Annotated in this window: 45 protein-coding genes (1 of these 45 only partly in view); 12 read left to right on the top strand and 33 right to left on the bottom strand. The window is 54.4% G+C overall.

Going from position 1 to position 49900, the window contains the following annotated elements:
• Positions 1–227: 227 nt before the first annotated feature.
• From HW115_RS14990 to HW115_RS14970, 5 genes are all read right to left on the bottom strand, one after another.
• Positions 228–1280 carry an alkene reductase gene (locus HW115_RS14990; RefSeq protein ID WP_178933757.1) on the bottom strand — a complete coding sequence of 351 codons (1053 nt, stop codon included), beginning with the start codon at positions 1278–1280 and terminating at the stop codon, positions 228–230.
• Between the two features lie 193 nt (positions 1281–1473).
• Positions 1474–2664 (bottom strand): amino acid aminotransferase, encoded by a 1191-nt coding sequence (locus HW115_RS14985; RefSeq protein ID WP_178933756.1) that lies wholly within the window; start codon positions 2662–2664, stop codon positions 1474–1476.
• Positions 2665–2794: 130 nt separating this feature from the next.
• The gene (locus HW115_RS14980) at positions 2795–3943 is read right to left on the bottom strand and encodes a peroxiredoxin family protein (RefSeq protein ID WP_178933755.1); all 1149 of its coding nucleotides are present in this window, start codon (positions 3941–3943) and stop codon (positions 2795–2797) included.
• A gap of 181 nt (positions 3944–4124) precedes the next feature.
• Positions 4125–4634 (bottom strand): hypothetical protein, encoded by a 510-nt coding sequence (locus HW115_RS14975; RefSeq protein ID WP_178933754.1) that lies wholly within the window; start codon positions 4632–4634, stop codon positions 4125–4127.
• A gap of 30 nt (positions 4635–4664) precedes the next feature.
• Positions 4665–7616, bottom strand: a complete 2952-nt coding sequence (locus HW115_RS14970) for an HzsA-related protein (RefSeq protein WP_178933753.1) — start codon at positions 7614–7616, stop codon at positions 4665–4667.
• A 163-nt stretch (positions 7617–7779) separates the two neighbouring features.
• On the opposite strand from HW115_RS14970, the gene alr reads away from it, so the two are divergent.
• Positions 7780–8934: an alanine racemase gene (gene alr / locus HW115_RS14965; RefSeq protein WP_319609349.1), complete on the top strand. Its 1155-nt coding sequence runs from the start codon at positions 7780–7782 to the stop codon at positions 8932–8934.
• A gap of 204 nt (positions 8935–9138) precedes the next feature.
• Here the strand turns inward: alr and HW115_RS14960 are convergent, their stop codons facing one another.
• From HW115_RS14960 to HW115_RS14945, 4 genes are all read right to left on the bottom strand, one after another.
• Complete coding sequence (locus tag HW115_RS14960; protein ID WP_178933752.1) at positions 9139–10803, bottom strand: sulfatase-like hydrolase/transferase; 1665 nt, start codon at positions 10801–10803, stop codon at positions 9139–9141.
• 403 nt (positions 10804–11206) lie between these two features.
• On the bottom strand, positions 11207–12271 hold the full coding sequence (locus HW115_RS14955; protein ID WP_178933751.1) for a hypothetical protein: 1065 nt from the start codon (positions 12269–12271) through the stop codon (positions 11207–11209).
• Positions 12272–12299: 28 nt separating this feature from the next.
• Complete coding sequence (locus tag HW115_RS14950) at positions 12300–13307, bottom strand: hypothetical protein (RefSeq protein ID WP_178933750.1); 1008 nt, start codon at positions 13305–13307, stop codon at positions 12300–12302.
• 36 nt (positions 13308–13343) lie between these two features.
• Positions 13344–13676, bottom strand: coding sequence for a hypothetical protein (locus HW115_RS14945; protein WP_178933749.1), 333 nt, complete (start codon positions 13674–13676; stop codon positions 13344–13346).
• Positions 13677–13983: 307 nt separating this feature from the next.
• Here HW115_RS14945 and HW115_RS14940 point away from each other — a divergent pair, with 307 nt between their 5' ends.
• A complete protein-coding gene (locus tag HW115_RS14940; RefSeq protein ID WP_178933748.1) occupies positions 13984–15075 on the top strand; it encodes a pyridoxal-phosphate-dependent aminotransferase family protein in 1092 nt (363 codons plus the stop codon).
• 161 nt (positions 15076–15236) lie between these two features.
• On the opposite strand, the gene HW115_RS14935 is transcribed toward HW115_RS14940, so the two are convergent.
• From HW115_RS14935 to rpsN, 6 genes are all read right to left on the bottom strand, one after another.
• Entirely contained in the window at positions 15237–16571 is a 1335-nt protein-coding gene (locus HW115_RS14935; RefSeq protein ID WP_178933747.1) for a Gfo/Idh/MocA family protein, read from the bottom strand.
• Positions 16572–16633: 62 nt separating this feature from the next.
• The gene (locus HW115_RS14930; protein ID WP_178933746.1) at positions 16634–17521 is read right to left on the bottom strand and encodes a LysR family transcriptional regulator; all 888 of its coding nucleotides are present in this window, start codon (positions 17519–17521) and stop codon (positions 16634–16636) included.
• Between the two features lie 90 nt (positions 17522–17611).
• A complete protein-coding gene (locus HW115_RS14925) occupies positions 17612–18499 on the bottom strand; it encodes a tyrosine recombinase XerC (RefSeq protein WP_178933745.1) in 888 nt (295 codons plus the stop codon).
• Positions 18500–18672: 173 nt separating this feature from the next.
• The gene (locus tag HW115_RS14920) at positions 18673–20139 is read right to left on the bottom strand and encodes a hemolysin family protein (RefSeq protein WP_227021553.1); all 1467 of its coding nucleotides are present in this window, start codon (positions 20137–20139) and stop codon (positions 18673–18675) included.
• Between the two features lie 136 nt (positions 20140–20275).
• Positions 20276–20536, bottom strand: a complete 261-nt coding sequence (locus HW115_RS14915; protein ID WP_178933743.1) for an FmdB family zinc ribbon protein — start codon at positions 20534–20536, stop codon at positions 20276–20278.
• Between the two features lie 179 nt (positions 20537–20715).
• Positions 20716–20985, bottom strand: coding sequence for a 30S ribosomal protein S14 (gene rpsN, locus HW115_RS14910; RefSeq protein WP_178933742.1), 270 nt, complete (start codon positions 20983–20985; stop codon positions 20716–20718).
• 227 nt (positions 20986–21212) lie between these two features.
• Between rpsN and HW115_RS14905 the strand changes: the two genes are divergently transcribed.
• Together HW115_RS14905 and HW115_RS14900 are read left to right on the top strand one after the other, a co-directional pair.
• A complete protein-coding gene (locus HW115_RS14905) occupies positions 21213–22844 on the top strand; it encodes a fumarate hydratase (RefSeq protein WP_178933741.1) in 1632 nt (543 codons plus the stop codon).
• Positions 22845–23056: 212 nt separating this feature from the next.
• On the top strand, positions 23057–24181 hold the full coding sequence (locus HW115_RS14900; protein WP_178933740.1) for a serine/threonine-protein kinase: 1125 nt from the start codon (positions 23057–23059) through the stop codon (positions 24179–24181).
• 22 nt (positions 24182–24203) lie between these two features.
• Here HW115_RS14900 and HW115_RS14895 read toward each other — a convergent pair whose 3' ends face one another.
• The 8 genes from HW115_RS14895 to HW115_RS20115 form a co-directional block, all read right to left on the bottom strand.
• The gene (locus HW115_RS14895; protein WP_178933739.1) at positions 24204–24905 is read right to left on the bottom strand and encodes an NAD-dependent deacylase; all 702 of its coding nucleotides are present in this window, start codon (positions 24903–24905) and stop codon (positions 24204–24206) included.
• 274 nt (positions 24906–25179) lie between these two features.
• Complete coding sequence (locus HW115_RS14890) at positions 25180–25608, bottom strand: hypothetical protein (RefSeq protein ID WP_178933738.1); 429 nt, start codon at positions 25606–25608, stop codon at positions 25180–25182.
• 152 nt (positions 25609–25760) lie between these two features.
• Positions 25761–27572: a hypothetical protein gene (locus tag HW115_RS14885; RefSeq protein WP_178933737.1), complete on the bottom strand. Its 1812-nt coding sequence runs from the start codon at positions 27570–27572 to the stop codon at positions 25761–25763.
• 116 nt (positions 27573–27688) lie between these two features.
• A complete protein-coding gene (locus HW115_RS14880; protein ID WP_178933736.1) occupies positions 27689–28957 on the bottom strand; it encodes a 3-deoxy-D-manno-octulosonic acid transferase in 1269 nt (422 codons plus the stop codon).
• 11 nt (positions 28958–28968) lie between these two features.
• A complete protein-coding gene (gene rsmD / locus HW115_RS14875; protein WP_178933735.1) occupies positions 28969–29535 on the bottom strand; it encodes a 16S rRNA (guanine(966)-N(2))-methyltransferase RsmD in 567 nt (188 codons plus the stop codon).
• Positions 29536–29551: 16 nt separating this feature from the next.
• Positions 29552–31195: an AsmA family protein gene (locus tag HW115_RS14870; RefSeq protein WP_178933734.1), complete on the bottom strand. Its 1644-nt coding sequence runs from the start codon at positions 31193–31195 to the stop codon at positions 29552–29554.
• Positions 31196–31387: 192 nt separating this feature from the next.
• Positions 31388–32149 carry a hypothetical protein gene (locus HW115_RS14865; protein ID WP_227021552.1) on the bottom strand — a complete coding sequence of 254 codons (762 nt, stop codon included), beginning with the start codon at positions 32147–32149 and terminating at the stop codon, positions 31388–31390.
• Between the two features lie 144 nt (positions 32150–32293).
• Positions 32294–32665 (bottom strand): FtsB family cell division protein, encoded by a 372-nt coding sequence (locus tag HW115_RS20115; protein WP_319609344.1) that lies wholly within the window; start codon positions 32663–32665, stop codon positions 32294–32296.
• A gap of 176 nt (positions 32666–32841) precedes the next feature.
• Here HW115_RS20115 and HW115_RS14855 point away from each other — a divergent pair, with 176 nt between their 5' ends.
• From HW115_RS14855 to HW115_RS14840, 4 genes are all read left to right on the top strand, one after another.
• Positions 32842–33576, top strand: a complete 735-nt coding sequence (locus HW115_RS14855) for a TIGR04282 family arsenosugar biosynthesis glycosyltransferase (protein ID WP_178933731.1) — start codon at positions 32842–32844, stop codon at positions 33574–33576.
• A gap of 177 nt (positions 33577–33753) precedes the next feature.
• A complete protein-coding gene (locus HW115_RS14850; RefSeq protein WP_178933730.1) occupies positions 33754–34983 on the top strand; it encodes an aspartate kinase in 1230 nt (409 codons plus the stop codon).
• A gap of 33 nt (positions 34984–35016) precedes the next feature.
• A complete protein-coding gene (locus tag HW115_RS14845; protein WP_178933729.1) occupies positions 35017–35691 on the top strand; it encodes a DUF4328 domain-containing protein in 675 nt (224 codons plus the stop codon).
• Between the two features lie 117 nt (positions 35692–35808).
• Positions 35809–36312, top strand: a complete 504-nt coding sequence (locus tag HW115_RS14840; protein WP_227021551.1) for a hypothetical protein — start codon at positions 35809–35811, stop codon at positions 36310–36312.
• 166 nt (positions 36313–36478) lie between these two features.
• Here HW115_RS14840 and HW115_RS14835 read toward each other — a convergent pair whose 3' ends face one another.
• The 5 genes from HW115_RS14835 to HW115_RS14815 form a co-directional block, all read right to left on the bottom strand.
• Positions 36479–36859, bottom strand: a complete 381-nt coding sequence (locus tag HW115_RS14835) for an acyl-CoA thioesterase (protein ID WP_178933727.1) — start codon at positions 36857–36859, stop codon at positions 36479–36481.
• A 25-nt stretch (positions 36860–36884) separates the two neighbouring features.
• On the bottom strand, positions 36885–38135 hold the full coding sequence (gene fabF / locus HW115_RS14830) for a beta-ketoacyl-ACP synthase II (RefSeq protein WP_178933726.1): 1251 nt from the start codon (positions 38133–38135) through the stop codon (positions 36885–36887).
• Positions 38136–38494: 359 nt separating this feature from the next.
• Positions 38495–39313: a hypothetical protein gene (locus tag HW115_RS14825; RefSeq protein ID WP_178933725.1), complete on the bottom strand. Its 819-nt coding sequence runs from the start codon at positions 39311–39313 to the stop codon at positions 38495–38497.
• A 27-nt stretch (positions 39314–39340) separates the two neighbouring features.
• On the bottom strand, positions 39341–39760 hold the full coding sequence (locus HW115_RS14820) for an ExbD/TolR family protein (RefSeq protein ID WP_178933724.1): 420 nt from the start codon (positions 39758–39760) through the stop codon (positions 39341–39343).
• A gap of 18 nt (positions 39761–39778) precedes the next feature.
• Positions 39779–40456 (bottom strand): MotA/TolQ/ExbB proton channel family protein, encoded by a 678-nt coding sequence (locus tag HW115_RS14815; RefSeq protein ID WP_178933723.1) that lies wholly within the window; start codon positions 40454–40456, stop codon positions 39779–39781.
• A 131-nt stretch (positions 40457–40587) separates the two neighbouring features.
• On the opposite strand from HW115_RS14815, the gene HW115_RS14810 reads away from it, so the two are divergent.
• The 3 genes from HW115_RS14810 (at position 40588) to thiS (ending at position 42465) form a co-directional block, all read left to right on the top strand.
• On the top strand, positions 40588–41013 hold the full coding sequence (locus HW115_RS14810) for a nuclear transport factor 2 family protein (protein ID WP_178933722.1): 426 nt from the start codon (positions 40588–40590) through the stop codon (positions 41011–41013).
• Between the two features lie 99 nt (positions 41014–41112).
• Entirely contained in the window at positions 41113–42246 is a 1134-nt protein-coding gene (gene thiH / locus HW115_RS14805; protein ID WP_178933721.1) for a 2-iminoacetate synthase ThiH, read from the top strand.
• 15 nt (positions 42247–42261) lie between these two features.
• Positions 42262–42465, top strand: a complete 204-nt coding sequence (gene thiS, locus HW115_RS14800; RefSeq protein ID WP_178933720.1) for a sulfur carrier protein ThiS — start codon at positions 42262–42264, stop codon at positions 42463–42465.
• Between the two features lie 7 nt (positions 42466–42472).
• Here thiS and HW115_RS14795 read toward each other — a convergent pair whose 3' ends face one another.
• The 3 genes from HW115_RS14795 to HW115_RS14785 form a co-directional block, all read right to left on the bottom strand.
• A complete protein-coding gene (locus HW115_RS14795; protein WP_178933719.1) occupies positions 42473–43594 on the bottom strand; it encodes a glucose-6-phosphate dehydrogenase assembly protein OpcA in 1122 nt (373 codons plus the stop codon).
• Positions 43595–43602: 8 nt separating this feature from the next.
• Positions 43603–45141: a glucose-6-phosphate dehydrogenase gene (gene zwf, locus HW115_RS14790; RefSeq protein ID WP_178933718.1), complete on the bottom strand. Its 1539-nt coding sequence runs from the start codon at positions 45139–45141 to the stop codon at positions 43603–43605.
• A gap of 148 nt (positions 45142–45289) precedes the next feature.
• On the bottom strand, positions 45290–46237 hold the full coding sequence (locus HW115_RS14785) for an endonuclease/exonuclease/phosphatase family protein (protein WP_178933717.1): 948 nt from the start codon (positions 46235–46237) through the stop codon (positions 45290–45292).
• Positions 46238–46399: 162 nt separating this feature from the next.
• On the opposite strand from HW115_RS14785, the gene HW115_RS14780 reads away from it, so the two are divergent.
• Complete coding sequence (locus HW115_RS14780; RefSeq protein ID WP_227021549.1) at positions 46400–47407, top strand: alpha/beta hydrolase; 1008 nt, start codon at positions 46400–46402, stop codon at positions 47405–47407.
• A gap of 129 nt (positions 47408–47536) precedes the next feature.
• Here the strand turns inward: HW115_RS14780 and HW115_RS14775 are convergent, their stop codons facing one another.
• Both HW115_RS14775 and HW115_RS14770 read right to left on the bottom strand, forming a co-directional pair.
• Positions 47537–49000: a sulfatase family protein gene (locus tag HW115_RS14775; protein WP_178933715.1), complete on the bottom strand. Its 1464-nt coding sequence runs from the start codon at positions 48998–49000 to the stop codon at positions 47537–47539.
• A gap of 37 nt (positions 49001–49037) precedes the next feature.
• On the bottom strand, positions 49038–49900 hold the 3' portion of the coding sequence (locus HW115_RS14770) for an MATE family efflux transporter (protein ID WP_178933714.1). Its footprint extends 550 nt past the window's final position; the window shows 863 of its 1413 coding nt (coding positions 551–1413); its start codon lies beyond the right edge, outside the window — the gene reads right to left on this strand; the stop codon is at positions 49038–49040.

Below are 49900 nucleotides of genomic sequence, written 5' to 3'. Positions count from 1 at the left end.
AGCTCTGGAGTTGATTCTGACTAATATCAGGCTTGGCTTTCCTTCCCGGTTCCACGCGAAGGATTAAAGCAAAATATGTTAAAATGTACAAGTGACACTTTTGTCACATACCGCCATCAGAGCATGCCGAACACTATTGGATGGAATCCTGTCCTACTTTATGGGAGGCTTTGCGCGACAGGGAGATATGAGGTTGGGCACGACAGGGAGATATGGGGGGGCTGTGCTTATGTGAGTGTGGGGTAGTCGGTGTATCCTTTGGGGCCTTGGCCGTAGAAGGTGTCAGGGTCCGGGGTGTTGAGTTCGGCCCCTGCAGCGAGGCGAGCGGCGAGGTCCGGGTTGGCAATGTAGCGCTGCCCCCAGGCGATGGCATCGGCCTCCCCTTCCCTGATCATGGTTTCGGCTTCGTCAAATTCGAGTTGTTGATTGGCAATAAATACGCCGCCAAATGCCTTTTTGAGTTGGGGGCCGAGATAGGGGTCCCCTTTTCCTTCCCGGGCAAAGAGAAAGGCGATATTGCGACGGCCCATTTCACGCGCTACATAGCTAAAGGTGGCTTCGGGGTCGGAGTCTCCCATATCGTGAGCGTCACAGCGTGGAGCGATGTGAAGACCAACACGGTCAGCACCCCAGACGCTGATGGCCGCATCCACAGCTTCGAGCATGAGACGGGCCCGGTTTTCTATCGGGCCACCGTAGGCATCGGTGCGCTGATTGGTGCTGTCTTGAAGAAACTGATCAAGCAGGTAGCCATTGGCTCCGTGTAGCTCGACGCCATCGAATCCGGCACGTTTGGCATTTTCCGCTCCCTTGCGGTAGGCTTCGATAATGGCCGGGATTTCATCGAGCTCAAGTGTTCGCGGAGTGACAAAGGCTTTTTTGGGTCGAATCAGGCTGACATGACCTGAGGGTGTGACGGAGCTCGGCGCGACGGGCAATGCGCCATCGAGGTAGACGGGGTCTGAGATTCTACCAACGTGCCAGAGCTGCAGAACGATTCGCCCACCGGCGCGATGAACGGCATCGGTGACGAGTTTCCACCCCTCTACTTGGTCATCCGACCAAATACCGGGAGTGTTGGGGTAGCCGACACCCATCGGGGTGACTGCGGTGGCTTCGGCGATGATGAGTCCTGCGTTCGCCCGTTGGGCGTAGTATTCAGCCATCATGGCATTAGGGACGCGGCCTTCACTGGCGCGGCAGCGGGTAAGTGGGGCCATGATCAGTCGATTCGGCAGGTTCCAGGCGCCGACGGTCAGAGGAGATAAGAGAATAGACATGGAAGATAGAAGATAGAAGATAGAAGATAGAAGATAGAAGATGGAAGATAGAAGATGGAAGACTGAGGTGTTTATGCTACGGGTGATTTGGGTGGAGTCAACCGGCAGTTTGTTGGAATTTTTTGGGGGGTAAACAAATGCCGCGCTCCCAGATTGGAAGCGCGGCATCAAAAAGGTTGGTTCTTTGTGTTGTTTAGAGGACGGAAGCGAGGGCTTGGCAGAAGCGCTCAATATTCGAGGTGCTGAGCCCGGCCAGGTTGATTCGGCTGGATCCAACCATGTGGATCGAGTGCTTTTCTCCCATCTCCGCGACTTGTTCCTTACTCAGTCCGAGCATGGAGAACATCCCGCGTTGTTGTTCAACGAAGGAGAAATCACGCGCGGATTGGAGGCTCGCCATGTTGCTGACGAGTAGGCTGCGCATGCCGTTGAGACGTTCGCGCATTTCCTTCAGGTCTTCATGCCACTGGGCGATGAGTTCCTGATCACTGAAGATGGTAGCGACGATGGATCCACCGTGTGAAGGAGGGTTGGAGTAGTTCGTGCGGACAACGAGTTTGGCCTGGCTTGCGAGGCGGCCCTGGGTATCGGCATCTTTGGTGACAAAGGTGACGGCTCCGGTGCGCTCACGGTAGAGGCCGAAGTTTTTGGAAAACGAGCTGCAGATAATCAGTTCCGGGCAAACTTCAGCGACGATACGAAGGCCGACGGCGTCTTCTTCAATTCCGGTGGCAAACCCTTGATAGGCAAAATCCATGACGGGCATCAGACCGCGGCGGCTTACGGCTTCGGCAATCTGCCTCCACTGCTCGGCAGTCGGGTCACAACCGGTCGGGTTGTGGCAGCAACCGTGGAGGACGATGACGTCCCCTTCCGGGATTTGTTCGATAGCGGCCAGAGCGGCATCGGCATCGAAACTATGGGTCTCCGCGTTGAACCAAGCGAAGGTTTCCACTTTCATGCCAGCGGCTTGGAAGATGGGTCCGTGATTGGGCCATGTGGGGACGGTGAGCCAAACGGTATCGGCATCGGTCTTGGTTTTGAGAAATTCCCCGGCAACACGCAGGGCTCCGGTTCCACCAGGTGTGTGTGCGGTAAACAGGCGACCTTCAGAACGCAGGGCGCTGTCTTCTCCAAAGAGGAGCGTTTGTACGGCCTTGGCGTAGTCCGGGGAGCCGGGAATGGGAAGGTAGCTCTTGGATTGCTCCTGTTTCAAAATCAAATCCTCAGCCCGTTTCACAGACGTCAGAACAGGGGTTTTACCCTGCTCGTCCTGATAAATCCCAACACCAAGGTTAATCTTCTCGGGGTTCGGATCTGCATTGTAAACTTCGGTCAATCCCAGGATGGGATCCGGCGCGGCTTGAGGAATGTTTTCAAACATAGCGCTGCTCGTTTAATCGAGCAAGCTGACTAGGTCAAGCTCAGTCGAAATATCTTATGGCATAATTGGGAGACGGTAGATGAGCAGCCCACCCTTCCCTATTTGGTCCATCATAGCTCCGAATCGGAGACTAGAGGCCGGCGGGTTTGGTTTCGGCGTCCGGCTTGGTGCGGAGGATCAGGTCGTTGGCAACGGCGTTGGCAAGAGCGCCGACGTTGCCGCGGTAGCGAATCACCCCCTGTTGGTCGAGAACCAGACAGTATGGCCAGGTGGCCACGCGATAGTCGTTGGCTATTTTCTGTGTCTGATCGGAGAAATTTTTCCAAGTAACCAGTCCGTCGGCTTCGAGGGTGCGGAGGTTCTGTCGAGAGTCACGGTTGACGCCGATGACTTCGATGGGTTTCCCGAGATTCGACTGGGTGGTTTTCCGCAAGCCTTCGAGGAGGCGCTGCATTACGGCGGTCTCGGCATCCCAGCTCGACCAGAACACGAGCATCACGACCTTGCCTTTAAATTGGGCGAGCTGCATGGCGCGCCCCCCGGAGTCGACTCCTTGAATGGGCGGAGCCAGACGGCCTTTGGTCAGGTGTTTAATTTTGTAGAGTTCATCTTCGGCAATTTGGGCAACGGTGAGTTCCCCCACTGGGATTTCGGCACTTTTGATAATGGCCTCCCGCAGGTTTTTGATCCGCCCTTGCATAATGCGAGGGTCGTCTCCGAGTGATGCGAGCATCATGGAAAGTGCCAGCGACGCTTGGCCTTGGACTTTCGGGTCCGGGTTTTCATTTTTCACTCGTTTAAGTAAATTCATGCCACGGGTGCGGACCGGGGGCTGGCCGGGTTTGGGTAATTCTGCACCTTGGTCCAGATAGATCAGGCCCATACAAAAACGGCCGAGTCGGGGGCTCTTGACGTGGTTCTTTTCTACGGCATCGAGCAAAGCGCGTTGATGTTCCGGCGTCAGGGCCGTGTCATTTTCGAGTAACCAGGCGGCGTAGTCCAGGGTCCAGTCCTTGGCGAGATCCTTACTGATGAGCGACTTGAGTCGTTTCGATGCGGCAGCGGCGTCCGGGCGTTTTTTTGCCGCCACATGGGCGGATCCAGCGGCAGCGGCCAGCTTCATTTCTGCGGTCCACGCGCGGTAGGACTTGTCAAATGCCTGGGTAATGGCGCGGGCATCGGCTTCGGTGGCGGCCTGCGTGCTATGGAACGACGCCGTTATCATAGCCGCCACGGCAACGAGAGCGATCCGGGTGTGGCACTTGGAAAAAAAGATCATGGTCAGGTGGTCAGTGAATCAGTAGGTGAAACAATAGCTACTGGGTGAATGGGAGGCAATCGGTGGAGGGAGGGAATTAAGGCGGGAAAGGCACGGAGGATTGAGGCGGGAAAGGCGCGGAGGATTGAGGCGGGAAAGGCGCGGAGGATTGAGGCCAATCCTCCCTACCGGGGGTGCGGTGTTAGTGTCTTTCCATAACGGATTGGAGTTCGCGCTGGAAGGTGACGAGATCGGCTTCACTCGGGCGGTATCCTACGGTATCAGGGTCGATACCGAGGCGGCCCATTTCATCGACGTACCATCCACCCCCCTGGCCATCAGGGAAGGTGACGCGACCACTGACCATCACGCCGGGGCGGGCAATTTCATCGACCGTCACGCGGACAGGGCCACCTGCTGGAGGGGGCATGATTTCGAGATCGTCTTCGGTCAATTCCCCTTCTTGAGGCGTTGTTGGATCCTCCTCTTGGTCGGCATCGGCGGCGGCCTCTTCCTCCAGGTTTCTGAGTTCGATCCCAAGGTCAAGGATCAGAAAACGGGTATCCATGTAGGTGAGCTTGAATTCATATTCCTGCTCCAGGCGTTTCTGGATATCGGCCAGCTGGTCTCCATCTGCAGCCCAAGATTGAATGGAGGCAATCTGGTCATCGGTAAGTTTTTTTGCGTCGAACATCATGATTTGTGCGCTCATTTAAGGGGAAGTCGTGGCGGATGCAAGCCCTCACTTATGGCGACCCCAAAGCTCGATCTCACTGAGCGCGGCCCAGCCCTCCGGGTTGCGGGCATCGAGTCCGGTGAACTTGACCCAGCGTATGGTGCGTTTCGGGAAGGCATGGCTTTGCGCATCGGCAGTCGCTTTAAGTTCCAGGTCGATATGACTGCCGTCGGAGAAATCCAGGCGGCCACGCTGCCAGGTGGTATCGTGAGGGAAATCGGCACGGAGCAGCAGGACGGCCTTATCGACCTCCACCTCGCGCCCGAAATCAAGTTTGATCCATGGGGTGTTTACGTGATCGGCTCGATCCGGCCCCCATGACGGGAATTGTTGATGTTTGGTGTTTCGTCTATCTCCGTCGATGGCATTGCCGGCGAGGAAGCGGGATTCTCCCCGGCACTCGGAGTTACTGGATGCGTGGGGGTAGCTGAAGGCTTCCGGTCTGGCGTCCGGGTTGTATGCAAGGTTGCGGTAGGTGTTTTCCATTTCCGCCTGATAGCGGACCAGTTGCTGTTCGAAGCGGGCAACGGACTCCGGGGCATATTGGCGGCTGAAGGCAAAATATTCCGTTTCCCGGTTTTCGGGAACCTTACCGGAGACGCCTTGTGAGCGAATCAACGCCTGGCGGCTCAGGCGGTCAAACTCACGCATGTAGTCGCGCTTGGCTTGAAAATGAGCGTATTTCTTTTTCTCCTTTTTATTCCAATCCCCCGCTTCCGGGTACTGACCGCTGTAGGGGACATAGAGATCGATCCATGCGGAAATTTTATCCATTTCCTCACGGGTCATGCGGACATCGTGGTGGCCATTTTCGAGGAGCTTGATCAAGGGGGAATTAATCGAGCTACGCAAGTATGCCGGCTGGGGTGTGGGCTCGGACTGGGAGCCCAGCCACTTGACGTATTTGCCATCGACCCGGGCTTGGGCCGCATTCCCGCCGGAGGGTTTGATCTGGAGCAGGTTCAAGTAACTTTCGGCCCAGAGTCGTTTTTCTTTTTTCATACTGCGGGCGGTGGCTTTCAGAGAGATCGCCTGTTGACCGTCGTGGCAGGAAACGCATTTGGCATCCCAGATCGGCTGAATTTCCTTAGCATAACTGAACCCACGCGCAGGTCCATAAAAGGGCTTCAGGCTCTGCAGTCCGCCACGCAAGGCCAGCGAATGGCCGAGGTTCACCGGGGCGTCATGTTGTTTATCGTGGCAGCCGACACAAGACATCATTTCCCCCGGCATCAGAGTTGCCCAGGTGCGCATGGTATTGATCGCCCGATTCTTTTCGTCCAGTGCCTGGAAATAGATGGGACGTTTGGCGGGGACTTCGAAGTAGGCTGAGCCATCCTCATGGACAGGGACGTCCCCCAGGATCATTTTTGCATCCCAGGAGCCATTCCCCACGGCGACCGGCGTGCTGATCATGGCTCTGCTGTGGGGTCCGCTGGATGATGAGCTACCGACACCGGCGGCACGCAGTTTCATTTCCACGACCCGGATTTTTTTGACCGCTCCTTTTTTTACACCCTTGAGGGCGTGCCCTGCGTAGACATTTTGCATAAACACACGGGCGGTGGATTTCCGGTGATCAACAATCGAAGGAATCGCCCGCGGCATTTTCCGTGGAACCAGCGGAAATGCCTGCTTGCAGTGGATGCGATCATCGGAGGCTAACAACTCACGCTCTCCGGAGGCGTTCATCCAGTAAATCCCGAACGGCCGCGGGTAGGCGCGGTTGCCTCCCGGGAGGGGGTCGTAAGTGACGAGGAATTCATCCTCACTGAGGGGATACGGGTATTGGAACTGGTCACCTTTCTGGCCATAGGCGTCCACGATGACGGGAGTAGCCTCGCGCACCGGGGCGAGCATGGTAACCCCCCTGCCCTCGTCCACACCACGGCTCCGATCCACCAGTGCGAGTTTTCCTTTCTGGTGGGTATGGTGGCCATGGAGAATGGCAATCAGTTTTCCACCCGAGCCCGGGATCTCGCGGGCGTGGTTGATGGTGGTGGGAAACCAAGAATTCAGGCCGTAATAGGATATTTGTTTGGTTCCATCAGGGTTCATCACAAAAAGCGGCTGGGGAAAGGTCTGACCGCGGTCATTGTAATCCCAACGGGTGTAGATGATCCGTCCATCATCAAGTAACGAGGGGAAATTGGTGGTCACCTGATCATAGCCGAGGCGATGCATGAACTTGCCGTCTTTATCGCAGCGCCAGAGGTTACTGGCCTCGGTCCACCAGCACGGGATGGTCGAGATGCCCCGGGTGGAGCTAAATACGATATCGCCGTCCGGCAGATAGCGGCCTTCGTAATCGGCAAAACCCAGGCCATGGGTCAACTGGCGGATGGCTCGGGAGTCCAAATCCATTTCATACAAATGATAATCATCCTGGCGATGCGAACGCTTCCAGGAGAAGAGCAAGCGTTTGGCATCGAATGACAGTTCGGGATCACGGATTACGCCGCCGGGGTCTTTGAGCAGGGTTGTTACCGAACCGTAGGCCTCATCCATCGACCACACACAGAGTTCCCCGCCCGGCCGGAAATTGCTCTCGTTCTGGGCGTCGGACTGGCCCTCGGTGTAGCCGTAGAACGAGCCGGACAAGGGACGTTGTTTTACAAATACAAAGCGGGGTGAGGACTTCGCGAGGAGCTGCAATCGCTCACGCCGACGTTGCTGACAGGCGAGCAGGTAGGCTTCGCGAAGTCGGTCCATCTCCACTGTCGGTGGATTGCGGCAATCGGCAAGGGCATCAGCGACCAACTTTTTTTCCTTCTCCGAGGGCTGATCAAAATTGATTTGATGATTTGGCCCGGCATCCTGCAGGAGCCAATCGGCAAAGACCTTGGCGGGTAGCTTGTTGTCGGCCGTGGTGCCCTGCTGGTTTGCTGCGGTTTCGGCGGTTTTGGCAGTTTCGGCGGTTGCCAAGGCCCCGCCCCCCAGGCTGAGCGCAAGGAGCATGGCACGGGTAAGTATCATCCCTCGCCTTTTGAGTCCGTAGCACATCAAGCATTTCATTTGGAGACATACGCCAAGTCTGAAGAAAACCTTCAGCCTTTTGCTTCGATCGACGTGATTGATATTTAAGGTTGGGGAATTCATCATCTGCTTCTATAGTCATGGCGTGCAATCATCCGACACTACCGGCCATCCGGCAAACATCGCTACACCTCCGGTTTCTCCTCCCCGTGCATGGGCGGAAGTCAAGCTCGAGCACCTGAGGCATAATTACCGAGTCGCCCGAGACTACAGCAAGGGTGAAATGATGGCCATCCTGAAAGCGGGAGCCTATGGGCACGGGATGGAGACCATCGCCGAAGCGCTGGAGGCGTTACCTGAATCCGAGCGCCCGAACTACTTTGGTGTTGCCAGTGTGATCGAGGCACGACGGCTCAAGCATGCCGGGATTGCCACCCGGATTTACCTGCTCGGGCCAACCAGCCCGGCCGAACGTGAAGAAATCGTTAGCCAGCGCTGGACCGCTAGTATTTCCACCCTGGATGAGGCCGGACATTTCAACGATCTCGCCAAAGAAAGCGGCCAGGCGCCACTGCCAGTGCACCTGACCGTGGATACCGGTATGGGCCGGGGTGGATTTCTCCCGGATGCCCTGCCGGAGGTGATGTCGCTCTGGCATCAGTATCCACATCTGATGATCGAAGGGATCGGTTCCCATCTCCCATCGGCTGACGAAGATGAGGCATTCACTTTGGCACAATTCAAGCAATTCGACAGCTTGGTTGAATCGCTGGGGGTGGATGCTTTTACTTACCGCCATCTGGCCAACAGCGCTGGATTGTTAGTCTACCAGAGCGATACGACCAACCTTTACCGTCCCGGGCTGATGCTGTATGGCATCGCTCCCCTGCCATCATTCCAGAGCGAGCTCAAGCCGGTGATGAGTTTAAAATCGAGAGTGTCACTGGTGCGCACCTTACCGGCCGGGCAAGGGATTTCGTATGGCCGGGACACGGTGTTAGACCACGACACCCAGGTGGCCACGATCGGGATCGGCTATGGTGACGGCTATCCACAGCAGCTTTCCAACCAGGGTGCTGAGGTTATGATTCGTGGGCAACGATGCCCGGTGTTGGGGCGCGTGACCATGGACCAGATCATGGTGGACGTTTCAGCGCTTGCTGCATGTGAAAGCGGTGATGAGGTGGAGCTTTTTGGAGAACACATTCTGGTCAGTGAATTGGCACCAAAAGCCAGAACCATTCCTTGGGCGATTCTCACAGGGATCACGCCCCGAGTGACCCGAGTTTATCAGGGATAATACCATTCTCCCAGTTAAATTGGCAGAATGGTTTGAGTTTAAGATGATGAGTCAGTCAGCAAGCTGAATGGCAAGGGAGCACTGAATCTTTTAGATTTTACCGTTGTTGCGCGTCGGTTGCATAGCCCGCACCATTCCTTCGTTGCGCCTTACCTAAGAACTCATTCATCTCGGCTATCGTCCCGTCTGTTTTACTACTTGGTATTATTTCTTTTTCGGGTGCCAAGACATGAAGGTTTCGACCGTTTCCTTGGATTCGGGTCGGAGGTTTTGAATACCTTCGTAGGGTTTACCCTTGCCGAGTTTGTTATGAGGGTATTTGGCAATGGTTAGTGCGTGGCGTTTGGCCATATCCTGAAAGCTGGCGCCGGACCAGAGGGCGGTCCCGATCTGAGCGTGTTCTTCGCGGGGGTCGCGGAATATGTTGAACACCGGAGCCGCAGCACCAGGAACGCCAGGAGCGGGCATGTGCATTTTGTATTCCTGTTTCACAATGGAACGAAGAAGCTCATTCTCGTAGATGTAGACGTAATCGCGGCGACCGTGATGCTCCCCCTTGAGCAGTAGCGCCGTCTGATCGATACCATCAATCACGCGGTCCGTCGGGATGTGCTCCGTAGCCTGGGCCACACGGGCGAAGGTGGTGAAGAGGTCGGAAACGTGAACAATATCACCGGCATAGCTCTTTGGTTTGACAGCACCCGGCCAGCGCACAAAGGCATCCACACGGACACCTCCTTCAAGGTGGTTGGTTTTACCGCCACGGTAGATAAGCTGGCTGAGTCCGGATGGGCCTTCGTAGTGGTACATGAGCCCGTTGTCCGCCATGAACACAACGATGGTATTATCGGCTTCTCCTGTTTTTTCGAGCTGTTCGAGTAACTCACCGATCCAGCCGTCGAGCAGTTGCAATTTTTCCGCATGAAAGCCGCCGTTCAGCGACTCCGGGTTTTCGTCGAAGACAAAGTTGAGCGGGTAGAGTGGCCAGTATTGAAGAAAGAACGGCTCATCCTTTGCGGCGAGGGCATCGACTTGTTCAAGGATCTGGCGTTGGTAGCGCTCGTTCATTTTTACATAGTGGGCGTGGGTCCACTCTTCGCCGGGTTTGAGATCAACTTCGACAGCCTTACCCCCGGCTTTGGCTTCCACCCCCGTGACCAGCCCGAATGGGCGGAATTTTTTATCGAGTTCGAAGGCTCCATTTTGAAGCGAGCGGTTATAACCGAACTGGTTTCCTGCCTTGGCAGATTCAGGCGTCATCACCGTGAGTTGCACTTGCTGGTGAAGCGGGAAAGCCGCATAGTCAAACCCTTGGTTGTGCGGATATGCCTGCTCGATGTCTCCCTGGTGCCATTTACCGACATGGGCGGTGTTATAGCCGGCAGACTTAAGAACCTCCGCAATGGTCACCTCATTGGCAGGTAAGCCTTCTCCCACCAGCGCGACTTTGACTTCCTTGATCCCTGAACGCACCGGGTGACGTCCGGTTAAAAAGGCGGCACGAGTCGGGGTGCACGATGGCTCGGTGTACATCCGCATCAGGTTGAGACTCTCATCCGAAAACTTGTTAATGCTAGGTGTTTTAATCCCCATCACATAATTCATCTTCGGGTCCCCCATCTGGCCGAAGCTCACATCATCGATGAGTATATAGAGGATGTTTGGTCGCTTGCCTCCGTTCTTTTCACGAATCGCGGCCAGTTGTTGATCAATTTCCTTATCTTCCTTGTCCCATTTCTCCCCATACTGCTGTCTGAGGAATTGGAACTCACCATCGTGGATTATTTCATCCGCCGACAGAGGCGTAACTACTGGAGTCGCGAGCATTGCTGCCAGCCCTAGGCTTAGTGTATGAATCTTCGTTTTCATTATTCTGTTTTTACTGTGGGTGTTAATGTGGGAGTTAATCTGGGAGTTAATCTGGGAGTTAATCTGGGAGTTAATCTGGAAGTTGCTTTTTTCATTGATACCATAGGCAGGTAATCCAGCCAACCTCAGGATCATTCGGCACGGATTTAGCAACATAAAGCCAAATCCTAACTGAGCAACATCAAAAGTGGGAGTACTGTCACAGAGATGTGCAATCAACAAAACAGACGGCTGATGATGGGATGAGGTATTGGGGAATACCCTACGTGATCCATGAGGCTTCCCCCTACCATGAAACGGCAGAGCTCGGCCGGTTTGAGTCGGCTTTGAGTTAGCGTTTCAAGTATTGCAAGTCGACGAGCCTTGGACACAAGGTCACTGGTGACGGGCTTCGTCGAGCCCATCAATTAGCCGGAACCCGTTCGGGTAGGTCATAGCTGGGGTCGAGCGATGACAGACGGGCTCTCAGATTCACCAACTTGGCTTCATAGCTGGCGACCATGCGTTCGTAGCGGACGGCACGTTGTTCCCAAGTCTCCAAACTACCGGGGACGGATTTGCTACCACTCGAGGTAATCCGGTAGCGGGGGCGGTAACTTGATGTGTAATAGCCCCCGGTTGAATCGTTGTACCGCCGGTAGCTGTAGGAGGATCTGGCGTAGGTCCGGCTGAGACGCAGGTTCTCCTGATAGCGCACTTTGTTTCGAGCAATCCTGGCCTCGGTTCTGGAACTGGACAGCTGCATGCTGACGGACGCAATTTTCGTTCGCAGGGATGCAATCTCACTCATCTTCGATTGATTTTTCTGCCAATTGCGAATGACCCGGTTGCGTTCTTCCATTTTTCTACTCTGTTGGGCGACGCGACGCTGATCTTCCAATTTGGCCTTGGCGACCTCCCGGGCTGTGAACATAAAATTCTGACGCCAGTCATCGGGCATGTCGCGATACCCGAGACGGGCGGCTCCGTGGTCATGAGAGATAGCCACCCCCAACTGGTTGACCTCCAGAATACGAACCCCTGTGTATTTTTTACCCAAGCGGGTCGACAACAGCGGGTAAGTCTTCCCGACAGCGGCCGCTCTGGCATGCTCACGGTATTGAAGTCGATAGGCATCCTTTTCCTTCTGTAAAAAGGTGATGGTTTCCTTTTCGTCCTCGATCATCTGAACCAAAAGCTTCGCCTCAGCCCCGGCCGCAGTGAGCTGAGCCTTGAGGTCCTGAAGCTCTTCACCTTGTTCTCTGTGGGTTTCGATCAACGCCTCCCTGTGATGGTGCTGCTGAATCTCAATTTCCTTACGGTTGATGCGCCGTTGCAATGCATCTTTTTCAGCAGCCAGTCCCCTGTTATTGGTCTCGAACCACTGCTTCCAATTCAAATCAGCGATCACCGTAAACCCAAGCGCAACAAAGACCAACACAATCACGCCCACCAGCATAGTGATGATGCCGCTTGAATCGTCTGCCATCAATGGGTTTTTCATCCTACAGGGATCTCTAATTCAGTTGTTTCAACTCGCGGGTATATTGCTTCACCTCAGATTCCAACTTACGGTTTTTTGAAGTGGCCGAGCTGATGTTTCGTCGATTAGTTGAGATCAGGGTCCGAGCTGCCACATTCCGCTTTCTGTAGAGATCGGCCTTGCGTTCCTGTTTTTTAGCGCTATCGAGAGTCAAGCCCCGGCGGCCTGCGGCATAAAGTTCACGATAATGTTGGGCCTTATTTTCGGCGGACTGGATTGCCACTTCACCTGAAGCGATTTCAGACTCTTTGCGTTGGATCTCCATTTGCCAGCGGCTGATGTTTTCCTTGTTTTGGCTGATCTTATTCCTCCGGTCCATGATCTCCTTGGAAATCCTGTAGCGCTCTCCTCCGGTTTTACTGATATCAATTTGTTTTTGCGCCTTGGCCTCAGTTAGTTCAGCGTCCTCCTTGATAAACTGAAAGCGATCATAAAGATCGTCGGGCAGCTCCTCATAATGCACGCCACTGTTGCCGTTTTTATGACTGAACCTCATCTCATGAGGAGAAACCTCTTTGATCGTCACCCGTTCATAGGTCTTCCCTGATTTGGTCGTAAACGACTCAAGTTTTTCCCCCACGGCACGTTCCCGCTCAACGATCCGGTATTCTTTTTTGTATGCTTCGACAGCCTTCTGAAGGTCTGAGATCTCGGTTTGTTCACGCGCAACCTCCTGCTTGCCCCATTCAATATCCTTGAACGCCTGCTTCACCTTCCGCTCAACCTGAGCCAAGGTTGATTTCTGTTGCCGGCGTTGCTCATATTCTACCGCAGCTTCATTCCAATAGACGATCTCCTTTTGCCTGGCCACGATCGCCTTTTTCTTCATTTTTATTTGCCCTGCCAGACTGTCACCCTGAAAGGGGCCGGTGTCGTCCACGACAAACAGAAACAGGCCCCCAAAGCCCAACAAAACGATCAGGGCCAACAAGGTGCCAATCACCCCCGGCCCACGCGAACTCGTTAATAAATCACTCAACATAATAAAAATTCTCCTCTGGTTACATTCACACGGGCTCTACTCAATACGGTACTTTTTCTGGTAATCCCGAAAGTCTTTCTCCGCTGCTGCATGTTTGGACTCGAGTTCAGCTTTTTCTTCATCCAGGCGCTTGATGGTTTCCATCGCCTGTTCCAGCTCCTCGTTCGCCTTTTTAATTGCAGCGGTCTGATCTCCGGGGTCTTCCCCCGCATTGATTTTCAGCAAATCCACTTTCTTTTCCAGATCGCTCAACTCCTGCCGTAGCTTCTGATTTTCAGCCACCAGCTGTTCATCTTCACACGACGATACCAACAAAACACAGGCGGGTAGCACCCACCCCAGCAACACAAGACGCTTTAACGCATTCATTATTTAATCACTTAGAGGTCAACCAAAACAAACCTATCAGAAAACTAACCGTGATTTATCACTGAGACCCAGTTCTTACAACTTCTATTTTCCATTTCTTGTCCACATTTCTCCTCATGATCGACCCATCAATGACTTATACCACTCCGCAAAACAGACGAGACGATTGATCATTGTTGAGGTATTTGGAAGAGCACTGCGTGATCCATGAGAGTTCCGGGTGAATGACTACTTGGTATTACTCAAAGCCCATTGTGACAATGTCTGGCTTTGACAAATGGCGCGATCTGGGGACTATCGCCGCGCGATGTCACAAAACACATTACCCAAGCTGTTTATCCCCGGTCCGGTGGATATTGCCCCGGAAACCTATGAAGCCATGTGCCAATCGATGATGGGCCACCGTGGAGCCGATTTTGAATCCCTCTACTCCAGCATCCAGCCCGGCCTGAAACCCATCCTCGGGACCGAACGCCCGGTCTACCTCTCCACATCCTCCGCATGGGGTGTGATGGAAGGAGCGATTCGCAACCTGGTACAAACAAAGGCGCTGAACCTTTGCTGTGGAGCATTCTCCGACAAGTGGTTCGACGTAGCCCAGCGTTGCGGCAAGGAAGCGGAAAAGATCCAAGTTGAATGGGGAGAAGCCATCGACCCCGAGCAGGTGCGAAGCAAGCTTGCCGAGGGAGGGTTCGATACCGTGACCTTGGTGCACAATGAGACATCAACCGGCGTGATGAATGATCTGGCGGGCATCGCTGCCGTGGTCAATGAGTTCCCGGACGTCCTCTTGGTCGTTGACACGGTGTCTTCGCTCTCAGCCGTGCCTGTGGAGATGGACAAGCTAGGCATTGATGTCGTCTTGGCCGGCGTGCAAAAAGCTCTGGCACTGCCGCCCGGACTGGCCGTCTTTGCGATCTCGGAGGCCGCACTCGAGCGGGCATCCCAGACTCCGGGACGTGGCTATTATTTTGACTTTGTCGAATTTGAAAAAAATGCGGTAAAAAACAACACCCCATCGACACCCGCCGTCTCCCTGCTTTACGCACTGAAACAAAAAGTCGACAGCATCATGGAGGAAGGGCTGGAGCAACGCTATGCCCGCCATGAAAAGCTCAACGGTATGGTGCACGCCTGGATGGAAAAACACGGATTCAAGAACTTCGCCCCGGAAGGGTATCAGTCAAAATCCCTGACCACGATCGACAACACCGACGGCAGGCTCGACGTGCCCGGGTTTATCAAAGCCGTGCGCCAGAAATACAACCTGCTGCTCAACGGCGGTTATGGAAAAATCAAAGGGAGCACCTTCCGTATTTCCAATATGGGTAACGAAACGGAAGCCAGCATGCAGGAGCTTCTGGATGCGCTGGATGACGTCATCGTTGATTTCATCTAAGCCAACTCAAAAAACAAAACCAATTCGAAAAGACTACCAGTTACTTTTTCTCATTGGTATAAATAACACACCCTCGGTCTGCCGACACAGACCGGGGGTGTTTTTGTTATGAAACCTATGCTGTAAGAATCCAAGCAGCGTTTCAAAAAAGGATCTGGGATTTAGCCCCGTCCAGGAATGGGAACCCCCGGAACTTTATGGGAATCCCCCCACTTCAAGGAATCCGGAGCCAAATCGTCGTCGCTCTCCATCAGGGCCTTCCACGTCAATCGCTTCCCGGTATGGGCAGCCTCCCGTCCAAGTAAGCCGAGAGCGGTCGAGTTCGCCATGTATTCCCCGGTATTGATGATCTTACCTGCGCGGATAGCGGCAAAAAGCTCGTTATGGCTCACCTGATACATATTTTCATTCTGCCCCCTGTAACGCCAGATCGCTTTACCTGCAGCATCATAAAACATCGGACGGCCCGGCCCCACCATCCGTCCTTTTTCACAGAAGACCCGGTCGACCACCTCGCTGTGGGTTTTGGTGTATTGGCGCTGGGCAATATGACAAATCGTCCCATTGGGATATTCATAGGCAATGTTGTAGTGGTCGTATGTATTGCCACTATCCTGACGCTGGCTACGGCCCCCAGAGGCAACCGCTGCGATCGGAGCCACATCACCCATTGCCCAAGCCATCTTATCAATGGAATGCACGGCTTGTTCAATCAGCGGCCCTCCGGACAGCCATTCGAAGCCCATCCAGTTCCGAACCTGCCACTCGACATCCGACCACTCGGGCTTGCGACTGCTATCCGGTTTCATTGGCTTCGGCGGGCTGACTAAAAAATTACCATAGACCGAGATCACCCGGCCGAGTTCGCCGTCGAGCACGCGTTTATAGGCTTCCCGAACGGCTGGAGCAAACCTCCAGCAATAACCATGCTGGATCGATATACCTTTGCTCTGAGCCAGTTTGGCAGAGGCCAGCACCGACTTGACTCCCGCCATATCGACAGCCATCGGTTTCTCGGCGAAGATGTGTTTTCCGGCATTCACAGCGGCCTCCAAATGCTTGGGCCGGAACCCGGGAGGGGCAGTCAACAGAACCACGTCCACCCCGGAGTCCATCAGCTTTTGATACCCGTCCAGACCTGCAAATTGACGGGCAGGGGCGACTTTGATCCGATCCGAAAACTTACGGGACAGGTTGGCCAATGATTTTTTTATCTGGGGCTCAAAGGCATCCGCCATCGCCCACAGTTCGACATTGGGGTCCGCCAGAAGCGCCTGACTTGCCGCTCCGGTCCCCCGTCCGCCACATCCGACCAGTCCGACTTTCAAGACCTTGGTCGATCCTCCGGAGTTGGCTCCCTGCGCGGCAACGATGTGAGGGAAGCCTGCTACCCCGGCGCCCAAACCCAGGGCTCCGGTCGATTGGACAAAACGACGACGCGACACCCCGGAGGATGCAGCAACAGCGGGATCGGTCAAATACTTGGATTCGCTCATATCTGAAGAGATAATACAGAGATACGGGGGATTCCTTTCACTCGAAAACAAGAATACAGGGCTCACTTGCTCTTGACCAAGGCCTGGGCCCGATCAACCGCAGCCTCCAGAAAACGGGTGGCAATCGGCTTCAAAGACCCTTGGTAAACCACCCCCATCACCAGTGGAGGAAAGCCGTCCAGATCGATGGACTTGACCCCCTCAGGCATCACCATATCCGGAATCCGCAAAGCCACTCCGGCGCCAAAGCCACAGCGGACAAAATGCTGGACGGCATCGAGCGAGTCGACCTCGACTGCCACCGGCCAGGTTAACTCACGGCCATCCACACCACGTTGGAACAACTGGCTGATTGCTTCGTGTTTGGGCAAGCCCACCAAGGGAATTTTCACCTCCGGATCCCCCTCTTCGAGCAAGTCATCCAAGGACTCCGCCGAGTGATCTTCTGGCAATAACAACATCAAGGGCAGGTGCAACAGCTCCACCTCATGCAAACCATCACCTGGTCGGGCATTGATCACACTGACCGCCAAGTCAGCTTGCTGGTTGGTCAGGCAGTGGTGCACATCCGAGGGCTCCACATCCTTCAGCGTCAGACGCAATCCCGGGACCTCCTTGCGCAGATCGGCCAACAGCTCGGGAAGGTGGTGCCTCAACACCGCCGCCGAAGCCGCGATCCTCAGGTGCTTACTCTCCCCTCCTTTCAGGTTTTCCTCCACATCCGCGAGACGAGAAAAAAACGGATAGACATGATCATAGAGTTGATCACCAGCATTCGTTAGACTGAATGGCCGACGGTTGAACAACTTCACCCCGAGGCTTTTTTCGAGCTGCAACAACTGGCCACTCACGGCAGGCTGCTGAATCCCGTAGGGCATCTTTCTCACGGCTGCGGTTATTCCCTCATACTTGGCCACATAATAAAACAGCTCCAAATGATGCACATTCATGGACAAAGCTATTACCTCTCCAAAGGGCAAATTCCAAACTCCAAATTTCAAAGCCATCAATCAACATCCCATGCGCACCCGGAAGATCCGTCATCCCCTCGGATGGAACTGTCGGTGCATCGACTTCAGCCCCTTTTGGTCCACATGGGTGTAAATCTGGGTGGTCGCAATATCGGCATGGCCTAACATATCCTGAATCACACGTAAATCGGCCCCATTCTGCAGCAGATGGGTCGCAAAGGAATGCCTCAGCAAATGCGGGTAAACCGTCTGTTCAATTCCAGCAGCCGCCGCCCGCTGTTTGACGATCTCGCGCACCCGCTCCGGGCTGAGTTTCCCCCCACGGATACTCAGAAATACCCACGATGAGGTTTTGGGTTTTACGAGGCTGGGTCGCTCGTTGTGGAGATAATCCGAGACAGCGGCACGCGCCTTGCCGCCGACCGGGACCAGGCGGGTTTTATTGCCTTTTCCCGTCACCCTGACAAAGCCCTCCTCGAGGTCGAGGTGCTCCAGGCGGGCCCCACAAAGCTCGGATAGCCGGAGGCCGGAGGCATAGAAAACCTCGAGGATTGCCAGATCACGACGCCCCAGGATTTTGCTTTGGTCGACGGATTCGAGCAAGCGTTTGACGTCTTGTTCATTCAAGGTTTCGGGGAGGTGCACCCCACCCCTCACGGGCATCAGGGGCTCGGCAGGATCCGCGAGAATGACTTTTTTAGAGGCCAGATACCGGAAAAATATTTTCAAGTGAACCACTGCAATCCGCAGTGAGGCGGCGGAAAGCCCACGATCTTTTTGGTCGGAGAGAAAGGATGTCAGTTCATCCGTACCCAATTCATTCCAATCGCTGACGCCCTTCGCCTTCACCCAGTCCAGTAAGGCATCCAGACTCTGTCGCACCGACAGCTGATAAGCGGTGGACAAACCCCGCTCAGTCGCAATATACAGTAAAAAAGAATCAACCTGGATCGTCACAGGCGCAGCCTAACCCATCTGCGAAGCGATGATAAGAGCATTTTTCAGATCCTAGAGTCTAGGAGTCTAGGAGTCTAGGAGTCTAGGAGTCAGGGAGTCAGGGAGTCAGGGAGTCAGGGAGTCAGGGAGTCAGGGAAGCTTCAAGTCTTTGAGAGAATCCCCTGCGGGACGCATTAAATCTCACCGGCATTCAGTTGCGGGTCCAACTCCTTCGTGACCTTTTTGAGCCTCCTAAAATGCACTTGTCCCACGCGACGTCCGTCGGTGTTCATCACCTTGGCTTCATAACCGATGATCTCATGGCTTTCTCCAGGCTCTGGAATCCGTCCGAGCTCCCGGGTAATGTAGCCCCCCACGGTGCTGACCTCGCCGCTTTCGAGATCGAGCTCCGGCACATGATCGGATAATTCATTGAGAGTCATGCCCCCTTCGACTACAAACTCACGCTCATTGATCTGGGAAAAGGCACTGCGCTCGTTGTCAAATTCATCCTGGATATCTCCCACCAGCTCCTCGATGACGTTATCGAGGAAAACAAGCCCTGCCGGGTCACCATGTTCATCGACCGCCAGGGCCAGGTGCGCATGCTCCTTGAGGAAGAACTGCAACAGCACATCCAAGGGCATGGTCTCGGGAACCACCTTGAGTGAGCGCTTGATACTGAACAGATCCGGGTCATCGTCATGAAGCATGGTAAGGATGTCCTTGATGTGGATCAGCCCCATCGCATGGTCAAGATGCCCCTTCACAAGGGGAAATCGGGTATGTTTACTGCGTGTGGCAATATCCAGATTGGTCGCAAAATTGGCATCGACATCGAGGACCACCACCTCACTGCGGGGAGTCATCACATCCTTCACCGTCACGTCATTGAGCTCCAGCGCATTGATTAGGATCTCCCGTTCTTTTTCGGTTACTTCCGATTTTTTCTCACTTTCCTCCACCAGCAACGCGAGCTCTTCAGAGCTATGTGCGTGTTCCCCCTCGTTCAGCGGGTCAATATGAAACAGGTTCTTGAGAATCAGATTGGAAAAATGGTTCAACAGGCGGATCAACCAGGAAAAGCTGACGTAAAACCAATGCAGGGGGCGCACAATCAACAAGGTCACTTGGAGTGGCTTCCGAATGGCGATCCCCTTCGGAATCAACTCGCCAATCACCACATGCAGAATGGTAAAAAAGGCAAGTGCCACACCATAAGAAAGATAGTTAATCCGATCCGCATACGGACTCAGGTCCCACTGGAACCAGACATCAAAACGATTCAGTAGGATATACTTCAGCAACGAATCGATAAAGGGCTCGGCCAACAATCCAAGAGCCAGGGATGCAATCGTAATTCCAAGCTGGTTGGCCGAGAGGTAGGCGTCGAGATTGTCGACCACCTTTTTGGCGGTTGCTGTGTTGCGTTTGGATTTCCCCTCCGCAATGTCGATCTGACTTCTGCGGACTTTGACGATGGCGAACTCAGACGCCACAAAAAAGGCATTCAGCAGCAGGAAAAACGTGCAGCCGAAAACAAACCAGAGAGTTTGCCCCACCGTCGGCCAGTCATGCAGCATCTCACCCGCATTACCGGCGATGAGAGAAAACACCCCCGAGAGGGGCTGAAGTGTTTGAAGTATGTCTGGAACGTTCATCGGCATGGACCTGATGCCATCGAGGCTCAATCAGGCTGACAGGCATTCAGTTAAGCATCTATCAGCCCGTCAGGACAAGGGTAAAATCAGGAAGCATGACATGATAGGGCAGCAGTCGTATGAGAGCGGAGCCCTTTCATTGCCTCTCATAAACGCCCTCGTCCCGCTTCTCAAGCACGGTAAATCCAGCCTTTTTGGCGTCGACCGTGGAAAAGGGTTTCACCACGCGCGGCGTGCTCACCTGACTGATCACCTTACGAACCGGATGTTTGCACAAAGGGCAGCTTTCCAGAGCCTCACGGTCCACCGGGCGGCGAAGCTCAAACCCCCGTGCGCAAATGCGGCAACTACGCTCCGGATCATCCGGATGCTGGGAGATATATTCGTATAGTGGCATAACAACAGTGAGTCTCTGCGAAAGTTTCAGGTCAGCGAGAAGGTTCAGAAAGTCAGAAGGGAAAGTCAGAAGGTTTCTGGTCCCTCAACCGTTTCCACCTCGCCAGAAAACAGGCAAGACAAAAACGCAAGGTGGACTCTCACCACCTTGCGTTTGAAAATAATACAATAAAGGCAAGCTTACCAGCTCGATTTGGTGACGCCGGGGATCATGCCGTGCGATGCAAGCTCACGGAAAGAAATACGTGAAAGCTTGAAACGACGGAGGTATCCGTGACGACGACCGGTGTATTGACAGCGGTTCACCACACGAGTAGGGCTTGCGTCACGTGGAAGCATGCTAAGGCCAACGTAGTCATTCTCTTCCTTGAGTTGCCTACGCAGTTCAGCATACTTAGCGACAGTCTTTTGCTTGCGCTTGTTGCGCGCGATCCATGATTTCTTAGCCATTGGGAGGCGCGTGATAACGGATCCGACCGACAAATCAAGCCATTTTTGCTCATTTCTTCACTTTTCCTGCGCATTCTCTGTTTCCTATTGATTCCACGTCACTCAGGGACTTTATTCCATCAGCAGCAGACAACGCGCACTGTTGCAAACGATTCAATCATCTTATATTCTTACGTATCTCTGAGAATTCATTAACAAGATCACAACAACCTCACACCACTCATCCCATGGCCAACACACCCTTTTACTACCAAGAAGCCTTCCCACAAGGTGAAGACTGCACCGAATACGAAAAAATCACCTCTGATCACGTCTCCGTGGTCGAATTCGATGGCAAACCCATGCTCAAAGTAGAGCCCGAAGCGCTCACCCTGCTTGCCAACGAGGCGTTCAAGGCCGTTTCATTCACCCTGCGGACCTCGCACATCGAGCAGGTTGCCGCGATCCTCAAGGACCCGGAAGCCACAGACAACGACCGTATGGTCGCGCTGATGCTGCTGAAAAACGCGGAAATTGCATCCAACGGCATCCTGCCACTCTGCCAGGACACCGGAACCGCAATCATCGTCGGCAAAAAAGGTCAACAAGTCTGGACCGGCTGCGACGACGCCCAGTATCTCTCCAAGGGTATTCACAAAACCTACAACGAGGAAAACCTGCGCTATTCGCAGACCGCACCACTCTCGATGTATGAAGAGGTCAACACCAAGACCAACCTCCCGGCCCAAATCGACCTCTACGCCAACGACGGAGATGCTTACAAGTTCCTGTTCATGACCAAAGGTGGCGGATCAGCCAACAAGACCTACCTTTATCAGGAAACCAAGGCGCTGCTCAATCCGAAGCGACTGATGGAATTCTGTATTGAAAAAATGAAGTCGCTGGGAACTGCAGCCTGCCCACCGTATCACCTCGCCTTTGTCATCGGTGGCACCTCGGCTGAAACCAACCTGAAAACCGTCAAACTGGCAACTGCCCGCTACTACGACGACCTACCGGTTGCTGGAAACGAGCACGGGCAAGCATTCCGCGACACCGAACTGGAAGAGGAGCTGTTGATTGCAGCCCGTGAGATTGGAATTGGAGCTCAGTTTGGCGGTAAATATTTTGCGCTCGACGTTCGGGTCATCCGCCTGCCGCGTCACGGAGCCTCCTGCCCGGTTGGTATCGGAGTTTCCTGCTCCGCTGACCGTCAGGCTAAAGCCAAGATTACCAAGGAAGGCCTTTTCATTGAAAAACTCGAAAAGAACCCCGGCCGATTCATCCCTGACGAATTCCGCGACTGGAAATTCAAGGGCGTGGAAATCAATCTGGACGAAGGCATGGACAAGGTGCTGGAAACCCTGAACAAGTATCCCGTCACCACCGCACTGTCGCTGACCGGCACCATCATCGTGGCCCGCGATATCGCCCACGCCAAACTCAAGGAACGCCTCGAGAAAGAGGGTGAACTACCCCAGTATATCAAAGACCACCCGGTCTATTACGCAGGCCCCGCCAAAACTCCTGAAGGATACGCATCCGGATCCTTCGGCCCAACCACCGCCGGCCGTATGGACAGCTACGTCGACCTGTTCCAAGAGAACGGAGGATCGATGGTCATGCTGGCCAAAGGAAACCGCTCCCAGCAGGTGACCGACGCCTGCCAAAAACACGGCGGGTTCTACCTCGGTAGCGCCGGTGGCCCGGCAGCCCTGCTGGCCCGCGACAACATCAAATCCCTCGAAATCCTCGAATACCCGGAGCTCGGAATGGAAGCCGTCTGGAAAATCCAGGTGGAAAACTTCCCGGCCTTCATCCTCGTGGATAACAAAGGAAATGATTTCTTCCAGCAGTTGAACAACTGCCCGGTCGCGTAACGCTTCAGATCAAACGTTTCTGCATCCCTCATGGCCGTCTGGGCCCACCATACTTAACTACACACACCTACGAATGGGCCCAGACGGTCGTTTCCACACACACACCCTCTCTCTCCCATCCTCCTCCGCTGCTTGCCCACACACCGCAAGCATGAGCTAACACACGATCCCGACAGCCCCCACCGGGTCCACAGCCAGTTCAGGCTCCTACCATGGACCAGCCTACCGTCGAACCAAGCGAAGCTATCGCCCCTCCCTTTTCACTTGAGGAGTTGGAGGAGATGTTGCCCGCCTACAGCTTTGAACGATTCCTCGACAGCGGGGCAATGGGCGCGGTCTATCAGGCCAGGCAAAAATCTCTGGATCGGGCGGTTGCAGTCAAAATCCTACACCCCGAGCTCTGCCAGGATCAGGAATTTCGCACCTCCTTTGAGCGCGAGGCCAAAGCCATGGCCAAACTCAACCATCGCAATCTGGTGGCCGTCTACGACTTCGGGGAGGTCAAAGACATGCTCTACATCGTGATGAAGTTCATCGACGGCCAATCGCTGCACGATTCCTGTGCTGGCAAATCGCTGGTGCCATGCGAAGCCGCCGAACTTGTCGCCGGCATTTGCCGGGGGCTACAACACGCCCATCACCACCGGATCCTGCACCGGGATATCAAACCCGCAAACATTTTAGTGGATGCTTCATTCCAAGCCAACATCGTCGATTTTGGCATCGCCGAGGCCGTGGGGACCGACTTCGGCAACCAGGCAGAATCATTCTGCACCCCGGACTACGCAGCTCCGGAAACCCACTACCAAGGGTGTAAACTTGATGCCCGAACCGACATCTACTCGGTGGGAGTGCTTTTCTACGAACTTCTCACCGGAGAGCTCCCGGGAGAAGAGAGAATTCCGCCGTCCTACCTCATCGCCGATTGCCCGCCGGCCTACGACGATGTCGTATTGCAGGCCATCCACCCTGACCCAAATCATCGCTACCAGGAGGCCGAAGCATTTGCCGAAGCCATCGAAGGCTTACTCAACTCAACCCCAGAGCCGGAGGTAGCGGCAAGCCATACTCCCGCTCCGACCGCCCCCACCCACTCAAGCCCGCATGCGCATTTTACCCACCATTGCAGGACGAGCCCCAGCAACACGCAAAACAAATCCAAAGCAGGCATCGGACTGGCAGCCGCGCTCATTGTAATCGGTCTGCTTACCTATGTTTTTATCCAACAACTGTCAAAACCGGACAGCCAGCAACCCGAACCGGAATGGACACCGGAACCGGCCCAACCCCAGCATGCCGGAAGCAAGGGGGGCGAGGACATCAGCCAAGCTGAATAACAAGGACGCAGAGACGCTCCAGTCACAGCCCCTCGCTCAACAATGCATCTACCCAGGCAGGAACGGATTCGGTGGCAGGCCCGTGGATCAGTTCATCAAAACATGGTGAGACTTCGGTATCCGTCATATTAAGTTCGACCGTGCGGGCACCCTGGGATTTGGCTTCAGCCGCCAAACCCGCAGCCGGGTAGACAACGCCCGATGTCCCGATCGAAACAAAGAGATCCGCCTTGGACACGCGTTCGTAGATTTCATCCATCAGCAAGGGGATCTCACCAAACCACACGATGTGAGGACGGAGCCCTCCGGCATGACCACATTGGGAGCATTCGGAAAACACCGACAAATCTTCCCGACATGCGCTGACTGTATTGCAGAGCTCACAACGTTTTTTGAGCAGCTCTCCATGCATGTGCCAGACATCCGAGCAGCCACCCCGCTCGTGTAAATCATCGACATTTTGCGTCACCAAAGTGAGTTGCCCCGGCCACTCTTTTTCCAAACGGCCGAGAGCCCTGTGCGCAGCATTCGGCTCTACCGTCTGCAACTGGGACCGGCGCATATTGTAAAAATCATGTACCATCCTGGGGTTCCGCGCGTAGGCATCACGAGTGGCCACATCTTCCACCCGGTGACCTTCCCACAAGCCGTCACTATCTCTGAAGGTCTTAAGACCGGATTCCGCAGAAATCCCCGCACCTGTAAGGATAAATAACTGAGACATGAACCACTTGTAACAAGCAAAACACCTGCAGCCAAGCTGCAAAGCGGAGCCCTGCCAACAAGGCTCCTACATTAGGGTGATGCCTGCGGCGCTGACAGGATGGGCAGGATTTTTAATTTTCAAAGATCAAGGCTTGCCCAAAACCTATCGCTACCTTCCAAAAAAATCCTGTATACCCTCTTCAATCATGTGAATCCTGTCAGCGCCGCAGGCTGTTAGCCCCTAGCGCATTCGCCCTAGCCCGGCCAAGGTATGGATCACCGGAAGCAAGCGGTTAGTCTTGTAGCACCATATAATGAGCTTCTTGTAAGAGCTTGTCGTGTTTTTTAACTTTGTAAGCAAAGAAAATGCAACCACACCCCATAAGGATGGGCAAAACCAAAAAGAAAAGCGAAAACGAAACGACGGCCATAACAATTAAGGCGATGAACACACACCCCTGTTGTACAAGTGGACTTGTCCAATTTGTCGTTACATTCCTACAGGCAAGTGCCTGAAACTGCCCATTGATGTTCATGCCAGCTATAAGCACTTCATCACCATTAGCGATCACACTGGGGATACTCGTTTTTAACAAGACGTGATTCTGACCAATCCTGAAAAGTGACAAATGCGTTGTTGATGTCCGATTCGAAGTTCCACTTGTATGGGTCGTTCGCTCAAACCCCTCAACCACGCCTCTCATTTTAACTAATTCATTCATGTCATTATTTCATCCAAAAGGGACATCGATTCCGTCCGCTGGGAAGAAGTAACGGCGGAGAGTCAGGGCATGGGTGGAGGATTGAGGCCAATCCTCCCTACCACCACCCTGCATGATCGATAGCTCGTTGCGCCGAGCGAAGAGGGTTCCGACTACTCAGAACCTTCTTGCTTAGGGTCACTCACAGCCTGATCCGCTTCAGCAGCTTGCTCAGGTTTTTCTTCTACAGCTACGACCGCTGGCGCGGCTTCTTCCTCAGCTTTGGGTTCCACTTCAGGCGTTGCTTCAAGCTCAACTTTGGCTTCTGCTTCAGGCTTGGTTTCAGAATCTGCGTCTGTTTTTGCTTCAACCGGGGCTTCATCCTTGGACTCGGCCGCTGGTTTTTCTGCTTGAGGGCCAGCGGCAGGCTTGGCTGCCACGGGTGCTTTTTTCTGAAGTTCCTTGGCCGCGTGCAACTTACCGTCAGAAAACAGAAGGACTATCCCCTCGTTAATCAACCAATGCAGGTCGTGATACCAAAGGTGTTTGGTTTCATCGTCGATCCCTTCGGGAAGAAGCTCTTTCCACATTTCGTCAATGTTCCCACTCGGGTGCTCAATCACCCAGTGGAACAACTGGGACGGACGCTCTGCCATCTCCATATTATCCGGCACCTTTTTCGGACGCGCCGGACCACAGTGCAGATGTTTTTTCCATTTGAAGACCGCAAGGTGACGGCCACTCATCTGGCGACACAAAATCGATGCCACCTTTCCAGGGTACCGGCGCTCTTCCGTGACGGTGGTTTTCAAAAGCGTCAACAATGCGGGGTCGATCATCTTGGGCGGCACATTGGCTAGCACCGACATGATTTTCCCACTTTCAAATTCCTGCTCAAAGCCGTGGGACAAGAAATGATTCTCCACTTCCTGGCGGCTATCGAGGATCACGACCGTCTCTTCGATCTCATTTTTTGGGGCCTCAGCCGTTTCGGCGGCTTCCGTCGTTTCCGTTGCTTCAACATCTACGGCCTGGGCCTCGGCATCTGCCTTGGAATCAACTGAGTCCTCCGGGGTATCAGGTGATTCCTCAAGCTCCTTGTTGTCGGTATTTTCTTCGGTCGCCTTCTCTGACTTCGGGCGCCAACGCACGTGCTTGGTCATGCTATCGAGCCACTCCTGGACCACTTCCTCACCATGCTCCATCACAATCTTCGATTTGTAACGGTCCAAGGCCATGTTGGAGAATCGCTCACGATGTAAATCCAAAACACTCTTCTGGTAGCCATGGTGGTTCGGAGGACCAATCAAATTTCCACTCAGACCACAGCGAGCGACCGACTGGAAATTTCCTTTGGGAGCCTCGACATCGACGATTTCCTCATCGTAGTAGCGTTTCACAATCCCCTTCGCCCAAAAATGCGCCATGCACTCCTTCTGGTATAGCCAGATCGAGTGATCATGTTTATTCCGATATAGAGGCTGTTGCTCGCTTTCAAAAATCACATGGAAGCGCTCCAAGCCACCTAAGATCATCCAGGCAATATCAAACACGGAATGCGTCCGCCCCGTAGCGGCAATATCTTTTGCCAAGGCATCCAAGCCCTCCTCAATCGGCATGATCCGGGCCGTCATTCCATCCGGAGCCGGCGTCATCGGCTTGCGTCGATCACCCCCCTGATGGTCGCGGTCATCCCTGCGACCTTTACCTCGAAATCCACGTTGATCCCGTCCACCTCCATGTGGTCGAGGTCCACCGCCTTTGTGAGGACGCCCCCCCCTGGCATCCGACGACTGATTCCGTCGATCTCCCTGGTTGCGTTGCCCCCCTTGATTCCGGCGGTCACCTTTGTGTTCGGGTTTACCAGCTTGCCTGCTGCGAGATCTTCCTTTGGGTTGATCACGGGCCCATGCCGGGCCAAAATTCAAACCACTCAGGTCCGGAAGTTGTTCGTTTGCGTCCGATTTTGGGTCTTTTTCGCTCATGGATGGCGGGATAATTGCATGTTTTTCGAGCTAACGGAAGCTTTCAAATGCAGAACTTTTGTCCTTTTTTTTCGCTTCATCAAACCGGCATCCAGCTCACTGGACGGGGGCTGATATCAGCGCAAACAGCGCACGGTTCGCTCCACCGCATGATCATGGATCGATAGCACCTTCCGAGCATTTTCAACCATTCGCTGTCGCCGCTCCACATCCACTAACAATTCGTCCACTGTCCCAGCTAGCTCCTCAAGCCCCGATAACATTTCCACACCACCTGACTCCCGAAGCATACTGATCAACGGCTCGAAATTTCCCATGTGAGGACCACAAACAACAGGCACTCCCGCAACAATCGCTTCGGCCGGATTCTGTCCACCTTCACCCAACCAGCTTTTCCCAATCACCATCACATCCGCATGTGCCGTCCAATCCCTCAGTTCACCAGTGGAATCCACCACCAAACATGCCGATTGACCGGGCGGGACAAATGCACTGCGCAAGACCACTTCCAAGCCCAAGGACTCGAGTTCAGCCTTCACTTCCGCTCGCCGTTCCGCATGCCGGGGAACCACCACCAACAAAAAATCCTCCCGACAACGCTTGCAGGTCTCCGCCAGAGCACGCTCCTCACCAGGATGCGTACTCGCGATCATCACCACCCGCCGCCCCGGGCCGAAACCATCCAACATTTCTTGAAATTCTTCCCTGGCACGCGGCACAGCACCACCTGCAGGATCAAACTTAATGCTGCCGGTCAGCGTGATCTTTTCCTCCTCGATGCCCAAGCTTCGAAACCTGCCGGCATCCTCGTCATTCTGAACACAAAAACGTCCCACCATTTCAAACAAAGGCAAGGTCATCGCGGAAAACTTCCTGAACCGTTGCTCGGACCTGCGGGACAAGCGAGCATTCACCATCGACACCGGAACCTTGTTCAGCCGGGCCACATTCAGCAGATTCGGCCAGGCCTCCGATTCAATCAAAACCACCTGTGAAGGAGAAAACCTGCGAAATACCGCCCGGACAAGAAAACCAAAATCAATCGGACTGTAAATCACCCGCACCTGCCCCGGAGCCTTCTCCCGCGCCACCTCGTGGCCAGTCGCGGTCGTAGCCGCGAGAACAAATCGTTCATCGGGGTGCATCCGCAACCAGGTATCAATCAATTTCAAGGCAATCAACACCTCCCCAACGCTCACCGCATGCACATAAACCACCTGCTTGGGCTCATCCGACGCCGCTTCCCGGTACCTGGCAAAACGCTGCAACAAACCCGACCCATACCCACCACGCTTCCACATCTTGAGAAGCCAGGCCGGAAACGCCACGATGAAAAACACCGGGAGCAAAACATTGTAGATAAAAAGAACCAGAGGACGAGGCATCGGAAACAAGCTTAAGGGTTCAAGACTCGCTGGTAAAACAGAATCCCACAACTTCCATACTTCCTGCGGTCCAGCAGACTCCAGCAAGTGCCCTCTTCCAGTCCGTCCCGCCGATTAGCCGGGGGGTCTTCAAGAACCAACAAAGCGTCCTCAGCGACCATCTGAGGGAGGGTTTCGTGCTGTAGCAACTCCGCGATAAAGTCCCGGTCCCCTCGGGACTGATAGTAAGGAGGGTCCGCAAACACCAAATCGTAGGGGCCAACACCGCCACGCAAAAAACCGAACACATCGCGTTCATTCATACTACCACCTTGCAAGCCCAGTGATTTCAGATTCCGACGAATCACCCGCCCGGCCTCACGACTATCATCGACAAAATCGCAGCTCTTTGCGCCGCGGCTCAAACACTCCAAACCCAAAGCTCCCGAACCGGCAAACAAATCCAGCACACGCGCCCCTTCCATCCGATGGCTGAGAATGGAAAACAAGGCCTCGCGCAATCGGTCCGTACTGGGTCGGGTCACCGCTTTGGGCACCTGAAGGGTTCGTTTTCCTGCTGTTCCACTGATAATACGCATAAGCCAATGATGGTTGCTAATCGCCTTGGTCGGGCTGCTGCTGATCCAAGTCCGGGGAGGGAAAAGCTTGTAGGGCGACTCCCTCCTCGCGCATTTCCTGCCGGACAAAGGCTAGGGTTTTTCCAAGAATTTCCCAGACTGGAATTTGCTGATTTTGGTATCCGGCATCCACCAAGGGATTCTCCAAACTTCCGCTAAGCAATAAATCCCTCACCTTACGATCCGGAGTGTCGAGGTTCCGCCACCATGCCGGGCCGTTCCGAGCCAAGCCCGCACCATGCAAACCCCGCCCGACCATCTCACTCACTTCGGGAGAAACCACCAACCGGGTCACCGATAACACCCCCTGCTGAACCGACACCCTGCCATTGCCCAGGATCGAAACATCCTCGCCAACCAAACGCACACCACCCCATTGCAGGGTGCCTGCTCGATAGACGGCCGGTATCTGCACGTCATCAAAGACCACATCGTGGCGGCCATGCGCTTCACGTAAACGCCAACCACTCCCTGATAGATGCATCTTCCCCCTCCATGATCCTGGCTGAGCCAACAGGCCGGAAGCCACCAACCGGCCTTCCACACGATCCCCGGAAAGATGCATTGCCATACGATCCAACCCATCCACCGACGCCAAGGTCTGGGGTTTAACCACCAAATCCACAGCAAAGGGCAACAACTTCAAACTTCGCACATCCTGACTGCACAACACCTTGATGTGCGCCGCCACTTGTACACCCGCAAGTGAGGCCTCATCCATGCGCCATTGCAAATACGGCCGTTTCCATTCGAGCTTTTGAGCGACCTTGGTGAATGCCTTTTTATCTTCCAGCCCAAGCCCACGGATGTTGCCAATATGGAGTTGGCCTTCGCTATCCTCCCCCATCAGAGAGATTTCAAAATCCACATCCTTCAACTCAAAAAGCGTAAGCCCCTTGGCATGCCAGTCGCAACGAAGATGGGCATGATTCACCCGGACCAGCATAGGCAAGCCAGCTTCAGGCTTTCCTTGCTCCGAAGGCGCAGATGATCGATCCCGGGCAGGTGGAGGCCCCTTCGCCTCATCCCCTCCAGACCCCTGGGATTTACCATCCGTTGAAGACCTAGCCGATCTGCCCGTGCCGCCGCCATCGGCATGACCATCAGCCCCCTGCCCACGATCTTGACCGGAACCTCCACCGCGGGAATCCGCAAGTGCGGGAGCAGGAGAGGATAACGATCTCCCGTCCAACATCCGTGCCAATGCCTCCCTGACCCACTCAACGGAAAGGTTGAGTTCAGGGGAGTCAATCGTCACCTCTCGCAGGCGCAACTGCCCACGGACCAACGGCCCCCAGTAAGGCCGCACCTGAATACGCTCAACGACCAGCAGTGAGCGGACAGTTTCTCCCGAATCAAAAGTTTCCGATGGATCAAACTCAAGTCCTCGCACCGTCACCCCATTCCATGGTGACCAGGAGACACGATCGATCCGGCATGGGACCCCCGTCCTCTGCTGCACCTTTTCCGCGAGCATACCGGTCACCCAACTCGATGATAAACAGAGGTTGGAAAGCCCCCACAAAAGCATCAAGCCAACAAAGAAATACAGCACAACACGCAAACACCGCCGCTTGGAAAACAAGCGACGAATAAGCGACGTGTTGAATAATGGGAACATGGAAACTGGAGCCATCCGAGGAAGGGCGAGCCAAAATGCTAGACGAAGGAAACCTCACCCGCAATGCAGAAGACACGAGCCGTTCAGCAAGCTGGCACAACGCAAAAAAACTCCCAACAAAAATGCCGACCTCGTTCAAAAGATCGGCATCTGCTTAAAGTGACAGGTAATTGGGATCCTTTTTTGGGGTAATTACTTTTTAGCCGCAGCAGGCGGAGCAAAGCGAATGACCATACTTTTATCGTATCCGGAAATACGCTCCTGAATGCGATAAATCAAAAGGCAGAATTTGCCATCATTGTATTTTCCCAGGGCAATATTTTCCGTGGTCCAAACAAAATCGGTTTTTTCTTCAAAGCGCCACTCCTTACCCTTCCAGGCTCCGAGAATACTGCGCTCAGCGGCATCGATGTCTTCAATCCGCTTCAATTGTCCATTGGTGGACTTCCATGCATCTTGGGTCGAGAGGTAGCGCAGTAGAGAAATCGGACCACCCACACCGCTCACCCGAACCATCCACTCACCCGGCTTGGGTTCTTCAAGGCGAAGCACCACTTTCTGGGCGGCCTTGAACTGGCGGTCATCCCAGAGCTTGAGGTATTCATCATACTCAGCCTTGGTAAGGCCAAGGTTCTCATGATACGGAAGCGGCAGACCTGGCTTGGACTTGCTGGCATACTCTTTGTGCCATCCCGTGGTATCAGCCTTGGCTGCAGCCTGAACCTTGGCAATGTACTTGTTGATTTCCTTTGGTGGCACAATCGCCCCGACTTCACCCATCACAGGTTTGTCCTTGGCGAGATAAGCCGCAATTGCCGCTGGAACTTTACCGGGCTCAACAGCCGCTGGCTTATTCTCGGCCGCGTCATCCTGAGCTTGAGTCAAGCCAAGCGAAGACGCCAAAACAACCACACACAAGGGTCGAAACATGGTAATACAGGTAAATCGTTTCATAAAAATCAACATGGATTCGATCAAGCCACCGAGTTCAGCGATCTTTCGCCCAGCTGCTCAATCCAATTGCGCGGCAGATTACCCGCAAGCCGCATAAGTGCAAGCGCCAATCGCCTGCCACCTTAGCGAATCCCACCACCACTCTTATTTACGGGACTCATCATCGATGCGAAAAATGTGCTCGCCCGGAATATAATAATTCAAGCGGTCCCGCGCAATGATCTCACGGTATTCCTTGTCATTCCGAATCGCATCCAACTCTCTGGTCTTGCCATCCACCCGATCGAGCACCTCCTCTTCACTCACTTGCACGTCACTCAGCTCATGCCGCATTTTTTGAAGCTGTCGATAATGCGGTAAAGCCGCCGCCATAAACGCCGAACACAACATCAACACCAAGACGCAAAAACAAAAACGCACCCCGGCATGCATGCGCTCGGTACGCGCATGCATCTTGCTGTAGCGCTGTTCGAGACTCTGTCTCCGGCCACGATTGCGTCGGTTCGATCGGTTCACATCAATGATCACCCACCACGGGTAGATTACTCTGAAGCAAAATACCGATTTATTTAAGAAATCAAAAGGAAAAAATCGACGAATCTGTAATCTAAAAAAACACCCAAGCTTTCTGCCAGACTTCAAATCGACAATCGCGGATTGAGCCCCGAGAGCATTCCATGCTAGATCAAGGCATGCGATTGCTCCTTATCTTCCTCAGCGAACCCGTTCCAGAACATCATACTGTCGGATTAGGAGAAGATCTGGGAGCCAACACCGCAGCCGAGTATGCCAAGGCCATGGTCGATGTCTTGCTGAAACAACTTCAGGGGCTCGAAAACACACGGATTCGTTTTTGTTATGCGCCCGATGATGCCGGCGACGCGATCCGGTTCTGGCTATTACCGCAGATGCATGCCCGGCCGGGTATTTCGCCTGAAGTCTACGCGGCACGGCGAAACCAACACGACGACAAGCACCTCCAAGAAGTGGATTTTTACGCCCAAGGCCAAGGATCTACCGGCGACAAACTAACGAGAGCCTTCGAGCAGGGGTTCCTCGATGGATTCCAGTCGATTGCCGCTATCGGCAGCGACTGCCCCGAGTGCGGGGCCCGCTGGATCAACCTCGCCTTCGCCCGAATGGAGCGCGCAAACAAAGACATCATGCTTGGCCCGAGCCAGCACAGCAGACACTACCTCCTGGCAAGCAAACAACAGCACGACGAATTTTTCACCGCAATAAGCCAAGCCTCCAAAAAGAATGACAAAACCGGAGAACACATCCTCGAGGCTGCGAAACAAGCGAACATCACCGTGGAAACCCTCCCAACATTGCGCCGAATCACGAGCGAAGCAGACTGGAAAGAACTGATGCAAAGCCCACTGGCCGCAGCCACCAAGAAAGCTCTCGGAGAGAGGAATACCTGACTCCCTTCCCAGCCCCCTATTCCAGAGCTCACAGGCGCTGATCCGATCAGGTATTCCCAGGCCATCCCCAGGGCAAGCTATCGGTCATGATCAGAAAAAGTTCGGAGAAATGTCATCCTTGTTACTTGACCATTTGATCTCCTCAGCCTATTCCCCCGCCCTAGTCTTTACTCAGTTATGGCTCTGATCGTTCAAAAATACGGTGGATCCTCGGTCGGCAGCATCGATCGTATCCGCAATGTCGCATCCCGCATCAAGAAACTCCGCGATGAGGGCAACCAAGTGGTTGCCGTCGTTTCGGCTATGGGAGGCGTGACCGATAAACTGATCGGCATGGCCAACGAGCTGAATGAAAGTCCGCCGGAGCGCGAACTCGACGTTCTTTTGTCCAGTGGGGAACAGCAGTCCATCGCCTTGGTCTGCATGGCGCTCAACGACATGGGTGTCGAAGCCGTATCAGCGACCGGTCGCCAGGCCGGCATTCGCACCGTTGGCAGCCACACGCGGGGAAGAATTGATGAAATCGACCCGACGATTGTGCAAGGCTACCTCGCCGAGGGCAAGGTGGTGATTGTTGCCGGATTCCAGGGAGTCACCCATGACGGCCTGATTCACACCCTGGGGCGCGGAGGATCCGACCTGAGCGCCATTGCAGTTGCGGCCTCACTCAATGCCGATGTTTGCCAGATTTTGACCGACGTCGATGGCGTCTACACCTGCGACCCGCGCGTGGTGAAAGACGCACGCAAGCTGCCGGAAATTTCCTACGACGAAATGCTCGAGATGGCCTCCTCCGGGAGTAAGGTCATGCAATCGCGCTCCGTTGAATTTGCAAAAAAATATGGGGTGGTCTTTGAAGTCTGCTCCAGCCTGAACGATAATCCTGGAACCCTAGTCACCGAAGAACATCCTGCCATGGAAGCTGTAGTTATCCGAGGAGTCTCGATCGAGCGCTCCCAAGCCCGCGTCACTATCACAGAAATCCCGGACAAACCGGGTAATTCCGCCAAAATCCTTGGCTGCCTCGCCGATGCCGAAATCAACATCGATATGATCGTATCGAATATCGCCAGCAACGGTATGGCCAGACACTCATTCACCATGCACACCAACGACTTGGGTCGCGCCCAAGCCGCACTCAAACCTGTGCTTGGAGAACTCTCATCTGAAGCCCAAATCGAAACCGAAGCGGGGCTGGCCAAACTCAGCACCGTGGGCATCGGCATGCGCTCCCACTCCGGGGTGGCCGCCAAAATGTTCCAAGCACTTGGATCTGCCGGGATCAATATTGGTATGATCTCCACCTCCGAAATCAAGATTTCCGTCACCGTCGAGGAAACCAACATCGAGGACGCCGCCCGCGTCGTGCACGAAGCATTCGATCTGGACAAAAAACCCGAGGCCTAATTCTGCCCATCCCGGGGCAAGGCCTCACTCTTCATGAACCCCTACTCCGCCCCCGACAGCTCACTTCGCTCTGATTCGGAAATCCGTCTCAGCGGCCCCTATGGCCGATTCCGCAACAACGGACCTCTGAAGATCATTATCATCACGTTTCTCGTGATTGAGGCCATGGTGGTGCTGTTCAATGGCATCCTCAACCACATGCTGCCGGCCAATGTGGTGTATGAGCCCGACGGCCCACTGGTCAAAGTCTACCTGATCAGCCACATGACCCAAGTCAGCCTGCGTATTATTCTGGCTGTCATCATCTCTATCTGGATCAACCGAATCTGCAAAAACGCCTGGCTGCTCGACCCTCCTAAAATGAGCATCACCCCGGCTCTCGCCGTCGGTTATTACTTCATCCCCATTCTCTTTCTCTGGAAACCCTACGTCTCCATGCGGGAAATCCGCAATGCCAGTTATGGCCGGGAAGACGCCATGCCGCTGCTACTGCCTCTCTGGTGGTCGAGCTGCATCTTCTTCTTCGTCCTCGCCACCAGCATCCACCTGATCTTCGAAGTAGCCACGGATCAGGAAACGCTCCGTATTGCACAAAGGCTCTCACTCATCATCATTCCAGTGACCATCCTCCGCAACTACATCACCATTGCACTGGTCGTGAGAATCACCAACGCCCAAATTTTCCGGGCAGCCCACTGGAAAGCCTGACCGGAAAACCCGCATGCTTCCGTATAGCGCTCGATTAAAAAATCGATCAAGCTGTGCTGTCACAGCAAAGCAAGACACCGCTTTACAAATGGTGGAACGGCACCAAGGATGACTGGGATGCGAACGCTAGCGGCACTATGGGGATTTATCGGAGTCTGCTCCCTGATTGGCAGCGCCATTTACCGGCTCAGCCCCCGGGCAAAAGAAGCCATTGATATGGGACTCAGCACCTGGCAATGGGTGGTGCTCGTATTGTTCGCCCTATTTATGCTGGTGAGTGAAGGGTACCGAGGGTTCCAAAAGAAGTTTTCTCCCCGAACCGCAGCCAGGGTGAAGTACCTGTATGACCACCCGCATCTACTCAGAGGCCTCCTTGCCCCCTTTTTCTGCATGGGCTATTTCCACGCCAAACGGAAAACCCAACTCACGGCCATCATTCTGACTCTGGGCATTATCTGCCTCGTGATCTTGGTTTCCTTTTGCCCTCAACCATGGCGTGGTATCATCGACTTCGGTGTGGTGCTTGGCCTCGCCTGGGGAGTCTCCACCTTTGTCATCTTTACCATCCAGTCGTTTCTGGACAAGAACTTCAAGCATTCGCCGGAAACCCCGGATCAATAAGGTCGTTTCTGCGGAGGATTGAGGCCAATCCTCCCTACCACAAGGCATGAGGCCCATCCGACTACTGCGGAGGATTGAGGCCAATCCTCCCTACCACAAGGCATGAGGCCCATCCGACTACCACGGAGGATTGAGGCCAATCCTCCCTACCGAAGCCTCACAAAAATCAAACTCCCTCGAGTTTGATGCGCCAGTCCTCGGGGATCACGACAGGCTTCCCCTTTTCGTCGACCCGGACCGTCTTCATCCCCCCTTTTGCCACGTCCTGACCACGATGCAAAAGATGGAAGCTCCATCGCACCGAGGTGCTCCCCACCTTTTCCGGTATCAAGATCACTTCCACCTCATCCCCCATACCCACAGGAGCAAAATAATCACACTCGACATGAACCCGAGGCCAGCCACCACCATCCAGCACAGGAAGTTTCAGCTCGGCTAACAGGGTATGCTCCGCCTCTTCCACATAGCAGAAGAGACGGGAAAAATGCACCCGGCCACCAGCATCGGTGTCCGCAAACGCAACGCGCCGCTCGTAGAGGTAAGCCATCGGAAATCAGGGGGGGGGAAATCCGCTAGCTCAGTTGCTTAACCAGCAAGCTGGCATTGTGACCACCAAAGCCGAACGAGTTGCTCAAGGCAGCTGTCACTTCAGTCTCACGGGCCACATTCGCGCAGTAATCGAGATCACATTCTGGATCCTGATTCTCCAAGTTGATGGTTGGTGGAATCACATTGTCACGGATCGCCATCAAACAAGCGGAAAGCTCCAATCCACCGGCAGCACCAAGCAGGTGTCCGGTCATTGATTTCGTGGAGCTGACAACCAAACCGTCCTTGGCATGATTTCCAAAGCTCGCTTTAACAGCCTTGGTTTCGCCAATATCTCCCTGAGGAGTCGACGTTCCGTGGGCGTTCACATACTGAACTTCCTCCGGGTTCATCTGAGCGTGCTTCATGGCCATATTCATGCAGCGGGAGGCACCAGCACCATCCGGGTGCGGCTGCGTCATGTGGTGAGCATCACCACTGACCCCGTAACCCACGATTTCAGCATAAATCTTCGCGCCACGCTTCACGGCGTGTTCGTAGTCTTCGACCACCATCATTCCGGCACCTTCACCCATTACAAAACCATCCCGGCCCGTATCAAACGGACGTGATGCGCGCTCAGGCTCGTCATTGCGGGTGCTCAACGCTTTCATATTACCGAATCCGGCAAGCCCCATGGGAAGAATCGATGCCTCGGCTCCACCGGCGATAATGGCATCGGCATCGCCGAATTTAATCATCCGCCATGCTTCACCGATATTGTGGTTGGCTGTGGCACAAGCGGTCACAATCGTCATATTGGGTCCGCCGTATCCATATTCCATGGAAAGCAAGCCACTGGCGATGTTGGAAATCATCATCGGGATGACAAATGGAGAAACGCGACCGGGGCCACGCTGAACCAACTTGGCGTGCTCACGCTCAAGCGTTCCCAAACCACCGATACCGCTCCCCACCATGACGCCAATCCGATCGCGATCGAGATCAGCATAATCCTCAAGTCCTGAGTCATTGATCGCCATCTTGGATGCAGCCACTCCGAATTGGGTGTAGCGGTCACAACGACGTGCGTCCTTGGGTGTGTTGAAAAAAGGTGCAGCTTCAAAGCCGCGCACTTCCCCGGCAATCTTGGTACTGTATGGCTCGGGATCGAGCAAGGTGATCGGTCCAATACCGCTCTTACCTTCCTTGAGTCCAGCCCAAGTGCTCTCCAAATCATTTCCGAGAGGGCTCAAAACCCCCACGCCTGTAATTACTACTCTGCGATCGTTCATAGGAATGTGCCGTTGCATTTGGCTGGGCGCATTATCCAATACAATCACCCAAGTGCAAGCACCATCTGCGAGTCAGTTTGCCCGATGCTCACCGTATTTTCTACTGATTTACACCCCGGATCACCCCAAACGGCGAGAACGCCCCCGTTCGTTGGAGCGCCCGCACTCCGGACAGCGCGGCCCCCGGCTCCTGCTCCGGTCGTGATACAGATACCCGCACACACGGCAGATCACAATATGCCGGCGGGCTTGCCTCTGCGATGCTCTCCGTTGCAACGAACCCGCAACCGTGTAGAACCCAACCATCAGGATCGGCACACAAATCATCCACAGGATGAATTCTTCCATGGTCAAATCAATCATTCCTGCCGCGCTTTGATTTCAACTTCCAAGACCCCTATGTGCCCGCCCGGCTCCCGAGAGGCAAGGAAGGGAGTCCTGCGTAACCATGCCGCCAACCACTTTTGTTTCGCTGTCGGTTTGGCCACCTCCATATTGCCGCCGGAAAGAGGCAAACACCCACGGACCACACCTCGAGCGTCCACCCCGATCAAAAAGCGAAACGATTGCCCAAACCACTCGTCTGCAATCAAATCTCTGGGCAAAGGTAATGGCCCCGCCGGAATTACTGACTGTAACGAGGCATCCGCTGACATTTCCGCACTCAGCACAAGGTCCTGAAGGTCAGGATGCCGGACTTCAGGCTCCGACCCATCGACCTCATCTGCAATCAAACCATCAAATAATGAAGCCCCACGCACAACCACCGATGGCAATGCAGTCGAAGGCAACGGTTCCGGAACCTCTGCCAGAGCGGGCCGATAATCCCAAACCCGCCCTTCCAAAGCCATCGCAGCCGAGCCAATCCGTCCCATGGTTTCCACATCCTGGGCCGGGTCCCAACGGAGAGGAAAAGGCGACCGTTCCTCGATCTGCAACATCAACGACGCACAGTATGGATTCCCCTCATTCAGCAATACCACATCTCCCGTGCGCTTGGTCAACAAGGGGGAACGCAAGCCCTCGACTCTCAGGGCATATACCGCAAAAGAAAAAAAGCCGGCACTCAAAAGAAAAGCATACACCTTGCTCGCATGGTGCCTCTTCGCGCCGCGCCAACGAAACACCAGACCAGCACCCCGGTCTCGCTTTTGTTTCTTATGGCGAAGAAAAAACATAATTGTCAATATCTGGAGGGCAGCCCCTCACTTCCCGGCTGGACGTCCGACCAAGCCGCAGTTCAAACCCATCTTCTGAATCCGGATAATCACTTCCTTTTCCACCCCACTCGGCACCCCGACATCCGACCTGACCACAGCCGTCGTAATCGACTTTCCACCTTCGGCCTGAAGCACGCGCTTGATTTCACGTTCCAGCTGATCCATTTCAACCTGCTTTTTATTGACCCACATTGGTGTTTGCTCACCTGCCCCCAGAGTAATCACTACCGGGTTATCCATCTGATCATAGCGCCACGGAGACTCGTGCACCGTCACCTCCATGCCCGCCTGACGGACAAACGAGGAACCAAGCAAGGGAAACATCAACACCAATGCCAGCAAATCCACACCGGGGAGAACATGCAAGAACCCCGGCTTCGATGGCAATGTCATCTCCAGCTTCATGATCAACTCAAACGATCGCTATTTCTTGCTCTGTTTTTTCGCCACAACGTCATCCGCCTCATCCCGAAAGGAAACGATATCCCCCTGCTCACGTGCATCACAAATAATATTCACCATCTCAATGCCAGTGCGCTCAATCCGATGCACCATCCGCTTCACCCGCCCGTAGAAAAAAAGATAAAACAAAAACACCGCAACTGAGATCGCCAAGCCGAGCCCGCTGGTCACCAATGCCTGATACACCCCACGCGACATCGCCGACGCCGAAGAAAAGCCCTTGTCCTCGCTCATCTCCATAAAAAACATCACCAGACTACTGATGGTCCCCAACATCCCAACCAAGGGGGCAACCAAGGCAATCCCATACAATCCCCGCAAATTACGCTCCATGCGCGGCACTTCCAACTGCCCCGCTTCCTGAGCCACATCCCGCAAATCCCGGCGCGGCAAATTCTTACGCATCAACACAGCATGCGCCACACGGGCTGCTGGCCCCGGTGCCCGCGCCGCCTCATGCAAGGCCTCGGCAAAGGCCCCCTTACGCACATGATTGGCCAAACCCAAAAGTAAATCGCCGACATTGATTCGAACCTTCTGGAAAAAAAAGATCCTCTCCAGGATCAAAAACATACTGACAAATGCCAGCACACCCAGCACATACACAAATGGTCCTCCGTCATCTACCAGCTCCAACATCGCGACGCATCCTAAACCCGCCCCCGATAAATGCCAATTTCCAAATTAGTCTAATTTAATGGCTCTCTGCTGACAGAACAACGGATGAATCATGCTTGCACGATCATCATTCCCGGGTAATTTCCCGCCCGATGAGCACTCAAACCACATCCCCTGCCGTCCAAGCCGCCTGGAAAACCATCGAAGAATGGATCACCCGCGTCCATACCAAGGATATCCCCCAGGTTGTTGCACTCTACAGCCCCAAAGACTGCGCCTTCTGGGGCACCTTCGGTGACCACCTGCGCCAAAGCCAGGAAGAAGTCAAAACCTACTTCGACTCGTTTCTCGATTGTGAATCCATCTCCTGCCGAATCCTCGAATGCGCTGGCCGGGAACTCACCCCCGAAGTCGTCAGCTTCAGTGGAACCTACGCGTTTGACATCGTCAAACAAGCGGGTGAACCCAAGCAAGTGGCCATCGGCCGCTTTACCTACACGGTGAGACTCGACCCCGACACCCAGCAGTGGCTACTGGTCGAACACCACTCGTCCCTGATGCCTGAAAACGGCTATTAATTTCCAACCCCGGGAAAAACCGGCGAAGGTTCTCGACCCAGCTCAACGCGCAACGCGAAAAGCTTGAATCTTCGCCAGTCCCGACTAAGACTGCGCCGCGTGAGCTTCGTGGACACATTCAATGCGGGAAAAGCATCCCCGCTGCTAAAAAAATTCGAGCAACTTATCGCCCCTAAATCGGGTGCCGAGCTCGAATCCATGGCCGTCCGCAGTCAATCCCTGACCCGCAAGCATTTCGGGAAAACCATCAGACTCTACGCGCCACTCTACGTTTCCAACGAGTGCGTCAACAACTGCAGCTACTGCGGGTTTTCAAGGGACAACCCGATCTTACGCACCACCCTGACCATCCCCCAAGTGGTCAAGGAAGCCAGACATCTGCACGCACTCGGGTTCCGCAATATTCTACTCGTCGCCGGCGAACACCCGAAGTTTGTCTCCGACGGCTACCTGCAAGCCTGCATCGATGCCATCAAATCCTTTATCCCGACGGTTGCCATCGAAGTCGGCCCGATGGAAGACCACCAATACGGAGAACTCGTCGAGCATGGAGCAGAAGGCCTGATCGTCTACCAGGAAACCTATCACCGGGAAACGTATGCCCAACTCCACACCGCAGGCCCGAAAAAGAACTTCGACTGGCGGTTGGAATGCCCGGAGCGTGCCTACGCCGGGGGCTTTCGCCGGATTGGGATCGGCGCCTTGTTCGGGCTCGCGGATTGGAAGCGTGAAGCACTCGCACTCGCCAGCCACCTCGAATACCTCTACAAACATTGCTGGAAAGCCTCCTTCAACGTCTCCTTCCCAAGAATGCGCCCCTACGCTGGCAACTACCAATACCAGGCCGACCCATCACTGATCCTCAACGACCGCCAATTCGTTCAGCTCCTCTGCGCATTCCGAATCTGTTTCCCGCAAGTGGGCCTGGTCGTCAGCACCCGGGAGCCTGCCGAACTTCGCGATGCCCTACTGCCACTCGGCGTCACCCACATGTCCGCAGGATCCCAAACCGATCCCGGTGGCTATACCGGCGCCGGAACCGACGACCTCCACCTGACCGTCAAAGGCCGCCGGGTGGAACTCGACTCCCCATGCACCACAAAACAGCAACGGGCGACCGAACAATTCACCATCGATGACAACCGCAGCCCGCAAGCCATCGCTGAGCTCATTCGCAGTCACGGCTACGACCCCGTATGGAAAGACTGGGACCACGGCATCCTCAACTCCTGAATCTCATCCAAAGCAATGATCACCTTGACTATCAATGGCCAGGAACAGCGGGTCGCCAAAAATCTCAACGTCAAAGAGCTGCTAACCATCCTATCACTGGAAGACAAACCCGTGGTCGTCGAACTCAACCGCAAGGCTCTCTTTCCACGGGAATACGCAAACACCCCCGTCGGCGATCAGGACCAACTTGAGATCATCACCATCGCCGCTGGAGGATAGACACCGACTAACGAACACTCATGGTGGATGGCAGCTCTGGCTCTCCACCCAACAGGTCAAGAAACACCGGCATCATCATCCGATAGAGTGAATTCTTTCCTCCCATCGAAAGCTGATTCATCACCAACTCGGAAGCATCCTCACTTCCAGCCGGAGTGCAACGGTCAATGACATGACCCTCAGCATCCAGCTTTTGCTGCAAATAAGCCGACCCGGGCTCACGGCTGACCGAAACAAGGCAGTCGGCACAAGAAACTTCGATTAGACGAATGGGTGGGCCCTCAGGATGAAGTTCGATCACCGCCGTAACATCCACACCCTCACGGCTTTCAAAATAATAGTGGTCGTCCGGAGAACTGGCCATCAAGCCGAGGTCCATGCTTCGCTGCCATCCAGTGCATGCGGCCATCCATGCCAAGAGCTGCAGCGCGGCGACGCGGTGCTTCGGATGGGCCACGATGCGCACCCGGTTCATCCGTTCAGCGGCCCGCATCGCCAGCGGGTCATCGAACAGGCCGGCGATGGCATAGCGAATGTGGTAACTCCTGGTCCACTCGATGTCCATCGGCTGCAAGGTCTCAACCTCCTCCATCACCTGCTCAATACAACGGAAAGACTCCAAGGGAGACTTCCAATCGGAGCTATCAAAAATAAAGCGGTCAATCAGACTGTACAGCCGCTCACCAAAAATCGGAGACAACTCCCCCTGCCACCAAAAAACGAGGGGCAAGTCGCTATTGAGGTGGGCAAATACGGTGTTGCGCAGTCGCCCCGTCGCCTTACCGGTCAGCTGAAATGCAATCTGCTCACAACAAACGCTTTTTCTACCCTGGGACAAATGACAGTGCGCCGTGACCCAGGCACGGATCGAAGCCTCGGAAGCCTCGCGGTCAATCCCGATCAACAAGGCGCGACAAGCATGTTCACGGGTGATTGCCTGAACCACTTCCGAGTTCCGGATAATCGCCCCATCCGCCTCGGAATACACCGCCAGATTAATCAAGGAAGCATTGGTGCTGGCTTTGTCGGCCTCCCATAACAAATGCAACTCCTTGTCGATTGAAGCAATGGGAACCTCTTTCCCCAATGCCAAACTATACTCGTCTTGAACAGATTCTTGCATCATCATCCCTTCTCTTACAACCTTCTCCACTTACGCCCGTCACGAGCTAACAAATCATCAGCATCCTTTGGTCCCCAAGTCCCGGCAACGTATTCGGACATCTTCAGCGGCCGCTTGACCTCATGCCAGGCACGCTCAATGTGATCGATAAATTTCCAGGCTTCCTCCACTTCATCACGGCGCGCAAAAAGAGTGGCATCGCCAGCCATCGAATCCAACAGGAGGCGTTCGTAGGCTTCCGGACTTCCTTTACCAAAGCTGGTTGAATAGTGGAAATCCATCTTCACGGGTTCCATACGCAGGCTCGACCCCGGGATTTTGGAAACCATACGTAGTGAAATCCCTTCGTCGGGCTGAATCCGGATCACCAAGACATTCCCACCCGGAACTCCACCGGACAGAGCATTAAACAACACCGTGGGTGGCTCCTTAAAGTGAATCGATATCTCCGTCGCTTTTTTAGGCAACTGCTTGCCCATGCGCACATAAAAGGGCACCCCGCTCCAACGCCAGGTGTCGACCAAGATTTTCAAGGCCACATAAGACTCGGTCATCGATTCTGGATCCACCCGGTCTTCTTCACGGTATCCCACCACATTTTCGCCATCGACATGGCCCGCAACATACTGGGCACGCACCACATTTTGTTCCACAAGCTCAGGGGTATCCCACTGCCGTAAGGAGCGCAGCACCTTGACTTTTTCATCCCGCACCCCATCTGCGCTGAGATCGGTTGGCGGTTCCATTGCCACGAGGCTGAGCAACTGCAACAAGTGGTTCTGCACCATATCGCGTAAGGCTCCGGCCTTATCGTAATAGCCGCCCCGGCCACCTTCCATACCCAGATTTTCCGAGCAAGTGATTTGAATGTGGTCGATGGATCGGTTATTCCACAGGGGTTCGAAAATGGCATTGGCAAAACGCAGCACCATGATGTTCTGAGCGGTTTCCTTCCCAAGGTAATGGTCGATCCGGTAGGTATCCTTTTCTTCAAAGGTTCGGTTGACCACCCGGTTGAGATGTTGGGCTGTCGGCAGATCCGTGCCAAATGGTTTTTCCACAATCACCCTGGCCCAACAACCTTCTCCACAGTTGCATTGATTCAAGCCCGCCTGCTTCAGGTTCTCGAGGATATCATCAAAAAAAGACGGGGAACTGGCGATGTAAAACAAGCGGCTACCATGGCCACCGCGCTCACGGTCAATTGCATCAAGCGTCTCCGACAAGCGCCGGTAACCATCAAGATCCAAAAACTCACTTTGGTGGTAATGCACGTTCTGCGCAAACTCCGCCCAAATCGCCTCGTCATGCCCACTGCGGGACACCTTTTTATTCAGCTTTTCCAAGCCCTGGCGAAATTCCTCATCGCTCTTCTCTCTGCGGGCAAAACCAATCATCTTCACCCCCGCAGGCAAAGCCCCTTCAACCTGCAAATTGTAGAGAGCCGGCACCAACTTGCGATGGGTCAGGTCTCCGGTTGCGCCAAAGATCACTACCGTGCAAGGCTCCGGGCGAGATCGCGACACCAAATCTTTTCTAAATGGATTTTTCATAAGCAGCAACCTGCCTGACCCGCAAGTCACCACGGTGATGAACCAAACGCCAATCGACAGGACGGCAATATAACAGTGAAACCACCCCGATCAAGACAAACGGATGTCAGTTTACCCACTTCCCAGATTCTGACCAGGATCGAACAACTCAAGGCCATGCCACCCGGACACTCACCGGATAGTGATCGGATGGGTAAACGCCCTCACGCTCATCATAACAGATCTCAGCAGCCAGCGGTTTCAGTTCACGGGAAACAAACACATGATCAATTTTTGCCATCCCCTCCCGTTGGCCCGCCCACCCATGATAGGTTCGTCGGTTTTTACAGTCAGGGTGTAGTTGTTGAAAAACATCCACCAGGGGGGACGCCCACTTTTCAGGACCACGACCACCGTCCAAGGGGACCGACTCCCCCAGCAGATAACGAATCGCCGGGTTCTTCTCCACCACATTAAAATCCCCCATCAGCACCACCGGATCCTGTGGGGACTTCCGGGATGCCATCCTCCGGGCAATCAATCTGGCCGCCTGCTCCCGTGATCCTTGATGCCGATGGTCCCAATGCGTATTAAACACATACAGCCCTCGTCCCGAACGCTGATCAACCAATCGCAGCCAAGTACACATCCGTGTGATGCCATTCCCCCACGACCGGGAGCCCGGGTCTTGCGGGGTGTCAGACAACCAAAAGTGGCCACAATCTTCCTTATCAATCCGGAAGCGGTCTTTGCGGTAAAACACAGACACGTGTTCACCTCTCCGTTTTCCGTCGTCACGCCCAACACCGAACACGGCATAATCGGGCAGCTTCTTTTGCAAATCATCCAACTGGCCGGAAAGCGCCTCCTGCACCCCCATCACATCCGGGGACATCCGGTGAACAAGCTCGACAGCCAAAGGGAAGCGCTTCTTCCAATGCCGAGTTCCACCATCAGCATCGGTCTGATACCGCACGTTGAAAGAAAGCAATTGCAGCCCACCCGACTCTTTTGTTTCCGCCTGAACCAGACCAGGCACCATAGAAACCACCAAAACAACCAACACACTCACTGCGTTACTCCCCCATGCACACAATCGATGAATAGCCGTAATCATGAACCAAGCCATAAACGACATCGAAACTCGCAGCAAACAAAAGAAACCTGTCCCCTGAAGAGATGTCAATCGAATGAGTTTTCCCAAGTATTAAAAACATTCTTCGCATCCCATCGCTTTCCTGCAAGCAATGCTCCCAATGTTCACGTATAGTGAGTCGTGATGAAACGGCGATTTTTCAAACCCCTCCTCATCGGACTTTGCCTTGTGTTCCTCTCGGCCATCTCATTCACGGCCTACCTCGGTAGGCAACTTGCGAGCCCGGAAAGGAGGGAACTCCAAGACTACCACCAGCAGTGGATCCAACAACAGGCTCAACACAGCATTCATATTCAGGACGGTTTACTCGTCAACGAACAGATCCCCTACCTCCTGGTCACCCCCTCCACCAATGCTCCACTCTCAGAACGAGCCCGCATCATTCGGGAACAAGTTCAACAACACGAGATCACCCTCCCTGCCATAGGTGAAGTGACTGGCACCGTCGTCCTGCTCCATGGACGCAACGGCAGGAAAGAAGACCTCCTTCCAGTGGCCGAACGCTTTTGCGCCCTCGGACTGAGGTGCCTCATCCCGGATCTACCAGCCCACGGTGAAAGCCCGGTGGAAACCGTCCAATTCGGACTCGCCGAACTTGAACAAGACCTGCCACGCGAACTCCTCATCGAATGCGCCAAGCATCACCAATTCAACCCCGAACCCAGTGCCCTCTGGGGAATTTCCATGGGGGGATGTTTTGCCACACGCTCCGCCGCCAATAACAAACAACCCCAGTGGCAGTCGTTAGTCATTGTCAGCTCCTTCGATCGACTCGACACCGTGATCAAACACCAAAGTCACTCATCGATCCTGAACGACTGGGTCTCTTACTTCAGCGAACTAAGCAACGGGGCGGACCCAGCCAAAGTCACACCGGCCGTCTGGGCCCAATCGGTATCCATCCCCGTTCTGGTTGCCCACGGAAGCGACGATGCTCTGATTCCCATGTCATCCGGCCGCAAACTTTACGATAGTTTCCCATCCAACGATAAAAAATGGATCGAAGTTCCGGGTGGAGATCACGACAATGTGCTCATCACTCCGATGCCCCTCTACGCAGAAATGGGAGTCTGGATCCTTAAGCATCTCTCGCCCCCCCAGCAAGAACCTGAAGCATCCTCCGCTCCGTGATCCAGCCTTTGGGAAACACTCGCGCCTCCGGGGCTAACACCCCTTCCCCATCTGCTACTTCCCCATCTGCTACTTCCCCATCTGCTACTTCCCCATCTGCTACTTCCCCATCTGCTACTTCCCCGTCTACTACTTTTTCCGTGGGCGGACTGCCCCCCAGTAGCTGGCCTCGTCTATGAGCTGCTTTTCTTTTTCCAACAAGCGCTTTTTCATCAACTGAACCCGCTCCGGTTGCTCTCCGGCCCGATCAAACCGCTCATGAAGATCCTCTTCGACATTAAACAACAACGGTGTTTTTTCACTCGCCTTGAACCCATACTGATTGCCCGTTTGGGACCCCGTCCGGATATGCAGTTTCCATGGTCCCATCCGAATAGCGGATGGCTTATTGTCTGAATACGAATACAAAAATTCAAACGGCTCCACCTCTCGTTTCGTGCCAAGGAGGTAAGGGCTGATATCCCGGCCATCGATACTACGGTCATCCGGCACGGCAGCCCCGCTCAGTTTCATCAAGGTTGGGAACACATCCATGGTGCTCGCAGGTTCGCGCACCACCGAGTGGGCGTCAATCACTCCGGGCCAGGAAAAAATCCCCGGAATCCGGTGTCCCCCTTCCCACGTGGATCCCTTGCCATCGCGAAACGGCCAGGCATAGCCGACGTGCATCCGGGCCTCTCCATACTTCGTCTTCTTGGCATTCCTGAACATCACCCAAGGGCCATTATCAGAAGAATAAATCACCAGCGTGTTTTTCCGAATCCCCTCGTCTTCCAGAGCCTTCAGAACCCGCCCAACCGAATCATCCAATTCAGCCATCACATCGCCTAACAAACCACGTTTGGACACCCCTTTGAATTTATCACTGGCAAACAAACCCAAGTGGGGCTGGTTGTGCGCAATATACGCAAAAAACGGTTTGTCCTTGTTTTGCTTGATAAAAGAAACTGCCGCATCCGTGTAGCGACCGGTGAGTGACTCCGACGCCTTGATATCCGACGGCAGGTTTTTCGCCAGCGTGCGGTATCCTTTGACCGGAGCATCCCCCTGAGGGTCACTCTGCAGTAGCATGGCATTACCATAGTCGTGTGACACATTGGTTCCCACCCATTGGTCAAATCCATGCGCAAGCGGCAAGGTATCCTGCGACATCCCATTCGCCTTGTTCGGTGAACCCAGATGCCACTTGCCAAACATCCCGGTGGCATAGCCCCGGTCCTTCAGAGCCTCGGCAATGGTGACTTCCTTGGTATGAATGTGACGTTTCGACCCTGGCCCGATCACCCAACTACCCAAACCGGAGCGTCCGGGGTAACGGCCGGTCAACAAGGCATATCGCGATGCCGAACAAGCGGCCGTACTGACATAAAACTGGGTAAAGTTGACTCCCTCCTGGGCGAGTTTGGTAATATTCGGCGTTGCAATCACCGGGTTTCCATTGTGCTCGTAGTCTCCATAGCCGCTGTCATCGACAAAAAAGATAATCACATTCGGCCTGTCCAAGGCCTCACGAGCATCCACGGACAACACGCAACACGCGATCAGTAGAAAAGCCGCTTTGATAACCCTGTTCTTCAATGTCTGAGAAATCATGTGTGTCGATACGGCACGAGCCGATCAATTATTACACTCAACTTTCCATGGTCCGTCCCGTCGTCCGCCAGACCCGCGCGCCCAATAGCAGGGCCGCGGTTCCCAGACCGAATGCCAGCCCCCACCAAATACCGTGGGCACCCAGTCCCGCTCCAAATGCCAGATAAGCACTCAAGGGGACCGCTACCCCCCAATAGGCAAAGATCCCCAACCAGGCGGGAACCACCACATCCCCCATGCCCCGTAAAGCAGATGAGGAAATCACCTGGGACCCATCAACCATCTGAAACACCCCGGCAATCACCAATAAGCCGGTGGCCAGCTCAATCACCTCAGGCTCCATCACAATCTGCCCGGCCAACCAGCGACCAAACAAGATAAAGACCGTCATCGACACCCCGGTGAAAAGCAAACCATACGCCCAACCTCCTAACAAAATACGACGCAGGCGAACACGCCGTTCCCATCCCGAGGTTCCGGCAGAGGCCTCACCCATGCGAACCGTGATCGCCATGGCCACCCCCAAAGGCACCATAAACGACACCGAGGCACAGGTCAGCGCGACCTGGTGAGCAGCCAGGGCAATCACCCCCAAACTTCCCATCATCAAGGAAGCCGCAGCAAACGACCCCACCTCGGCTAACAACTGCAAACCGATGGGAACCCCCAGTTTCAACAAGGTCGAGAACTCCCCTTGTTTCCACCGTCCCCACCATCGTTTGGGAGCCCATTCCACCACCGCCGGCGATCGCATCAACCATAGGTAGAGAGCCCCAACCACCGCCGTTCTGGCAAGCAAGGTCGCCCAGCCCGCACCTTCAAGGCCAAGCGCGGGAGAACCTAGATTTCCATAAATAAAAATCCAGTTGAGTAGCACATTCAAGGCAACTCCGGACAGTA

The sequence above is a fragment of the Oceaniferula marina genome, assembly GCF_013391475.1.
In the GTDB taxonomy this organism is placed as follows: domain Bacteria; phylum Verrucomicrobiota; class Verrucomicrobiia; order Verrucomicrobiales; family Akkermansiaceae; genus Oceaniferula; species Oceaniferula marina.
This window is presented reverse-complemented; position numbering and strand designations above follow the sequence as displayed.

What these genes read in the sequence shown, in the direction of transcription:
- HW115_RS14905 (WP_178933741.1), top strand. Translation starts at nt 21,213, where the DNA reads ATGGCCAACACACCCTTTTACTACCAAGAAGCCTTCCCACAAGGTGAA.
- HW115_RS14980 (WP_178933755.1), bottom strand. Translation starts at nt 3,943, where the DNA reads ATGATCTTTTTTTCCAAGTGCCACACCCGGATCGCTCTCGTTGCCGTG.
- HW115_RS14920 (WP_227021553.1), bottom strand. Translation starts at nt 20,139, where the DNA reads ATGAACGTTCCAGACATACTTCAAACACTTCAGCCCCTCTCGGGGGTG.
- HW115_RS14880 (WP_178933736.1), bottom strand. Translation starts at nt 28,957, where the DNA reads ATGCCTCGTCCTCTGGTTCTTTTTATCTACAATGTTTTGCTCCCGGTG.
- HW115_RS14970 (WP_178933753.1), bottom strand. Translation starts at nt 7,616, where the DNA reads ATGCTCCTTGCGCTCAGCCTGGGGGGCGGGGCCTTGGCAACCGCCGAA.
- HW115_RS14865 (WP_227021552.1), bottom strand. Translation starts at nt 32,149, where the DNA reads ATGAAACGATTTACCTGTATTACCATGTTTCGACCCTTGTGTGTGGTT.
- HW115_RS14895 (WP_178933739.1), bottom strand. Translation starts at nt 24,905, where the DNA reads ATGTCTCAGTTATTTATCCTTACAGGTGCGGGGATTTCTGCGGAATCC.
- HW115_RS14855 (WP_178933731.1), top strand. Translation starts at nt 32,842, where the DNA reads ATGCGATTGCTCCTTATCTTCCTCAGCGAACCCGTTCCAGAACATCAT.
- fabF (WP_178933726.1), bottom strand. Translation starts at nt 38,135, where the DNA reads ATGAACGATCGCAGAGTAGTAATTACAGGCGTGGGGGTTTTGAGCCCT.
- HW115_RS14985 (WP_178933756.1), bottom strand. Translation starts at nt 2,664, where the DNA reads ATGTTTGAAAACATTCCTCAAGCCGCGCCGGATCCCATCCTGGGATTG.
- HW115_RS14915 (WP_178933743.1), bottom strand. Translation starts at nt 20,536, where the DNA reads ATGCCACTATACGAATATATCTCCCAGCATCCGGATGATCCGGAGCGT.
- HW115_RS14940 (WP_178933748.1), top strand. Translation starts at nt 13,984, where the DNA reads ATGTCACAAAACACATTACCCAAGCTGTTTATCCCCGGTCCGGTGGAT.
- zwf (WP_178933718.1), bottom strand. Translation starts at nt 45,141, where the DNA reads ATGAAAAATCCATTTAGAAAAGATTTGGTGTCGCGATCTCGCCCGGAG.
- rpsN (WP_178933742.1), bottom strand. Translation starts at nt 20,985, where the DNA reads ATGGCTAAGAAATCATGGATCGCGCGCAACAAGCGCAAGCAAAAGACT.
- rsmD (WP_178933735.1), bottom strand. Translation starts at nt 29,535, where the DNA reads ATGCGTATTATCAGTGGAACAGCAGGAAAACGAACCCTTCAGGTGCCC.
- HW115_RS14835 (WP_178933727.1), bottom strand. Translation starts at nt 36,859, where the DNA reads ATGGCTTACCTCTACGAGCGGCGCGTTGCGTTTGCGGACACCGATGCT.
- HW115_RS14945 (WP_178933749.1), bottom strand. Translation starts at nt 13,676, where the DNA reads ATGAATGCGTTAAAGCGTCTTGTGTTGCTGGGGTGGGTGCTACCCGCC.
- HW115_RS14780 (WP_227021549.1), top strand. Translation starts at nt 46,400, where the DNA reads ATGAAACGGCGATTTTTCAAACCCCTCCTCATCGGACTTTGCCTTGTG.
- HW115_RS14795 (WP_178933719.1), bottom strand. Translation starts at nt 43,594, where the DNA reads ATGATGATGCAAGAATCTGTTCAAGACGAGTATAGTTTGGCATTGGGG.
- HW115_RS14935 (WP_178933747.1), bottom strand. Translation starts at nt 16,571, where the DNA reads ATGAGCGAATCCAAGTATTTGACCGATCCCGCTGTTGCTGCATCCTCC.
- HW115_RS14870 (WP_178933734.1), bottom strand. Translation starts at nt 31,195, where the DNA reads ATGTTCCCATTATTCAACACGTCGCTTATTCGTCGCTTGTTTTCCAAG.
- HW115_RS14950 (WP_178933750.1), bottom strand. Translation starts at nt 13,307, where the DNA reads ATGTTGAGTGATTTATTAACGAGTTCGCGTGGGCCGGGGGTGATTGGC.
- HW115_RS14840 (WP_227021551.1), top strand. Translation starts at nt 35,809, where the DNA reads ATGCGAACGCTAGCGGCACTATGGGGATTTATCGGAGTCTGCTCCCTG.
- HW115_RS14900 (WP_178933740.1), top strand. Translation starts at nt 23,057, where the DNA reads ATGGACCAGCCTACCGTCGAACCAAGCGAAGCTATCGCCCCTCCCTTT.
- HW115_RS14785 (WP_178933717.1), bottom strand. Translation starts at nt 46,237, where the DNA reads ATGATTACGGCTATTCATCGATTGTGTGCATGGGGGAGTAACGCAGTG.
- HW115_RS14930 (WP_178933746.1), bottom strand. Translation starts at nt 17,521, where the DNA reads ATGAATGTGCATCATTTGGAGCTGTTTTATTATGTGGCCAAGTATGAG.
- HW115_RS14960 (WP_178933752.1), bottom strand. Translation starts at nt 10,803, where the DNA reads ATGAAAACGAAGATTCATACACTAAGCCTAGGGCTGGCAGCAATGCTC.
- HW115_RS14890 (WP_178933738.1), bottom strand. Translation starts at nt 25,608, where the DNA reads ATGAATGAATTAGTTAAAATGAGAGGCGTGGTTGAGGGGTTTGAGCGA.
- HW115_RS14820 (WP_178933724.1), bottom strand. Translation starts at nt 39,760, where the DNA reads ATGAAGCTGGAGATGACATTGCCATCGAAGCCGGGGTTCTTGCATGTT.
- HW115_RS14850 (WP_178933730.1), top strand. Translation starts at nt 33,754, where the DNA reads ATGGCTCTGATCGTTCAAAAATACGGTGGATCCTCGGTCGGCAGCATC.
- HW115_RS14825 (WP_178933725.1), bottom strand. Translation starts at nt 39,313, where the DNA reads ATGTTTTTTCTTCGCCATAAGAAACAAAAGCGAGACCGGGGTGCTGGT.
- HW115_RS14815 (WP_178933723.1), bottom strand. Translation starts at nt 40,456, where the DNA reads ATGTTGGAGCTGGTAGATGACGGAGGACCATTTGTGTATGTGCTGGGT.
- HW115_RS14775 (WP_178933715.1), bottom strand. Translation starts at nt 49,000, where the DNA reads ATGATTTCTCAGACATTGAAGAACAGGGTTATCAAAGCGGCTTTTCTA.
- HW115_RS14955 (WP_178933751.1), bottom strand. Translation starts at nt 12,271, where the DNA reads ATGGCAGACGATTCAAGCGGCATCATCACTATGCTGGTGGGCGTGATT.
- HW115_RS14975 (WP_178933754.1), bottom strand. Translation starts at nt 4,634, where the DNA reads ATGAGCGCACAAATCATGATGTTCGACGCAAAAAAACTTACCGATGAC.
- HW115_RS14845 (WP_178933729.1), top strand. Translation starts at nt 35,017, where the DNA reads ATGAACCCCTACTCCGCCCCCGACAGCTCACTTCGCTCTGATTCGGAA.
- thiS (WP_178933720.1), top strand. Translation starts at nt 42,262, where the DNA reads ATGATCACCTTGACTATCAATGGCCAGGAACAGCGGGTCGCCAAAAAT.
- HW115_RS14885 (WP_178933737.1), bottom strand. Translation starts at nt 27,572, where the DNA reads ATGAGCGAAAAAGACCCAAAATCGGACGCAAACGAACAACTTCCGGAC.
- HW115_RS14810 (WP_178933722.1), top strand. Translation starts at nt 40,588, where the DNA reads ATGAGCACTCAAACCACATCCCCTGCCGTCCAAGCCGCCTGGAAAACC.
- HW115_RS14990 (WP_178933757.1), bottom strand. Translation starts at nt 1,280, where the DNA reads ATGTCTATTCTCTTATCTCCTCTGACCGTCGGCGCCTGGAACCTGCCG.